General features: G+C 35.3%; 38 protein-coding genes, 2 tRNA genes and 5 pseudogenes (2 of these 45 cut by a window edge). 24 read left to right on the top strand and 21 right to left on the bottom strand.

Going from position 1 to position 57,671, the window contains the following annotated elements; all coding sequences use genetic code 11:
• Positions 1-469: the 5' portion of an exopolysaccharide biosynthesis protein gene (locus PC_RS03745; protein WP_011175328.1), read on the bottom strand. It extends 158 nt beyond the left edge of the window; the window shows 469 of its 627 coding nt (coding positions 1-469); it begins with the start codon at positions 467-469; the stop codon falls past the left edge of the window.
• Between the two features lie 17 nt (positions 470-486).
• Positions 487-897, bottom strand: coding sequence for a hypothetical protein (locus PC_RS03740; protein WP_011175327.1), 411 nt, complete (start codon positions 895-897; stop codon positions 487-489).
• 233 nt (positions 898-1,130) lie between these two features.
• Here PC_RS03740 and PC_RS03735 point away from each other — a divergent pair.
• From PC_RS03735 to PC_RS03720, 4 genes are all read left to right on the top strand, one after another.
• Positions 1,131-1,203, top strand: a tRNA-Val gene (locus PC_RS03735).
• Between the two features lie 12 nt (positions 1,204-1,215).
• Positions 1,216-1,289, top strand: a tRNA-Asp gene (locus PC_RS03730).
• Positions 1,290-1,420: 131 nt separating this feature from the next.
• The gene (locus PC_RS03725) at positions 1,421-2,377 is read left to right on the top strand and encodes a YitT family protein (protein WP_011175326.1); all 957 of its coding nucleotides are present in this window, start codon (positions 1,421-1,423) and stop codon (positions 2,375-2,377) included.
• A gap of 264 nt (positions 2,378-2,641) precedes the next feature.
• Complete coding sequence (locus tag PC_RS03720; protein WP_039357756.1) at positions 2,642-3,322, top strand: LOG family protein; 681 nt, start codon at positions 2,642-2,644, stop codon at positions 3,320-3,322.
• 59 nt (positions 3,323-3,381) lie between these two features.
• On the opposite strand, the gene PC_RS03715 is transcribed toward PC_RS03720, so the two are convergent.
• The 7 genes and pseudogenes from PC_RS03715 to rpe all read right to left on the bottom strand — a co-directional run bounded on the left by PC_RS03715 (position 3,382) and on the right by rpe (position 8,743).
• The gene (locus PC_RS03715; RefSeq protein WP_011175324.1) at positions 3,382-4,059 is read right to left on the bottom strand and encodes a hypothetical protein; all 678 of its coding nucleotides are present in this window, start codon (positions 4,057-4,059) and stop codon (positions 3,382-3,384) included.
• A gap of 29 nt (positions 4,060-4,088) precedes the next feature.
• Positions 4,089-4,799, bottom strand: coding sequence for a hypothetical protein (locus PC_RS03710; RefSeq protein WP_011175323.1), 711 nt, complete (start codon positions 4,797-4,799; stop codon positions 4,089-4,091).
• A gap of 346 nt (positions 4,800-5,145) precedes the next feature.
• Positions 5,146-6,507, bottom strand: a complete 1,362-nt coding sequence (accC, locus tag PC_RS03705) for an acetyl-CoA carboxylase biotin carboxylase subunit (RefSeq protein ID WP_011175322.1) — start codon at positions 6,505-6,507, stop codon at positions 5,146-5,148.
• Between the two features lie 9 nt (positions 6,508-6,516).
• On the bottom strand, positions 6,517-7,029 hold the full coding sequence (accB, locus tag PC_RS03700) for an acetyl-CoA carboxylase biotin carboxyl carrier protein (protein ID WP_011175321.1): 513 nt from the start codon (positions 7,027-7,029) through the stop codon (positions 6,517-6,519).
• A gap of 81 nt (positions 7,030-7,110) precedes the next feature.
• Positions 7,111-7,176: pseudogene (locus PC_RS10315) on the bottom strand (DUF924 family protein); the annotation flags it as partial.
• A gap of 243 nt (positions 7,177-7,419) precedes the next feature.
• Entirely contained in the window at positions 7,420-7,974 is a 555-nt protein-coding gene (locus tag PC_RS03690; RefSeq protein ID WP_011175319.1) for an elongation factor P, read from the bottom strand.
• Between the two features lie 37 nt (positions 7,975-8,011).
• Positions 8,012-8,743 (bottom strand): ribulose-phosphate 3-epimerase, encoded by a 732-nt coding sequence (gene rpe / locus PC_RS03685; RefSeq protein ID WP_011175318.1) that lies wholly within the window; start codon positions 8,741-8,743, stop codon positions 8,012-8,014.
• A gap of 507 nt (positions 8,744-9,250) precedes the next feature.
• Between rpe and brnQ the strand changes: the two genes are divergently transcribed.
• Positions 9,251-10,432 (top strand): branched-chain amino acid transport system II carrier protein, encoded by a 1,182-nt coding sequence (brnQ, locus tag PC_RS03680; protein WP_011175317.1) that lies wholly within the window; start codon positions 9,251-9,253, stop codon positions 10,430-10,432.
• A gap of 1,325 nt (positions 10,433-11,757) precedes the next feature.
• Here the strand turns inward: brnQ and PC_RS03675 are convergent.
• Positions 11,758-13,665, bottom strand: a complete 1,908-nt coding sequence (locus PC_RS03675) for a hypothetical protein (RefSeq protein ID WP_011175316.1) — start codon at positions 13,663-13,665, stop codon at positions 11,758-11,760.
• 70 nt (positions 13,666-13,735) lie between these two features.
• Positions 13,736-14,494 carry an aspartate kinase gene (locus PC_RS03670; RefSeq protein ID WP_052278709.1) on the bottom strand — a complete coding sequence of 253 codons (759 nt, stop codon included), beginning with the start codon at positions 14,492-14,494 and terminating at the stop codon, positions 13,736-13,738.
• 742 nt (positions 14,495-15,236) lie between these two features.
• Here PC_RS03670 and rpsA point away from each other — a divergent pair.
• The 7 genes and pseudogenes from rpsA to PC_RS11695 form a co-directional block, all read left to right on the top strand.
• On the top strand, positions 15,237-17,000 hold the full coding sequence (rpsA, locus tag PC_RS03665; RefSeq protein ID WP_011175314.1) for a 30S ribosomal protein S1: 1,764 nt from the start codon (positions 15,237-15,239) through the stop codon (positions 16,998-17,000).
• Positions 17,001-17,363: 363 nt separating this feature from the next.
• The gene (gene nusA / locus PC_RS03660; protein WP_011175312.1) at positions 17,364-18,638 is read left to right on the top strand and encodes a transcription termination factor NusA; all 1,275 of its coding nucleotides are present in this window, start codon (positions 17,364-17,366) and stop codon (positions 18,636-18,638) included.
• Positions 18,639-18,642: 4 nt separating this feature from the next.
• Positions 18,643-21,405, top strand: coding sequence for a translation initiation factor IF-2 (gene infB / locus PC_RS03655; protein ID WP_011175311.1), 2,763 nt, complete (start codon positions 18,643-18,645; stop codon positions 21,403-21,405).
• A gap of 5 nt (positions 21,406-21,410) precedes the next feature.
• Complete coding sequence (gene rbfA / locus PC_RS03650) at positions 21,411-21,806, top strand: 30S ribosome-binding factor RbfA (protein WP_011175310.1); 396 nt, start codon at positions 21,411-21,413, stop codon at positions 21,804-21,806.
• Positions 21,706-22,494, top strand: coding sequence for a tRNA pseudouridine(55) synthase TruB (gene truB, locus PC_RS03645; RefSeq protein WP_011175309.1), 789 nt, complete (start codon positions 21,706-21,708; stop codon positions 22,492-22,494). Before rbfA ends, truB begins: the two co-directional genes overlap by 101 nt.
• Before the next feature lie 13 nt (positions 22,495-22,507).
• On the top strand, positions 22,508-23,449 hold the full coding sequence (locus tag PC_RS03640; RefSeq protein ID WP_011175308.1) for a bifunctional riboflavin kinase/FAD synthetase: 942 nt from the start codon (positions 22,508-22,510) through the stop codon (positions 23,447-23,449).
• A 118-nt stretch (positions 23,450-23,567) separates the two neighbouring features.
• A pseudogene (locus PC_RS11695) lies at positions 23,568-24,132 on the top strand (hypothetical protein); the annotation flags it as partial.
• A 94-nt stretch (positions 24,133-24,226) separates the two neighbouring features.
• Here PC_RS11695 and PC_RS11095 read toward each other — a convergent pair.
• The 5 genes and pseudogenes from PC_RS11095 to PC_RS03610 form a co-directional block, all read right to left on the bottom strand.
• A pseudogene (locus PC_RS11095) lies at positions 24,227-24,465 on the bottom strand (IS1-like element transposase); the annotation flags it as partial.
• A 118-nt stretch (positions 24,466-24,583) separates the two neighbouring features.
• On the bottom strand, positions 24,584-26,089 hold the full coding sequence (locus tag PC_RS03625) for a BTB/POZ domain-containing protein (protein ID WP_011175304.1): 1,506 nt from the start codon (positions 26,087-26,089) through the stop codon (positions 24,584-24,586).
• Positions 26,090-26,184: 95 nt separating this feature from the next.
• A complete protein-coding gene (locus PC_RS03620) occupies positions 26,185-27,327 on the bottom strand; it encodes a THUMP domain-containing class I SAM-dependent RNA methyltransferase (RefSeq protein WP_011175303.1) in 1,143 nt (380 codons plus the stop codon).
• 27 nt (positions 27,328-27,354) lie between these two features.
• Positions 27,355-28,452, bottom strand: coding sequence for a redox-regulated ATPase YchF (gene ychF / locus PC_RS03615; protein WP_011175302.1), 1,098 nt, complete (start codon positions 28,450-28,452; stop codon positions 27,355-27,357).
• Positions 28,453-28,489: 37 nt separating this feature from the next.
• Positions 28,490-30,304, bottom strand: coding sequence for a hypothetical protein (locus PC_RS03610; RefSeq protein ID WP_011175301.1), 1,815 nt, complete (start codon positions 30,302-30,304; stop codon positions 28,490-28,492).
• 1,351 nt (positions 30,305-31,655) lie between these two features.
• Between PC_RS03610 and sctU the strand changes: the two genes are divergently transcribed.
• The 6 genes from sctU to PC_RS03580 all read left to right on the top strand — a co-directional run bounded on the left by sctU (position 31,656) and on the right by PC_RS03580 (position 38,613).
• On the top strand, positions 31,656-32,729 hold the full coding sequence (sctU, locus tag PC_RS03605; RefSeq protein ID WP_011175300.1) for a type III secretion system export apparatus subunit SctU: 1,074 nt from the start codon (positions 31,656-31,658) through the stop codon (positions 32,727-32,729).
• 40 nt (positions 32,730-32,769) lie between these two features.
• Positions 32,770-34,941: a type III secretion system export apparatus subunit SctV gene (gene sctV, locus PC_RS03600; RefSeq protein WP_039357725.1), complete on the top strand. Its 2,172-nt coding sequence runs from the start codon at positions 32,770-32,772 to the stop codon at positions 34,939-34,941.
• Positions 34,942-34,973: 32 nt separating this feature from the next.
• Positions 34,974-36,059, top strand: a complete 1,086-nt coding sequence (locus PC_RS03595; protein ID WP_011175298.1) for a hypothetical protein — start codon at positions 34,974-34,976, stop codon at positions 36,057-36,059.
• A gap of 151 nt (positions 36,060-36,210) precedes the next feature.
• A complete protein-coding gene (locus tag PC_RS03590) occupies positions 36,211-36,561 on the top strand; it encodes a hypothetical protein (protein ID WP_011175297.1) in 351 nt (116 codons plus the stop codon).
• A 13-nt stretch (positions 36,562-36,574) separates the two neighbouring features.
• Positions 36,575-37,033 (top strand): CesT family type III secretion system chaperone, encoded by a 459-nt coding sequence (locus PC_RS03585; protein ID WP_011175296.1) that lies wholly within the window; start codon positions 36,575-36,577, stop codon positions 37,031-37,033.
• Positions 37,030-38,613 (top strand): 4-alpha-glucanotransferase, encoded by a 1,584-nt coding sequence (locus PC_RS03580; RefSeq protein ID WP_044044883.1) that lies wholly within the window; start codon positions 37,030-37,032, stop codon positions 38,611-38,613. Before PC_RS03585 ends, PC_RS03580 begins: the two co-directional genes overlap by 4 nt.
• Before the next feature lie 104 nt (positions 38,614-38,717).
• Here the strand turns inward: PC_RS03580 and PC_RS11945 are convergent.
• The 3 genes and pseudogenes from PC_RS11945 to PC_RS03575 all read right to left on the bottom strand — a co-directional run.
• A pseudogene (locus PC_RS11945) lies at positions 38,718-39,415 on the bottom strand (IS1 family transposase); the annotation flags it as partial.
• Positions 39,416-39,721: 306 nt separating this feature from the next.
• Positions 39,722-39,838: a leucine-rich repeat domain-containing protein gene (locus PC_RS11085; RefSeq protein ID WP_181679043.1), complete on the bottom strand. Its 117-nt coding sequence runs from the start codon at positions 39,836-39,838 to the stop codon at positions 39,722-39,724.
• A 33-nt stretch (positions 39,839-39,871) separates the two neighbouring features.
• Positions 39,872-42,169: a BTB/POZ domain-containing protein gene (locus PC_RS03575; protein ID WP_011175293.1), complete on the bottom strand. Its 2,298-nt coding sequence runs from the start codon at positions 42,167-42,169 to the stop codon at positions 39,872-39,874.
• A 1,028-nt stretch (positions 42,170-43,197) separates the two neighbouring features.
• Between PC_RS03575 and PC_RS03570 the strand changes: the two genes are divergently transcribed.
• Positions 43,198-44,733 (top strand): transglutaminase family protein, encoded by a 1,536-nt coding sequence (locus PC_RS03570; protein ID WP_011175292.1) that lies wholly within the window; start codon positions 43,198-43,200, stop codon positions 44,731-44,733.
• Positions 44,734-44,774: 41 nt separating this feature from the next.
• A complete protein-coding gene (locus PC_RS03565) occupies positions 44,775-45,359 on the top strand; it encodes a cob(I)yrinic acid a,c-diamide adenosyltransferase (protein ID WP_011175291.1) in 585 nt (194 codons plus the stop codon).
• Between the two features lie 15 nt (positions 45,360-45,374).
• On the opposite strand, the gene ispG is transcribed toward PC_RS03565, so the two are convergent.
• Positions 45,375-47,339: a (E)-4-hydroxy-3-methylbut-2-enyl-diphosphate synthase gene (gene ispG / locus PC_RS03560; protein WP_011175290.1), complete on the bottom strand. Its 1,965-nt coding sequence runs from the start codon at positions 47,337-47,339 to the stop codon at positions 45,375-45,377.
• 365 nt (positions 47,340-47,704) lie between these two features.
• On the opposite strand from ispG, the gene PC_RS03555 reads away from it, so the two are divergent.
• Positions 47,705-53,212 carry an RHS repeat-associated core domain-containing protein gene (locus PC_RS03555; RefSeq protein ID WP_011175289.1) on the top strand — a complete coding sequence of 1,836 codons (5,508 nt, stop codon included), beginning with the start codon at positions 47,705-47,707 and terminating at the stop codon, positions 53,210-53,212.
• A complete protein-coding gene (locus PC_RS03550; protein WP_044044880.1) occupies positions 53,205-53,738 on the top strand; it encodes a hypothetical protein in 534 nt (177 codons plus the stop codon). Before PC_RS03555 ends, PC_RS03550 begins: the two co-directional genes overlap by 8 nt.
• Positions 53,739-54,376: 638 nt before the next feature.
• On the opposite strand, the gene PC_RS03545 is transcribed toward PC_RS03550, so the two are convergent.
• Complete coding sequence (locus PC_RS03545) at positions 54,377-55,255, bottom strand: IS982-like element ISPasp1 family transposase (protein ID WP_011175287.1); 879 nt, start codon at positions 55,253-55,255, stop codon at positions 54,377-54,379.
• 272 nt (positions 55,256-55,527) lie between these two features.
• Here PC_RS03545 and PC_RS11895 point away from each other — a divergent pair.
• Together PC_RS11895 and PC_RS11080 are read left to right on the top strand one after the other, a co-directional pair.
• Positions 55,528-55,581, top strand: a pseudogene (locus PC_RS11895) (hypothetical protein); the annotation flags it as partial.
• Between the two features lie 75 nt (positions 55,582-55,656).
• On the top strand, positions 55,657-57,671 hold the 5' portion of the coding sequence (locus PC_RS11080) for a WD40 repeat domain-containing protein (RefSeq protein ID WP_044044879.1). 550 nt of this gene lie beyond the right edge of the window; 2,015 of the gene's 2,565 nt are visible here — the first part of the coding sequence; it begins with the start codon at positions 55,657-55,659; its stop codon lies off the right edge, out of view.

The following is a 57,671-nucleotide window of genomic DNA, read 5'->3' as shown; positions in this document are numbered from 1 at the left end:
GATAAGCAGCTAAAATATTACTTAAAGGAATTGGCAATGGCAAAGCTAAGACAAATCCCAAAATAGCAATCATTAACCCATGGAAAATTAATAGAATAGGATTTTTTACCAGATTTGGAAGCCTAGGATAAACAAAATAGCGCAATTTATTTGTTACTTTTAATGCTAATTTTGCAATTTTTTCTAAAACTGAATAAGGAATTTTTTTCCCTAAAATCCATCTAGGAAGCCAAATTTGATGTCCAAACCCTATTCTCAATCCAATAAATATGAGAAGAATTCCGAAGGGAGTGGAAAAGCCGGGAATTTGAATAGGTTGGCAAAAAGGCAGACTTAATAAAACCAAGAGAACGGCCTGCCCTTTTTTAGCTAAATTACGAATCAGTGATTCAATTGTCATGCCTTTCTCTTTTGCGTCCAAAAGTAGTGTTTGCAGAGACTCAGCAAATACATTAATCCGTTCTTTCATAAGGCTTACTCTTCAAATTATTTACTTAATTTTTTTTCGCAAGCATCTAAACGATTTAAGGCCATTTCTTGACATTTTTCTATTATTTGTTTAGCGCCTTCGATGTGGTAAATTCGGTTTAATTCTATTCTTAATTTATCACTAAGTTCATGGTCGGCTAGAGTCAATTCATGAGATTCCATATTAGGGTATTTATATTGAAATTCTCTAGCTCCAATCATTACAAAAACCAATTGATCAAATCTTTTTTGTAAAAGGCTCGTCGAAGCAAGTAATTGATCTCTATTTCGAATTTCTCGCAACTCTTGGATAAGGGAGCGAGTAATCCCTTTACCTTCTTCTTTATAATCTTCTAAAGATTTAGGTCCACAACTAGTCAAAAAAAGAAAGCAGCCTATTAAAAAAAATACATGCCGGTAACGATTCAAGGCTATAACCTAAGTTTTATTTAAAAAAAAGATGTTTAAATTGCCATTAAAAATCTAGGTTTTTAAAAGAAAGATCTAAAATGTCATGTGATAAATGTTATAAAATTAACCATACTTTTTACAGTCATTTCATAATTTTCTTAATATTAAAAATTTATGAATATTTTAAATATTATAAAAAAAGTATCTTGTGCTAAATTCATTGAACATGTAATCTCTAGGCTTATTTTGCAGGGCGTATAGCTCAGTTGGTAGAGCTCCTGTCTTACACACAGGTGGTCATAGGTTCGAGTCCTTTTGCGCCCAATACTTGCAAATGCGGGAGTAGTTCAATTGGTTAGAGCACCGGCTTGTCACGCCGGAAGTTGCGGGTTCGAGTCCCGTCTCCCGCGTTCTATTTTTAAGATAGTTCGCTTCAATCATTCTTTCGATCTGTAAGTTTAAAATTCCCTTTTTTCTATTGATGACTGTCTTTGCGAAGTTAAAGTTTTAGTTTTTTTTCATCCTCTAAGGGCGTTCCACTATGCATGTTTCTCACCCCTCGAAACGTTCCATTCTCTCAATGATTATTACTTACCTTTGGATCGCCATAGGAGCGTTTTTAGCCGCTTTTGCTTTAGAAGTTTTTTTTATTCCAAATAATTTGATTGATGGTGGTATTGTCGGAGTCGCAATGATATTAGGAAACGTTTTTCGACAATCGTTAATTCCTTATCTTTTAATTCTCCTAAACTTACCCTTTCTTGTTTTAGCTTACCGATCTATTGGAAAAGTCTTTGTTCTTCACATGCTTTTCGCAACCTTTTTATTTGCTGCTTCAATGATTTTTATCAGCAATATGCTGCATATTCAGTTTCGAGGAGATAGCTTAGAAGTTGTTGTGATTGGCGGAGCTATTTTAGGAATTGGTCTTGGCTTAATTATCCGCGAAGGTGGATGTTTGGATGGAACTGAAATTTTAGGAATCATCATTAATCGTAAAACGGGCTTTACTGTTGGTCAAGTCGTTTTAGTTTGCAATATTTTTGTGTTTGGGGCAGCAGGATTTGTTTTTAAAGATTGGCATCCTCCCCTCATGTCTTTAATCACTTATATTGTCGTGATTAAAATTATGGATTCGGTGATCGTCGGTTTGGATGAAACAAAATCCGTTTTAATTATTTCTTCAAAATCAAAAGCAATAGCCGATGCGATTGTCCACGAACTTGGATTGGGTTTGACTATTATGTACGGACGTGGGGGTTTTTCTGGGGATGAGCGTGAAATTCTTTATGTCATTGCAGAAAGACTTCAATTAGCAGAGCTCAAAGATTTGATTTTACGAGAAGATCCTAAGGCATTTATTGCCATTGAAAATCTTCATGAAGTGGCAAATGGCAAAGCTCATCATGGAGATAGTCAAGCTAAGCAAACTCGAATGGAACGCATTTTTTCTCGAATTTTGCCTAAAACTAACAAACACTCTTCTCCTCCAGCATAAATAAGCCATTCCAGATCTCTAATCTATAAAGGCTAAACTATTTAATAATAGTCAAACTTCGCTGTCAATCTAAATTCATTTTCGATTAAATAGCTTTTTATTCTTCTAGCTAATTCTTTCTCATTCTTTATAAATCCCCTATTATAAACTTTCAAATTTTTTATTGACATAACCAACTGAAATAGGCAAAAAGAAGCAGAAACAAGAAATTTACAAAATTAATTTCGGCGAAAACCGAAGCGATACGAATTCATGGGGTTCTCAATGGCTTTAAATCCTGAAATTGAAAAACAACTTTTTACCCATGATTCTTGGCGTGTTTTTAGAATTATTTCAGAGTTTGTCGATGGTTTTGAAACAATGACAAATCTAGGTCCTTCCGTTTCTATTTTTGGATCTGCTCGTCTGCCGCCAGAATCCATTTACTACAATTTAGCAGTTGATGTTGCAAGACATATTTCACGGAAAGGCTTCGCGATTATCACTGGAGGTGGGCCGGGAATTATGGAAGCGGCTAATAAAGGTGCTCAAGAATCCAAAGGCCATTCTTGTGGCCTTGCGATTGATCTCCCGTTTGAAAGTGAACCGAATCGATTTATCGATTTCAAATATCGACTTAATTTTCGCTACTTTTTTATTAGAAAAGTGATGTTTATTCGCTACGCGCAAGGATATGTCTTTTTACCTGGAGGGGTAGGAACTTTGGATGAACTATTTGAAGCTTTAACACTCATCCAAACAAAAAAAATCAAAGCCTTTCCTATTTATTTAATGGGTAAAGCTTATTGGGACAAAATGGTTGCTTGGATGGAAGATACCATGCTCGCTCATGGATGTATTTCTCCCTGTGATTTGCAAATGTTTCAAATTACGGATGATCCAGAAGAAGTTGCAAACGGAATTGAACGTCATTATCAACGTGATCGAGCTTTAAAAAATTTTTAAACATTTAAATAAAATTCGTAGTATTAAGCAGCCGATATCGCATATCCTATTCACTAAAATTAACGTGTTTGAGGAAGTTCTTGCATATTTCCAAACGTATTTCTAGAAAAACTCGCACTTGTTGATACACTTGATGTCTTAAAGGGTTGAGCTACATTAGGAAAAGGCATGGATGAATACGAGCTCTCTCGAAAAGATGGGGATGGTGTTGCAGGGGTATGATTCACTTCAGAAAAGCGCCTTGAAGGAAGTAGATGCATTTCATTATTCCTTATTACTGGAAAATGGCTTGAATATGTTGGTACATCATAATTATTTTCATAGTCATATTGCCTATTTCTAGGTACAGAACTGATAACAGGAAAGGGAATAAATGGAAGTAAATACATTCTTTTGGCTGCCCAATAGTATGGAGTGCTACACCAATTCCAAACTCTTCCAAAATGATTGCTTTGGTAATGAGGTTGATCGAAAGTGTTCAGCTCTGTCGAAAAAGTTGGCGATAGGTAAACAGCATTAAAATCAAGTCTTCTAATTACCCATACAGCCACAGCTATCACAGGAACGATTCTCAATATTGCTGAAAATTGAGGAGACTGTCTTTGATAAGCGTCGGCAAAAGCTAATGAAATTACACTCGTTGCAACTGCCATAATTGCATCAGTTACAATTGTGTGCGAAGGAAAATCATTTCTATGTGTTGTTGTCCATGATCTGAAAATATTTATAGGATCCATTATTTGATACCTTTCTAATTAATTTATTATTAATAAGCGGGATAACCAATAAATTCTGCTTCACTGTAAGGAACACCATACAAGGCAGTATTAATCAAAATATGTGGGAATTGAGCAATACGCCAATGGTTATTAACGCCGACTAATACTAATTGACCTATATGCCATTTCCTAAAAGTATAGTCGTCTTGATTAATTTGCCAAATGGTATTGTCGTTTAATTGGATAAGTTTTTTTTGAGGCTCAAAATTAACAATCCAACGAGTAGCCGAACCCATAGATTGTGGAGCACCAATCAAATTTACTTCAACAATTTCACGAGTCGATCGATTTTGTAAGACATAGGCATAGTTAGAAAAACAAGAAGATTTGGGCTTAATAAAAATGATGTCTGTTTGTACCCAGTGACGTATTATTTCTCTTTGATAAGGATGAACAGACCAATGTGAACCGTCATTCAATTGAATGACATCGGCATTTCCAGAAATAGCCATTGGTGCGTAGTAAGCATCATTATGAATTCGGTAAAGAAGCTCTTCATCATCAAAATTAATGGGATTTTGTCCAGTAGACTGCAAAAGCGCATGAACTTCTGTGGGAATTTCTTTAAACCGTTTTTCTTCAATGTATGATAATTCTAATGGTGTTAATTGCTCTTCGGCTATCTCAGCGGCAGCCAAAAATTTCCATGAAAAAGCCACAATTAAGACACTAGTTAGTTGATAAAATTTTATTTTCATTATTAATTCTCGATATTCATAGTTTTTATAGTTTATTTAAATCAAACTGAAAGCTCTTTTTACCTATTTCTAAAATTACTTTTGTAAAAAAATCTCTTATGCAAGCTTTTTTAAATATTTCACGAATATCTTACAAAGCAATTAAGAAATAATAAAGAGTTGTTTAATTAAACAAAAAATTAAAGACTATTTTTCAATGAAGTTAAATGAAAAATTTGTTTGAAGGCCTCTGCAAAAAAGGCATTATTGTGAACCAATAAATTCAATATTTTTGCTCAAAATTTACAAGGAATATATATTTTAGAATTCTTTTCTTATAAATTTTAAGCAAAAGACTGGACAATATCTATTCTAATTCAAAGCGATTACCTTCTGCAATTAGGTTATCGATATAAGTCAGATCAAAATCTGCATTTAAAAATTTTGGATCTTCTAGCATATAAAGGTGAAAAGGTATTGTGGAATTAACTCCTCCGATATGAAATTCACTTAGAGCTCTTTTTCCTATTGCAATAGTTTCTGTACGATCTTTACCCTTCACAATTAATTTAGCAATCATTGAATCATAGTTAGGAGGAATGGAATATCCTGAATAACAAGCGCTGTCAACTCTAACATGGGGGCCACCAGGAGGAAGATAATATTCTAATTTTCCAGGAGAGGGAGCAAAATTGTGGCTAGGATTTTCTGCATTAATTCTAAATTGAATTACATGACCAGTGAATTTTACATCCTTTTGTTCTAAAATCAATTTTTCTCCACGAGCAATTTTGAGCTGTTCCATTACAAGATCAATACCTGTTAATTCTTCTGTGACCGTATGCTCAACTTGAATACGTGTATTTACTTCCATAAAATAAAAGTTTTGATCTTTGTCTAAAAGGAATTCTACTGTTCCCGCAGAAAAATAATTTGCTTCTTTAACAACATTGACAGCTGCTTGACCAATCTTTTGGCGCATTTTTTGACTGAGAACCGGACTTGGAGACTCTTCAATGAGTTTTTGTCTGCGTCGTTGAGTAGTGCAATCTCTTTCTCCTAAATGAATATAATGACCAAATTTATCCCCTAACACTTGCACTTCAATATGTCGAGGATTCATAATCATTTTTTCTAAATAGACGTCTGGATTCCCAAAACTTACCTCTGCTTCAGCTCGTGCAGCTGCAAATAGCTTAGTAAACTCTTCTTCGTTGTAAGCTATCCGAATTCCTTTCCCGCCACCTCCCGCAACAGCTTTAATGAAAATAGGGAAACCTAATTTTTTTGCGTCTTTCAAAGCTTCTTTAATATCCACTACGACTCCATCTGAGCCTGGGATAACAGGACAACCAGCTTTTTTTGCTGTTGCTTTAGCTTTAGCTTTATCACCAAGCAATGCAATAGATTGGGGAGCCGGTCCAATAAAGTTTAAGCCACAGCTTTCACAAATAGAGGCAAAATTTGCATTTTCGCTTAAAAAACCGTAACCCGGATGGATCGCATCAGCTCCGGTAATTTCACAAGCAGAAAGGATATTTGGCACTTTAAGATAAGATTTATGGGAAGGGGCTTCTCCAATACAAATGGCTTCGTCAGCATGAAGAACGTGTAAGGCTTCAGCATCTGCTTGCGAATAAACAGCCACAGTTTGAAGACCTAAATCGTGACAAGCACGAATAATTCGAACGGCAATCTCGCCTCTGTTAGCGATAAGAACTTTTTGCATAAATAAAAATTACTCAACGATTCGGAAAAGTTTCGTACCAAATTCTACAGGCTGTCCTGATTCAACCAAGATTTCAGCTATTGCTCCTGAGACATTTGCTTTAATTTCATTCATTACTTTCATCGCTTCGATAATACAAACCACACTATTTTTTTCGATTCGATCTCCCACTTTGATAAAACTTGGATCATCAGGTGAAGGGGCTCCATAAAAAGTTCCTACCATAGGAGATGTGACATAAAGGCTATTAGTATCGACTTTGGGAGCTTCAACAGCAATAGGAATTGGAGGGCGGGCAGTTGGCATTTCGGCACCATGGGAAAGGGCCTGATCCGTACGTTGTTGTAAATATGTTCTAATTTGTTCTTCTGAATCGATTAGTGTGGAATCAGCTATTGATCGTCCATGCCCATTCTCTTGTCGTTCGAGTATCAATTCAAATTCATTTTGTTTAAGTTGGAGCCGTTTTGTTCCTGTTCGCCCCATCACTGCCATAAGTTCTTTGATGTGTTTTAATTCCACGTCGATTTCCTTTCTAATTAAATAAAAATGAGAACATCTTAAAAAGGGCTTGTCCCTTGTTGACTTGAGTAAATTTTTCCTTTAAGGGTCGGAATCTCGACCTAAAATAGCATTTCGATAAGGAAAACGACCAAAGTAAGCAATAGTTTGTTGTTACCTCAGGGCAAAATTTAAAAATTTTTGCCTTTGCAGGCGAATTTTGCTCAAGAATCAATTTCGCTGAGATTGTCGAAGTCAAAATTTCAGTTTGTTTTAATAAAATAGCTTCAGGAGCCGTTTCTGTAAATATTTCATTTAGACTTAATATAAACTCGATAATCAATGAATGGATCCTGTTTATCTTTATCATAAGCACTTGATTATCCTTCCCTTAATTTTCACTTTTAAATATCAAACACGTTGAATATATTCGTCAGTTTTAGTGTCAACTTTGATAATATCTCCTGTTTCAATAAAAGGTGGAACTTCAATTTTTGCCCCTGTTTCTAAAATGGCAATTTTTGCTCCATTAGCTAGATCATTTTCGTCATCCGAATGCGTTTTAGCAACCATTAATTCTAAAAACTGCGGAAGCTCGACAGCAAAGATTGTTTCTCCATAAAAAAAAGCTTTAATTTCGACCCCTTCTTTGAGATAATTAACTTTGCCACTCACGATTTCAGCTGGAACGAGGACCTGGTCTAAATTAACAACATCCAAAAAAAGATACTCATCTCCTTCAGGATAAAGGAACTCTAAGCGACGTTCAATTAATGACACATCTTTAATCGGTTGATTCAGCTTAAAGCTTTTTTCAACCATTTCATTATTGCTCAAATCTTTTAGTTTAGCTTTAATAAAAGGAGTCCCTTTAGGAACTGTTACTTTTACGCTGGATTCAACACGATAAAGTTTGTTGTTAATGGAAAGTGTCATTCCTGGAGTCAATTGATTACTTGTCGCCATAATTCCTACAGTTATCTGTTAACAATTTATTAATTTTTTAATGACCTTCGGCAGACTGCCGCATTTGCTTTATTGCATCGGCAAAGTTTGGAGATTTAAAAAGGCTTGTTCCTGCCACAATAACATTTGCCCCCGCTTCTACGCAACGTCTTACATTCAAATGAGTAATCCCTCCATCGACTTGAATATCAAAAGGAGGAAGTTGATGACCCGTTGATGAATTATCTTTAAGGGTCACTCCCCCTGCTCGAATATTAAGCTGGTTACACAAGTCCCTTGTAAATTGCACTTTGTCTAGCACTTTTTCGATAAATTTTTGTCCTCCAAAACCTGGATTGACAGTCATCAAGAGAATCATATCACATTTATCTAAATATTTAGGTATCATAGAAACAGATGTTTCTGGATTGAATGCCAAACCTGCTCGTATATTACATTTTCGAATATAAGCCAGTGTTTCTTCTACATCTTCTGTTGCTTCCATATGAAAAGTAATACTATCAGCTCCAGCTTGGACAAAACGTTCAATGTAGTCAAATGGGTTATAAATCATTAAATGAACATCTAAAAACAAATTTGTTGCTCGATTGATAGCAGAGACTGCTTGAGAACCCATCGTTAAATTCGGAACGAAATGTCCATCCATAATATCTAAGTGCAGTGAGTCTGCTCCTGCTTGCTCAGCTTTTTTAGCTTCATCTGCTAGATGCCCGAAATCTCCCGCTAAAATCGATGGAGCAATTTTAACAGCTTGCGGTTCTCTTTTCATATTTTATCCATTTCTTAAAATTACCTAAGTTCATACTCCGTTCGATGATCAAAAGTCAAGATGATACCAAGATCATACAGTAATATCATTGAATATCAATAATTTTTGCTTTGATTTTTTTCTTTCTTGCTGTATCAGCTAAATAAATTCAAGTAAGGATTGTTATTCCCAAAAATATTTTTTTCCCTATAGAAAGGTTTGGGTATTTAGAATAGAAATAAATCACTATGTATTTACTTAGCAATTCAACGTTGACTTTAAAAGCTTGAAACATTAAATTTTTTATTAAATTTAACAATATTTTTCAGATGTTGCACTTAAAATTTATTTTAAACTCTTCTCTCCTTCATGTCATTAGTGTGCGCTAAGCGCACATATACATACGACTGTTTTTTTATCTCCCCTTATCCATTTTAAATTAATTCATTATGATTCGTTACTATTATTAAACTATTTTGATTTTTTATCGATAAACTCATCTTACAGAGTGAAAATTAAAGGAAATATATGAAAAAGCCTTCACCAAGGTCAAATACTTTAGCGACTGGCCTTGCTATGTTCTCAATGTTTTTTGGAGCAGGAAATGTTGTATTCCCGCTCGCATTAGGGCAACATGCAAAAGATCAAAATATATATGCTATTATTGGACTTCTTATTACAGCTGTCGGAGTTCCTTTTCTCGGTCTGATTGCAATGACTCTTTTTGACGGAAATTACCGAGCTTTTTTTAATCGTTTAGGCAAGATTCCTGGTTTTTTAATAGCTCTTACTATCATGGGATTAATTGGCCCATTTGGAGCTTTACCACGATGTATCGCTCTTTCCTATTCTACGATTAGTCTTGCTATTCCTCATTTAGAACTGATTCCTTTTAGTATTATTTCTTGTATTTTAATTTATTTATTCACTTTTCGCAAAAATAACATTATCGATGTATTAGGGTATGTCTTAACTCCCTTTCTCTTATTTTCTTTGCTTATTATTATTTTAAAGGGTTTTTGGGAAGCAAATGGTTTGCCTGCTTCAATTCATCAACCTTATGAAACATTTTTAGTAGGACTACAAGAAGGCTACCAAACAATGGATCTTTTAGGAGCATTCTTTTTTTGTTCAGTCGTACTAGCTTGCTTGAAAAAAGGGGTTGAACCACAAACGCATGAACATGTTAATTATAAAAAAATGATAATATTAACTCTAAAAGCTAGCTGTATTGGGGCATTTTTGCTAGGTTTGGTTTACTTAGGATTTAGCTATGTTGCTGCCTATAACAGCGAAAATCTCGCTGAAGTTTCTAAAGAACAAGTTTTAGCAACTTTATCTCACCAAATTTTAGGTCCGAATGCAGGAATTGTCGCTTCGATTGCCGTCGCATTAGCCTGTCTAACTACAGCCATTGCACTTGCAGTTGTTTTTGCAGAATTTTTACATTTTGATGTTTCTAAAGGAAAGATTTCTTATCATAACTCTCTCATTCTCACTCTAGTTGTTTCTTTCATTTTTTCAACATTGAATTTTACAGGAATTATTGCTTTTTTAGCTCCTATTTTAGAAGTTTGTTATCCTGCGTTAATTGTTTTATGTATCGTCAATATCGGTTATAAACTTGTTCACTTTAAACCAGTTAAAATACCTGTATTTAGTATATTTGCTTTATCGCTTTTATACCATGCCTCAAGTTACTTAAAGTAATATTTATCGCTTAAATCAGAGTTGTTTTCGCAGCTCTGATTTAAATTCATTATCTTCAAATAAAATGCGCGATATTCTAAATTTCACTTTATATTCATGCGGTTTTCAAAATAATAATCATTTCAGCATGATAACTAACTCGAATTTTGGGTTTATTTGCCTAGAATCCATTGAATTTATTTAAATAAAAAAGTTTAATATAAACTTTTCTGGAAATAAAAATTCTCCTTTTTATTTTCATTTTTCCTCTAGCCAAATTAACCAATTCTCAAAATTTTAATGAATCTATCGTAAAAAATGTTTTTATAGCTATTCTCTCATTTTTTCCTCTCCTGTTCAATTCCCAAACAAAATACCCCTTGTCCTCTGTCATAGGGGAAAATAAAATTTGATTTTGAGTCATCCCAAAAAATTGTCTATCCATTCATACTAGCTCAATCTTTATCTTTTATCTATTCTCTATCTAGTAAATCTAACTTTTCGGATGAAGAAACATAGACTAAAATCCCTCAAAGTTTTTCTTTCAATTTAACCCGTATATCAGATCCCCTTCTCTGCCACTGAATTCTCCCTCTCATTCTTTCTCCAATTCCCTATATGAAGTAAATTCCATTTAAATCTTAGTTACGAATAAGTTTCTCCTCCTTTTATCCACTTAACATCTATTCAACACAACTGGCAAAAGTTCTCCTACTCACACAATCAATTAATTTAACCGGGTATCATGATATAAAATTTATCCAACCATTATTCATCACCCTAGCTGGACAAATTTTGGCTTCTACTAATAAATTTCAAATCAAAATATATTTTTTTAATAAGTCGCCCTTTTATGAATCTGAATCTAGATACCCAATAGGAGGAAAAAAGTGAATAATGTTTTAAGATGATTAAATAAAACATTAATGCTCAACGTACAAACAGGAAGGAAATATTCAAAATAGAGAGTACTTTTTAAAATGAAATTTTTTATAGCGGGAAATTATCAACAATCAAATATGCCTTGAAAAATATTTTCGAAATGGCTTGTTAAGTGAAAAAAGGAATTATTCAATCTTACCGTCAAATGAATTGGGAAATTATTCAATACAAGTTTTTTAAGAATAGAATTTTTATTAAAGGCGAACAAATAGAATTGGCATAAATTCCTCAATTTAAATTAAGTTAATCTATAGAGGGTTTAAATATATCAACCCTCCATTTTTAGAAGATATGAAATTGGGTAAATTAATTAGTTGATATAAAAAAACTATTGCGGAAAGACAGCTTCTATTTAAAGGATAGGAATTTAACATTATTGCTTACTAATAAGAAAGAATCATAAGCTAATGCATAAGAAATTTCGGTTGGTTCGTTTCCCAGTGTTGTAATTCCTGTTTAATTGCCTGAAAAAAACATTCTCTTACGTTAGAATCTTGCGAACAACAAATATACCCAATACAATTATTTCCGCTTGTTTTTGTATAAGCGTATGCAAGCTCTGTATGAGGAACATGTAGATCGTGAACAGCTCTATAAATCCTTTCTTTTACGAGGGGGTCTTCTAAAATAATCATTGCAAAAGCATTAGAAGGTTCATGGTAAAATTTCAGATAATAGCTTTCATGTTTATAGCTTTTTAAACCTTCTAGTAACATCAAAAACAAAATTTTGAAAGCTTTCGGATCGATTAAAGTACGAATAATATCGGGGGCTAATGAATAGAAAAAGTTTTCTAATAATAACTCGTCATAATCTTTTGTATCTTTAAGTAATTTATGAATCAATACAAGTTGCTCATGTTGCTTGGAAATCATCCCTCCATTATAGTCTCTAACTTCTCCAACAACCTTTGATAGCTCTCCTACAACAGCCTGCCTCGCTTTGTACAAATCGATTGAGTGATCAGCCCGCAAAAATGCATCTTTCAAAATTTTTAAACGAAATACCGACGCTTCTTTAGGATGTTTTTTACGTATGTGCCCTGTAATTTTTGTTCTATCAGGGATGTATTCAACTGATATTTCATAAGATTGAAATAACTTTGTCAAACTTTCTGAATCTGGTTTTAATACGCGTGCTAAAATGACAGTAAAATAAAGGTGCGAATAAGCTTGTTCATCAAACGTAATAAACACTTGAGGAATGTCTCGTAAATATTTGATTTGATTTGTCAAAATCAACATATTCCGAATTACTTCTTCTTCATTTCGTGGCATAAAAATCGGATGTTGTTTATGCTCAATGCGATTTTTTAAATTATGCGGAAGCTCTTTTCGCAGTTTACGAATTTCTAAAATTGTAAAATCACTGCCGTCTTTTTTTTCTATTTCTAAATAGGAAATTCCAATATTTTCTGATCCAAGTTTATTGATAAAAAATGATTGCTCAACTGATTGAGAAGATGGTAAATAATGCTGAATAGCTTTTAGTAAATGTTTTTCACCAAATGTTTCTTGTTCTCTCAAAAAATTAATGCCAACAAGTAATCCTAACACCCTTTTACGACCTTTCGGCGTTACGAGAAAAGTGCGAAATATTTTTAAACTTAAATGACGGCGATGAGATCTTTTCTTAATTGCTTCCCTTAAAGATTTTCTAAACAAATATTGAATACTTATGATCCGACTTAAATGACGAGGTTGCCTGATTGCTTTAAAATCATCTCGACATGTAACTAATAAATGTTGCATTTCTGTAAACACATCCGCCCCATAAATGTGAGGAAAACGTTTAACTAAATGAGCAATCATACGACGAATTGAGGTTGTTTTATCGTCAGCCGATAATCCTTTAATTTCTAATATTTTTTGCGCATAAAATTCTGATTGCATCCCCAAGGCTATTTCTGTGCTGATGATGGGAAAATGTTTGCATATCTCTTCAAATTCAGATACCGATTTTACACTGACTACAATTTCGCAAATCGTGTAAATTTCGCCACTTAACTCTGCTAATTGAAAATCTGAGGCATGAACTAATACGACATTAAGACTTTCATCTGGAAGTAACCAATGGCTAATCATTTTGAAAAAGAACTTAAAGGAATTAGAACGGAATTTTGATAGAGCAAAAAAAGATAAGGAGCCCGGAATTTTTTTATTATCAGAGCATGTCACCAAAGGATTTAATTGGCGAAAAAAATTCTTTTGATACTCTCTTGTTTCTTCCTCCGTTTCTTTGTATTCAAAAAAATCTTCGGGCAGCACTTTTGTTAATCCATGTAAAATAATTTCCCGATAATTATTTTTCATTATTTCATCATTTTCGGAAAATTCAAAAAGAGGAGTAATAGTAAGTTTAGAGCGTTTTTTCATGTTATTGTTAAGAGATTTCATAAACTGGATTTATCGATTTTTTACAATCAACACTCGTAATCCAAGTTCCTTGATCATGCCTCGAAATAAATGAACGTACATGCAAAGGCATGCCATTTTTCTCTGCAAGTTTAATAGCTCTCGCATGTAAAACTTTGGCCCCTTGGTTGACAATTGTCAAAGCTTCTTGATAATTAAGAGTTGGATAGCAGATGGCATCGCTATACATTTTAGGATCTTTGTTATATATTCCTAACACATCTTTATAAAACTCTATTTTTTCAGCTTTCAAAGCCACTCCAATTGCTACTGCTGATGTATCAGACCCCCCTCTTCCAAGAGTTGTTACCTCTTTATCTTGACTAACTCCTTGAAAGCCCGCCACTATAACAATTTTGCCTTGTTCTAAAGTCTGAATCAGCCTTTGAGGACGTACATCAATAATATGAGCACTAGTATGTTGAGAACAAGTTAAAATTCCTGATTGACTTCCAGTAAAACTTACTGCGTCTTTACCTTTACGGCAAAGGATCATAGCAAGTAGAGTCATACTAATTCGCTCTCCCGCACTAATTAACATATCATATTCACGCTGAGGAGGATTTGGGTGCACCTGATGAGCTAATTTAATCAATTCGTTCGTCGTTTGTCCCATAGCACTGACAACAATCACTAAACGTGGGAAAACACATTGACGTTCAATAATTAGATCAGCAATGCGAGCAAAATGCTCCGGAGAAGCTACAGAGGCCCCACCAAATTTCATAACTAATGTTTTCATAAATTTTGGGTGATATGAATCGAACAATGAGGAATCTTACGTGTATTCTATTTTTTGATAAAAAACACTTGAACCTAATTTCTGATCTTTAATTAGTTTAGCTTATCAGAGTCAAAAAGCAAATTCCGATGATTAATTATAAACAATTTGAATTTATTTTTCTATTAAAGAAAATAAAATAAAGTTGATAGAAATTTCTTTAACTAGCCATCAACGAAACTTCACTGAGTTGATATTAACTAATATTAACCGATCTACATTCATTCTTTTTTTAAGAAACAGTTTAATTATCATTAATTTTTTTATCTTTCCAAATTAATAATATGATTTAACATTCCAAAAAAAGCAAAAAATTGGTTGAATTTAGATCTCAAAATAACTTGTTTTTATTAAAAATAGTTTTAACTTCTCCATTCCATTGAAAATTTGTCTATTTTTGATTTAATTGAACCTGTTGAGTAAAGATCTTTTGATTTTCAATTTTTGAGTATGTTCTTTGACTATTGAAAGTAATTTTAAAATTTGTTAATCATTTTATTACTTTCGTTATTTCATTCAAAATGAAAAATTATTCATGGATTAGTTCGACTTCTTCTATTTGATATTTTTTGATTTTCCCATCTTTTACATTATTTTTGCTCTCTAAAAAATTATTCCCTTTTCGTTGCTTTTTTTCTTTATCACTGGTAATCTATCTCTTTTATATGAAAATAGGAGAAACCTTTAAATGTTTAAACACCCTCAACATACTTGGAATGAAAGCAACATCGTTGATGATGTCCAGTTTCAAGAAACAGATGCAGAATTATTTAAAAACCTTTTAACTCAAAAAGAAGCACTTCCAGCTGACGAAAACTCTTTAATGAGCCCTGGTAGCATACTGAAAGGTCGCATTGTAGAGATTACGAAAGATCATGTTGTTGTCGATGTTGGGTTAAAATCTGAAGGGCTTGTACCTATTGAAGAATTTTCCGATCCCTCTCAAGTTTATTTGGATGCCGAAGTAGAAGTTTTACTTGATCAAGCAGAAGATGATAATGGACAGATTGTTCTATCAAGAGAAAAAGCTGAGCGCCTCCGCCAGTGGGAATACATTCTAGAGCATTGTGAAGAAGGGTCAATTGTTAAAGGTCGTGTTATCCGAAAAGTTAAAGGCGGCTTAATGGTTGATATTGGAATGGAAGCATTCCTTCCAGGGTCGCAAATAGACAATAAACGCATTAAAAATCTTGATGATTACCTCGGCAAAACATATGAATTCAAGATTTTAAAAATCAATATTGAGCGTAAAAACGTTGTTGTTTCACGCCGTGAATTATTAGAAGCTGAACGTATTTCTAAGAAAGCAGAAGTATTAGAACACATTCAACCTAGTGATATCCGTGAAGGCGTTGTTAAAAATATTACAGATTTCGGTGTTTTCTTAGATTTAGATGGTATTGACGGTCTTCTTCATATCACAGATATGACATGGAAGCGTATTAAACACCCGTCTGAAATGGTTCAATTAGGTCAAAAACTTGAAGTTATGATCTTAAGTGTAGACAAAGACAAAGGTCGTGTTGCTTTAGGTCTCAAACAAAAAGGACCGAATCCATGGGATCAGATCGAGCAAAAATACCCACCAGGAACGCGCGTTCATGGTAAAATTGTTAATCTTCTTCCTTACGGTGCTTTTATTGAAATCGAGCCAGGGATCGAAGGACTCATTCACGTTTCTGAAATGTCATGGGTAAAAAATATTACAGATCCAAGTGAAGTTGTCAAAAAAGGTGATGACGTTGAAGCGATTGTTTTATCGGTTCAAAAAGAAGAAGGAAAAATTTCTCTTGGAATTAAACAAACAGAGCATAATCCTTGGGATGATGTTGAGAAAAAATACCCTGTTTCAAACATTGTTAAGGCAGAAATTCGCACTCTAACAAATTATGGTGCTTTTGTTGAATTAGAACCTGGTGTCGAGGGTCTTATTCATATTTCTGATCTAAGCTGGATCAAAAAAGTTTCTCATCCATCAGAAGTATTACGTAAAGGCGATGTTGTTGACGCTATTATTTTATCAGTAGATAAAGAAAGCAAAAAAATTACGCTTGGCGTGAAACAACTTAGTACAAATCCATGGGAATCTATTGAAAAGACAATGCCTGTTGGAAGTTTAGTTAAAGGAAAAGTAACTAAAATCACAGCATTTGGTGCTTTCGTTGAGTTAGATAGTGGAATTGAAGGTTTAATTCATGTTACAGAACTGTCTGATCAAGCATTTGGAAAAGTAGAAGATGTCGTAGCTAAAGGTGACGAAGTCACTGCTAAAGTGATTAAGTTAGATCCTGAGCACAAAAAAATTGCTTTATCGATTAAAGAATATTTAATTGATCAAAATCAATATAATCGCGACGATATTGTTGTGACTCCTGCTAAGCGCAAGAAAAAAGATGAACAGAAAAATAATGAAGACGACGAGTCTGGCTCAGAACAAGAGTCTGAAAAGTAATTCTTCCGTTTCCTAAACTAGTTTGATCTGGTTTAGGAACAAATTGTTATTTGATAAGACCTCCCTAAATGGAGGTCTTATCTCATTAAGAAAAGTTAAATTAAATGATTCTTTACTCGTTGTTAAAGGTTTAACAACAAGCAGAGAACCCTTTAAGAAAAGAATGAATTCGAAAGGTTTGCTGAAGAGTTACTCCTCTCATTGAGTCGATTACTTTTAGAATGAATGATTTATGATAGACTAAGTAATGACTGAGGTTGTTTCTAAATTCGAGATTTTAGCAAATAAATGAAATTTCGAAGTCTAATAATAAGAATTTAGATACAAAGTATTTTATCTATTTACAGAATTGAGGCATTAAGTATGAACAAAGATCTGATTGCAATCTTTGAATATTTAGAACGAGAAAAAGGCATTAAGCGAGAGCTTGTTATCAGTGCGATTGAAGAATCTTTACAAGCAGCAGCTCGTAAAAGCGTGAGCGGAGCCTCCAATGTAACAGTCACTATCCATCCAAAAACTGGGAATATTGATGTTTATTGTGAAAAGGAAATTGTGGATGATGTAGAAGTTCCCTCTCAAGAAATTTCTTTACTAGCAGCGCGTGAAATTGACCCAGATGCTGAAATTGGACAGTTTATCGACATCGTTGTGACTCCCAAAGATTTTGGTCGAATTGCTGCGCAAAAAGCCCGTCAAATTATTACACAAAAACTTCGCGGGGCTGAAAGAGATGTAATTTATGAAGAATATCGCCACCGAATTAACGAACTGATTTCAGGAACAATTAAGCGATTTGTTAGAGGTTCTAATTTAATTATTGATCTTGGAAAAGTTGAAGCGATTTTACCAACCCGGGAATATCCTAAAACTGAAAAATATCAAGTGGGTGAAAAAGTTCTAGCCCTTGTTCTCGAAGTTAAAGATACTGAAAATGGTGGCGCTGAAGTGATTTTATCACGTAGCCACCCAGAGTTTGTAAAACAACTTTTAGTACAAGAAGTTCCGGAGGTAAGTGATGGAACAATTATTATTGACAAGATTGTTCGTGATGCAGGTTATCGCACGAAACTAACCGTTCGCTCGACTGATTTGAAAGTTGATCCTGTCGGAGCTTGCGTTGGAATGAGGGGCAATCGCGTAAAGAACATTGTACGTGAACTTCATAACGAAAAAATTGATATTATTCCTTTTTCAAATGATCCTATTGAACTTTTGCAAAATGCCCTATCTCCCATAGAAATTCGAAAGATCAATTTAAATGAAGAAGATGGTATCATTTCTATTGTTGTAGAAGACGATGATTTTGCAGCAGTCATTGGTAAAAAAGGAATGAATGCGCGCCTTAATAGTCGACTTATTGGATATGACTTAGAGGTACAGCGTATGACAGATTATAATCGTGCCATGGCAATTGAAAGAAACGAATTGGCTGCAACAGATGACCCAACTCTTGATCAACCCTTGGTAGGTATTGAAGGAATCAACAGTTTAATCTTTGACCATCTGGTTGATGCTGGTTATCATACATTAAAATCTCTGCTAACGGCAACTCCTAAAGAATTAGCCGCAATACCAGGCATTAGCCTTGAAATGGCAGATAAAATTTTAGAACAAATAAGAAAACAAAGGACATAGAGCGTTGGCCAAGAATCTAAAATTGAATATTAAAAACGCCCAAATTGCAGAAGCGATTAATTTAAGCGGTTTAAAAAGCAAGTTGGCGAAGAAAAAGGAAGAGGAGTCTACCCAGAAATCCTCTGCCGCTAAATCTACGTCCAAAACAACAAAAACAGAAGTGGAAGAATTACCAAAAGAAGAAGCTCCAAGAATTCGAGCTCGTTCTAAATCCGCTTTTGCAGAAGCACCTGCAGACCAATCATCTAAGGAAATAACAGAAGAGATTAAAACCTCCCAAGATGAAGAATCTATTTCTAGAGAAGCTGCAAAAGTCATTGAAGAAAAATCTCGCATGAAAACAAGTGCAGAAATTCGTCAAGAAATTTTTGGGGAAGAGCTTTCTCAAGCGCCTTCAAAAGACAGTTCGCAAGAATTAGAATTTGCAGAAAAAATTAAAACTAACGAAACCAAGCCTACAACTTTTATCGAACCGACTATTGCATCCCCTGCTCCGGCCGAGCCTAAATCACTTGTCGAGGACAAAACTTCTATTACACATGTTTATCAAAACCAGAAAAGAGATATTCCTATTCGAGAATCATTACCACCTCAAGAGAAACTTGGTCCGACTGGAAAGCACATGAGAGATTTTATAAAACCTAAACCTCAGCCAGAGCGCGTTTCTCGCCCATTGGAAGCCAATAACTCAAATCAAAAAGAAGTTTCTGAAGCAAACAAAGAAAAGCTTGATAAAAACAAAATCAAGCCAAAAAGTAAAGGTTTTGAAGAGCCTAAAGTACTTACTGCAGATGATGATGCTCGCAAAGGACTTAAATCCCCTAAATTTAAAGAATTTAAGGATATTAAACCTGCACGTAAGCCAGAAACTCGTCAATTTGACGCACGCGATAGACAAGGGCTTCGAACTTCGGACGAAGATCAACATTGGCGTAAAAAGAAAAATAAACAACGCCAAAATATACAAGAAGATACAACAATACGTCCTACTTCTTTAAAGGTACGTCTTCCTATTTCTATTAAAGACTTAGCTTCTGAAATGAAATTAAAAGCATCACAATTGGTAGGGAAATTATTTCTACAAGGTATTGTTGTTACACTAAATGACTTGTTAGAAGATGAAACAACAGCACAATTGCTTGGGCAAGAATTCGGATGTGAAATTACAATTGACACAGCAGAAGAAAAGCGTATTCAGATTACTGATAAGAGTATTCGAGAAGAGCTACAACAATCTCCAACCGATCAACTACAGTTACGCCCTCCTGTCGTTGCCTTCATGGGTCATGTTGACCATGGAAAAACGAGCTTAATCGATGCGATTCGAAAAAGTAATCGTGCGGCTGGTGAAGCTGGTGCCATTACTCAGCATATTGGTGCATTCCGTTGTCATACGACTGTAGGTGATATCGCTATCCTTGACACCCCTGGCCACGAAGCTTTTTCGGCTATGCGTGCTCGAGGTGCAGACGTTACAGATATTGTTGTCCTCGTTGTTGCTGGTGATGAAGGCCTTAGACAACAATCTATTGAAGCCATTCAACACGCAAGAGCTGCTAATGTTATCATCGTTGTGGCTATTAATAAATGTGACAAGCCAAACTTTAATCCCGATAACGTTTACAGGCAATTAGCTGAACAGAATCTTCTTCCAGAACCTTGGGGTGGACAAACGATTACAGTCAATTGCTCGGCAGTTACAGGAGAAGGAATTCCAGAATTATTAGAAATGCTTGCTTTACAAGCAGAAGTTTTGGAATTGAGAGCTAACCCAAGCATGCGTGCTCGTGGAACAGTTCTTGAATCTGAAATGCATAAAGGTCTAGGATCTGTAGCTACAATTTTAGTTCAGAATGGAACATTAAAGCGTGGAGATGCTTTAGTATTTGGATTGCTATGGGGTCGTGTAAAGACCATGCACGATGAATATGGAAAAGAATTGCAAGAAGCAGGACCTTCCACTCCAGTTGAAATTACAGGACTTTCAGGTCTACCCGAAGCTGGCCAGGAATTTATCGTAGTGAAAAACGAAAAAGAAGCTCGTGAAATTGCAAATGTCCGTTCTGAAGGAGCTCGTCAAAATACTTTTATGTTGCAGCAGAAGAAGAAAGTTTCGATGGAAAACATGCTTCAGCAAGCTTCAGCAACAGGTAAAAAGATGTTGAATATTGTTTTAAGAGCTGACGTGCAAGGATCACTTGAAGCTTTAAAAGTTGCCTTATTAAAAATTGAATCGGATAAAGCTGATCTTAATATTATTTTTAATGGTGTAGGAGAAGTATCTGAATCCGATGTTCAATTGGCAGCTGCTTCTAAAGCGATTGTACTTGGATTCCACACTCAAATTGAAAGTCATGCGGAAGCTCTAGTTAAACAATTAGGTGTTCAGGTTCGTTTGCACAATATTATTTATCATGCCATCGATGATATTAAAGTCTTAATGGCTGGTCTACTCGAAAAAATTGCGCAAGAAACAGAAAAAGGTAAAGCTATTGTTAAAGCAACCTTCAAATCTTCGCAAGCCGGCATCATTGCTGGTTGCCAAGTTATTGAAGGCAGCATTCACCGCAATAACTATGTACGCCTTAAAAGAGGTCAGGAAGTGATTTGGAAAGGAACAATTTCATCTCTTAAACGTGTCAAAGAAGATGTACGCGAAGTTCAAAAAGGAATCGAGTGTGGTATTCTTCTTAATAACTTCACAGATATTCTTGAAGGAGATATCATTGAAGCTTATGACATTACTTATATATCTCAAGAGTTATAAAAAAAATGGCTATTCAGCGAACAGACAGACTCAACTCCCTATTAAAAGAAGTTATTTCAGAGGTCATTAGACGTGACGTGCGGAATCCGTACGTCACGGAACTTGTCACAGTGACTCGTGTTCAAATTTCAAGAGATTTACGATATGCGAAAGTATTTATCAGTATTATTGGATCTGAGCAAGCGAAAGTGGAAACGATTGAAGCTTTAAATTCTGCTGCTGGATTTATTGCAGTTAATGCTTCACAAAAAGTTGTTATGCGCTATTTTCCAGAGCTTAATTTTAAATTAGATGATAGCGTTGATAAACACATGCGCATTGAAGAATTACTTGGAAAAATCACAAAAGAAAGAGAGTCCCGCCAAGGAGACAATAGTGACCAGCTTGAACAGGAGCCTTAGCACTCCTCCTTCTCATTTAGAAGGAATTCTACTTATCAATAAACCTAAGGGTAAAACATCCTTTAGCCTTGTTAGAGATCTTCGCAAAAGACTTGGAGTAAAAAAAATTGGGCATGCCGGCACTTTAGACCCTTTTGCAACAGGCGTCATGGTGATGTTAGTCGGTCGTAATTACACGAGACTTTCCGATCAATTTCTTTTGAGTGATAAAGAATACATTGCTGAAGCTTATTTAGGAGTTGTTACAGATTCTTACGATTGTGAAGGCCAGGTATTATCTCAATCAAATATTATTCCGACTCTAGAACAAATCAAAGAAGCCTTTTCTTTGTTTCAAGGAAAAATAGAACAAGTCCCGCCTATGTTTTCTGCCAAAAAGCAACAAGGGAAAAAGTTGTATGAATTAGCAAGACAGGGAATAGTGGTAGAGAGACAGCCCGTAAAAATTTCTATTCATACGGAGTTACTTTCGTACAACTATCCCTATTTAAATTTTCGCATCGAATGTAGCAAAGGAACCTATATACGTAGCATCGCGTATGACTTGGGTACAAAACTCGGTTGTGGAGCCCATTTATCCAATTTAACCCGCACGCGAAGCGGAGCTTTTTGTTTAGAAAATTGCCTTAATGGGGCAGAGATTCATACCGTCACCAATTTAGAACAAAATTTGATTCGTAACGACTAAAAATAATTCCTCAATGAAATTGTATAGTAAACTTGAAGAAGTTTTCGATAAAAAAATCCCTCAAATTCTCACGATAGGGAATTTTGATGGGGTTCACTTAGGTCATTTATTTGTCTTACAGCGCGTTCAAGCTATTGCTAAACAGTCTGATGCAGAAATAACAGTTCTTACTTTCAGCAATCATCCGTCTGAAGTTTTACGCCCGCAAGATCCTGCCAAACTTCTTTGTACTCTTCCCCATAAAATAAAATTATTAGAGTCTAATCATGTAAACCATTTATTTCTCATTCCCTTTACCAACTACCTTGCTAAACATAGCGCTGCTTCTTTTGTTGAGCGTATTCGACAATTTATCCCCTTTTCTCATCTGATTTTGGGACACGACGCAACACTTGGCAGAGACAGGCAAGGTAATCGTTTAGTGATGCAAACCTTAGCGGAAATGTGGGGCTTTGAAGTTCACTATTTAGATGAATATCGCTATGAAGGATTAGCAGTTTCTAGCACCTCTATAAGAAAGCTTGTTCAAGAAGGAGATTTAAAAAAAGTCCACGCTCTTTTAGGGCGTCCTTATTCTATTTATTCGACTATTTCAAGCGGACTTGGGAAAGGAAGACAAATGGGCTACCCTACAGCCAATATAGAAGTGCAAAATCTTTGCTTACCTCCCTTTGGGGTTTATGCGGTTGAGATTAAAAAAGGGCAAGAAATTTTACCAGGAATTGCCAACTTAGGCTTTGCCCCCACGATTAGACAAAATAACATTCCTCTTCTAGAAGTGCATATTTTGACTGGTCAAACAGAGTTTTCGGAAGATCCCATTGAGGTGATTTTTCAACACTATATTCGCCCTGAAAAAAAATTTGAAAATATAGAACAATTACGTTCACAGATTCGGCAAGATATTGAACTTGTAAAAGCTGATCAAAATAAAATTCAAACTTTAGACTTTTAATACTTCAAGGCTGAAATAAGGTATGTTGCTGGTCCAGTAAAACAATTCGAGAATAAGAGTTATTGTGTGGATTTATTTAGTTGATTTTATTTAAAGAGCTTACACTTCTACACAAGAGCTTGTGGTAGTTGATTTTAAAGTTCCTTTGGAAAGCATCTATTGTTTCTTTCAATTAGCCGATTATTATCAACTGATAAAAGTTGTAAAAAATTTAGAAAAACAGTTGCTTGACGCCTATAAATTAAAAAAATATGAAATATTTAACTCTAGCGAAGATAGTCTAATAGAATTAAAAAAACTTTTAAATTTCGCGCAGCAATACCAATTAAATATTTTAAAAATTATTTAGAACTTACAACTGTAAGTTCATTATTAAACTAGGATTCCCATTTAACCGAATTTGAAAAAATTTTAAACCACTTTTCAAATGAAATAGAAAGACTCAATTTTTCAAAGAATGCCTCTTTCTCTTTGGCTGAGACCCATCTCTTAGCGTTAAAAATTGTAAAAATTTAAAAGAGCTTTATCTTTAAGAGTGCCTCACTCTCACGGAGGCAGGATTAGTGCATTTAACGATTTTAGAAAAATTAACGCATTTAAATCTAGACAATTGCAATAATTTCACTAATGCTGGATTGACGCATTTTAAATCCTTAGTAACTGCCCCACATTTGAATATAACTTGGGGTCGACGTTCGGGCATGCTAGATTTTAATGATTTTTTGGATTGGCATTTTTCAAATCGATAATACGTTTCTTTCGTTTTAACGACTTAAAAAAATCATTAAAATCTAGCAGCCATGGGCATCCTTACAACAAAAATTCTACAAACTTCATGAAGAGACACTCTTCTCAAAGAGCTTTTCTAACAAGTTTCTTTGTTTGTTCGTCAATGATTTTAGCTTTATTATTTTCGCTCCACTGCTTGCCACTCTAAACAGCGAAAATTTTGCTTTTCCTGACTTGTATCACCCTTCTTTTTTACCAAATCGGATCCGCCAGTGTGTACATCTCATTGTTCTTCTTCGCCTGATTAGAACAATTAGTCTATCCAATTAGATCAGTTTATTAAAATAGCCTTACCTATTTAGCACTATCTGATATCCTTTAATAGTACTCACTCTCCATTAACAATTAATCGAGCAGTTTTAAAAAAGGATATTCACGTCGGACCTCTTCAAGACAGGTAAGAGAAAACTCACAACCTTTAATCGATAACTCTTTTAAATTGGGTTTTAAACGAAGAAAATAAAGAAGTCCTTGATCTGTTAATTTTGAACATCTTTCTATGCTGAGTTGAGATAACAAATGCGCCCTAACTCCTATTTCCAAAAGACCTTTATCGGTTATTAAGTCACAACGGTTACAATTAAATTTAGAAAGGTGGGAACAGCTAGAAAAAATTTCTAATATTCCCTGATCTGTTAGAAGACGGCATTCTTCAACGTCAAATTCTTCTAAACGAGAGCAATTTCGACAAATCGATTTTAAATCGTCATTCGTCAATTGATGACATTGCCTTGTACTTAAACTAATTAACGTTTGTAAGCGATGTAGTTCTCCCCAAGATTGATAATTGAGATGCACATTTCCATCTAAAATCAGTTTTTTCAAGTTTAAAAATTGGTGGCCAATCTCTCGAATATGATGAGGGCGTAGCCAACCACAAACAGAAAGATTTAATTCACCCAAAGAGCCTGGTAAATCATCAAACTGGTTGTCATAAACAGTAGAGCCTGTCAAATCTGCTCCCATGAGTCTTGGGCAAGCATTCACACATTTCCCATAGTAAGGGCTTGTACTTAAATCCTCACTAAACGTGAGATGGGTGATAAAGGAGGCAAGTTGATGAAAAAGATCTAACGTTTCTTGTTTAAAATCTAAAAATTCAATGCGTAGTTCAGTCTCACTTTGGCAAGGTAATAATTTTAATCCATACCCATAACTATTAAAAACTTCGCTGATAACCACTTTCCAATCTAAAAAATATTGACGGTGCGCTTTAATGAGGTTTTCAACAACATTTTCTTGATTAATGTACTTCTTTAGTAATTTCGCACAATCACGCACTAAACCTTGAATTCTCCAAGCTTGCGCTTGCTGCATAATTGCCATTAATTCATGAGACTCACATCGCCACAATTCTTCTGCACTTTCTTTTAACGCATAGCTCTCGATCCAATTAAAGGTATCTAGAGAAATTTTTGGGATTTCCCATCGATCTTTCAGTTGTTGATAATAATTGATAAAAAGGTCTTTAAAAAAAGGACTAATGGTACCCAGTAAAAGGCTATTGACAATACGAATTTGACCTTGAATGACTAATTTAAATGTTAAAAATAAAGCAGGTTGAAATAACAAATAAGGTTTAAGTTGATGTTGGTGAGATCGAATAATGTGAGCTAGTTTTTCTGCGTAGTAGATAGGGAGTTGGTTCAAATAGAATGACTTTGCAGTCCATCTAATAATTAATTGAATAAAACCAGCGTGTTTTGTAAACCAAGCTTCGTCCTCACAACCGGCCTCAAAAAAAGCAATTAAATCTAGGGGCTGTTTCGTTAACGCTTGAAAAAGCTCTCGGTCAGACTCTAAATTGAGATAAGCATTAAGGTTCGGAGATAAAAAATCAGGACCTTGCATGCAAATCCTCTCAAAAACAGATAAATTTTAATAAATTAAATCTTAAGTTCCTTAATATGCGAACTATTCAGATTAATGAGCCGCTGAAATCACGATCAATACAGTTCATAGGCAAGTAAACGCGAATCAATGCCCCCATTGTTGAGAACATGTCGTTTAGATGCAGCAAGTCCTACTTCTTTAGCAAGTTCCAAATTACCTGTAAATACAAAACCTTGTGCAGGCCTAGCAGTTTTTTTCTTCATAAAATCGCCCAATGAACGGTAAAAAGGACGGAGTTGGTCTTCTTCTTCTAATCTCTTACCATGGGGTGGATTGGTCACAATCAGATCGGGTGGAACAGTCGGTGAAAACTCTCTAAAATCTGCTTGCAAGACTTCAACAGCTTGCCCAAAACCTGCAGCTTTTAGATTCGTTTTAGTGGCCCAAACGGCACTTTTATTGATGTCAATCCCAAAAAGGTGGCCTGGCTGAATTGTTTTGCGATGCTCATCTAATCGATTACGCACTTTTAACCATTCATTCGCTTGATAATCAGGATGGTTCATGAATCCCCACTTTTGCCTTAGATAACCAGGAGGGGTTTGGCTTGCCATTAATGCCGCTTCAATTAAAAGAGTTCCTGATCCGCAGCAAGGATCTAAAAAAACTTTATCAGCTGAATATTTTGCTAAACGAAGTATCGCGGCAGCTAATGTTTCTTGAAGAGGAGCTTCAACTGTTTCTTGTCGATAACCTCTTTTATGTAGAGGAGTCCCAGATGTGTCAAAACTAATGATAGCGAGTGAATGTTGAATATAAAGATTCAGTTGAACATGAGGCTGCTGAACATCCACAGAAGGGCGTCTGCCCACTTTATGTCTTAGCTGATCGCAAATCGCATCTTTAACAACTTGCGCAGCAAAAAGACTGTTACGGAGTTCGCGATGATGAACGTTGGCATCAATAGCAAATGTATTTCCTTCTTTTAAATAAAGAGACCAATCAATGTCATAAATATGTCGATATAAAGATTTTCGGTCAAAACATCTAAAGCGAGAAAGCGGCAACAAAACACGGGTGGCCAAGCGTGATGCATAATTAATTTTATAAATGTCCGCCCAATTCCATTGATTGATAAAAACACCTCGATAGCCCGTTTGTAAATCAGTCAATCCAAGCTCTTGAAGTTCTTCTAACAAAAGAGGTTCCAGCGCAGAGGCACAGCTGACAAATAATAATTTTTTTTCTCCGTTCACTTAATAGTTCCTTTAGAATGATTAAGATTAATGATGCATAAAAAGGATAACATCCCCATCTTTGACAAGGTAGTCTCTTCCTTCAGCCCGAACCTTTCCTTGCTCCCTTGCTCCAGCTCGGCCTTTGTAAGTCATCATATCATCAAAGGCAACCACTTCTGCACGAATAAATCCTTTTTGAATGTCCGAATGAATTTTGCCTGCTGCTTCAGCCGCATGAGTTCCCTCGGTGATAGTCCAAGCTCGCGTCTCAATTTCACCTGTTGTTAAATAGGTCAACAGTCCAAGCATATTAAAAGAAGCTTTGATCAAACGCTCAAGGCCTGATTGCTGAAGGCCCAAGCTTTCTAAGAAACTTTTCCTTTCAGCCAAAGGGAGCTGAGCAATTTCTTCTTCTAATTTAGCACAAATCGGAATAACAGCATTTCCCTCTGCTTCTGCATAAGCTTTAACTCGGCGAACAAATTCATTATCCATTTCTGGTAATTCTTCTTCAGAAACATTGGCCACATATAAAACTTTTTTAGAAGAAAGAAAACGATAAGCCTCAATACTTTCTTTTTCCTCGTCTGTTAATTCAAGAGTTCTAACGGGTTTATTCTCATTTAAATGTTCGGAAACTTTTTTTAATGTTTCCAAACTGAGCACGAGTTCTTTTTTTGTTTTGGCTTGTTTTTCTAAACGGGCCAGTACATTTTCAATCATTTGTAAATCTGCTAAACGCAGTTCCATATTAATAATTTCAATGTCATGAATTGGATCAACTTTACCCGCGACATGGATAATATCACTTGATTCAAAGCAACGTACGACATGAACAATTGCATCTGTTTCCCGAATGTTTGATAAAAATTTATTTCCTAATCCTTCTCCCTTAGATGCCCCTTCAACAATTCCCGCAATATCGACAAATTGCATATTCGCGTAGACAATTTTCTTACTATTGGACAAAGCAGACAAACGATCTAAGCGATCATCCACCACATCAACAATTCCAATATTTGGATCAATCGTACAGAAAGGATAGTTAGAAGCAGCTGCTTGATTAGATGTAAGGGCATTGAAAAGCGTTGATTTACCGACATTGGGTAAACCAACAATTCCTACAGAGAGGTTTGTTGACATAATTAAATCCTTTTAAACAAAAGTGAGGTTTAAAATATCAAAATATTGAAATTGGAGCAACAGCGCTGTCTAAAAGAACTCCCATTTCTTGCAACATGACAATTAAAAATTTATTTTGAATTTTTCCATTCATTTCTAAATTTTCTCCCTGAAGCTTTCCTTCCATGGTAAGCTCCTCTTTTAGAGATTGTTTTCTCTCTACTTCCACTTCTTGTCGATCAATCCATTCCGACCACCATTGGTAAATATCTGCTTTGGGAATTTGCGGTGTACCTATAGTTGTTTGAATATGGTTTATGATTGTTATTTGGTCATAAGGTTTTAAATACACAAAACTTTTAACCCAACGCCCATTTGATTGAGAATCAGAATAAGAGTTTACTAACCCACCTTCCCATAAAAGTCTTCGAAGAGTTTTTTCAAATAGAGGAAAAATTTTTAAAAAAGGAGGAATATAGGCATTTTCATCATTTAAAGCAGCTTGATGAGTAATACCAAATTGCGTTCCAACCTTTGACATATTTATGCAAATGTTATAATTATGCACATCATTTATCTTGGCGATTTTACTAAATAAGTAGCTAAACAAATTGGATGTCAAAATTGTTTGATAAACTGCTTGAAACATTCTAGTTCTTTCTAAAAAGAGAGTTGCAAATATTCTTTGTTGCAGTGGAAGTGCTTCACTTTGAGAAATTAAACTATGAAATACCTCTTCCACGACTCTAAATTTACCAATTCCACAATATTGCCCTCCTTCAATCCCTAATTTTAGAAGAATATCCGCCCGGCTCATTTCATCCTGGTGACGCAATTCTTGAGCAATAAATTTACAATAGAAGTCTAACATTTGATAATTTTGAGGAGGTCCAACCATATCTCGATCTTTGATGCTTTTAATAAAAGCTTTAAGATTTTGTTTAAAATAATCTTGCTCAGATATTGTTCCTCGCGCTATTTCGCTCCAACGTTCATCATCGCGTAATTTAAGACTTAAAGCAACCTGATGATTGTCCCAATTAATATCTGCTAAATAGTCTAAGATTTGGTCTAATTTAGCATCTACTTGGATAGAAGGAAGGACGTTTTGCTTTAAATGAATGGGATTTACAGCATAGCGCGATTGGTTTGTCAAATTTTCAAGATCTTGAAGAGAAACTTTAAGATAATTTTGTTCAAGGTTGCTAGATGCAGGCAGGCTTAAAGTTTGGCTATTTTCTTGGTTTAATTGTCTATTTTCCTGGTTTAATTGTTTCCGGTAACTTTTAAAGAAATAATCAACTATAGGAGAGACTAAATTGATCACACAGAATAAGCGATTTAAAGTATTTCCCCAAATGATTCCTGCAATATTACTAATAGAATACATCATATAATTTAATGGGGAATGCACTTGCGCAGGTAAAAAGCAATGACGATCTAAAAAACCGATCGCTGTGAGAATCAAAAATGCAGTCGCTTGAATTCTTTGATGAAATATCCATAAAGCCACAGTAGAAACAACTGAAATAGCTACACTCAAAGTGGGTAAATGTGATTGCGCAAAATTAACAATTGTTCTCAAACGTAAATTATTAAATTCTTGACTTGCAAGCCAAGAGACAAACATAGGAGCACCAATGACAACCACTGTTATTCCCCTTAAAGGATTAGTGTTTCCGGCTGCAATTAAGGCATATTTAACTTGCCTTAAAGCTTGATTTAAAAGCTCCATTTGTTGGATTGCCACCGCAACATGATTGCGCCCTTGTCGATGAGCTTGTTCATCGTTAAGTTCTAGCCTAATCGCAGAAGCTGTATCTAAACCTCGTATCGTCGGAACAGCAAAATTGATAAACGTCGAAAGTTGCATTTAAACCTAAAATAAAAAAATAAATAAAACATAACTACAAATTTAGATTTTATCCACTTGAAAATCCAAATTTTAATAAATTTTTCCTCTCGTCTGGAGAAGGAAATTGAAAACTTATTATTATATATAAAATAAAATAATGGTTTAAATTTGTTAAACATAAATGATAACAAAATCTCACAAAAAGATATATTAAAAAATAAGTTAATTTAAATAAAATTAAATTACCTAGAATTTTTGTAGCTCAAAAAAAGGTTAGTTTTTTTGGTGATATTCGGCTAAAAAACACAGCTACATTTTTTGAATTCTATAAGTAAGTTTGTGCACTCGGATAGATTAAAAGTATATTCATTCTTTAAAAATGCCTCATTAATTAAACATAATAGGAAAAATTTCTTAAAAGTTTTGCTTTTATGAGGTAGAAAATTTCGTTATTTGCTTAATTCCATTCACTCATACTTGTAGTTTCGAAATTGGTTTGAAAGCTGTTCTATTTTTAATAAATTAAACATCCTGTAATAAGATTAATTATTTGTAAACTTGACTTTTCATTTGAATGAAGCTAAGAGAACAGCCCACCAACTAAAGAGTTCTCAGAATGAAACAATTAAAAAACAACCAATCATTGAGAGGCACTTGGAGTATCCAATTCATTTTTTACGCTCAATTGAGAATTTATATGAAAAAGTTTGGTATTATTGAATATTTTAGATCGCCCTTAAAAATTAGAGTTAAAATTTACTAAGACATTCTAAATATGCAAAGTTTTTGTGAATGCTTCTCTTTGTCTATCTTCAAATTGCTGCATCAAATTTTCAAATTTCAGGACTAATCAGTTTAAAAATAAATCATTTATTTTTTCCTTAAACATCTAAAAACTTTGAACTTGCAACAAAGGGCATTTTCTCGCCAGGTTTAAATTATCTTCTTTAATTTTAGACAGTTCCGCCGTATAATTATTTAAAAATTTCCGCTTAAGTTTATCCATGAGATTTTCTTGAAATACAGTTTGATTTGCTGTTTTACTTAATTTCTGAACTTCCGATTGCGTGACTTGTGAACGAAAGCAATTTTAAAATAGACGTCATAACTTGATCTAATTTGTAAAAATCATTGTATAAATTATTCGCATATAGTCTTTATTCATTTAAAATTAAAATAAATATATTTTATATTATTTTATAATAAATTTATAAATAATGGAATGATAAAATTAAACAAATTAAATCTAATTTTTAAACTTAGTTTTTTACAACATTGACAATGGTTAAAAATAGGGATATAATACTATAAGAAGGAATATAGGTTTATTTTTATTGTCATTGCCATTTCTCTCGGAGGATAAAATCATATGGGCGACAAAACCGAGAAGGCGACCCCAAAAAAGCTAAAAGATGCAAAAAAAAAGGGGCAAATCGCGAAATCACAAGATTTGCCTACTGCCTTTACGTTTATAGCTTCAGTCGCCATCATTCTTGCTCTGGCTTCTAGCCTCTATCATCAATTAGCTAATTTTTTGGTTGGAACTTTCCGTTCCGTAAATACGCCGGAACTAAGCGGCGTCATTGTTAATTTATTTTATAAAGCCAATGAAGTAATTTTTTTAGCGAGCATCCCCACTATGGCCTTAGTTGCATTGGTTGGAGTAACCATTACATTTTTAACAGTTGGCCCAGTTTTTGCACCTGAAGTGTTTAAGTTCGATATTAAAAAATTCAACCCCGTCGATAACTTAAAGGCAAAATTTAAATTAAAAACACTGGTTGAGCTCCTGAAGTCCGTGATTAAAATTTCTATCGCGTCTTATTTGATTTATAAAGTGATGTATAATAGTATCCCGGTTTTGATTCAAACAGTGTCGATGCCCATTTCTGGCGCTTTAATTGTTTTTCATGCTTTTTTAGTCGAGGTTGTATTAAAGGTTGGATTATTTTTTATTGTTGTTGCGGTTGCAGACTTTATCTACCAAAAGAAAACATTCGCTAAAGAGATGATGATGGAAAAATTTGAAGTCAAACAAGAATATAAAAACAGCGAAGGTGATCCGCATATTAAAGGGAAACGACGACAAATTGCGCAAGAAATTGCTTATCAAGAGGGACCGACAGGTGGTGTTAAACGTGCCCAAGCAGTTGTCACTAACCCGACTCACTTAGCAATCGCAATTGGCTATGAAAGACACATGGATGCAGCTCCTTATATCTTAGCAATGGGTAAAGATGTTTTAGCTGAACGTATTGTAAAAATTGCTGAAAAAAATGACATCCCTGTTTTAAGGAATATTACTTTAGCGCATATTCTCTGGGAGCAAGGAGAAATTTATGAATATGTACCTGAAGACACTTATGAAGCCTTAGCAGAAATTATGCGTTGGATTGCCTCTTTAAAAGATGGAACTGAAATCCCCGAGCCTCTAAACTTATAAGCTTTGAAAAATTATCGGAGAAAAACCTGACATGAATGCCATTCGTAAAATCCTAGATGGAATTACAGCTCGATTAGGCGGAGATCGCTCGCTCGAAGCAATTTCGAAATCCAGCGACATTGCATTAGCCGTTTTAATCATCGGTATTCTTGTTATGATTATTTTTCCTGTCAATCCCCATGTGATTGACTATTTAATCGCTATCAATCTTTCTTCTTCAATTGCCCTTTTAATGGTTGCTCTTTACATTCCAAGCGCTGTTCATTTGTCTATTTTTCCTTCTCTGCTTTTGATTACCACGTTATACCGCTTAGGATTAAATATTGCTTCTACTAGACAAATTCTTTTACACGCTAATGCTGGAGAAATCATTTTCCAGTTCGGTAACTTCGTCGTTGGAGGAAATTTCGTCGTTGGAGGCGTTATCTTCTTAATTATCACTTTAGTTCAGTTCTTAGTGATCACAAAAGGGGCAGAAAGAGTCGCCGAAGTCGCTGCCCGTTTTACATTGGATGCGATGCCTGGTAAACAAATGAGCATCGACGCAGACATGCGTGCAGGAATTTTGGATTCCAATCAAGCTCGCGAAAAAAGATTAGCCATCCAAAGAGAGAGTCAATTATATGGAGCAATGGACGGGGCAATGAAGTTCGTTAAAGGAGATGCGATTGCAGGTATCGTCATTACTTTAATTAATGTTATTGGTGGAATGATCATCGGAATGACCATGAATGAAATGGAAGCAAGTGATGCAGCCAAAACTTATGCGTTATTATCTATTGGAGATGGATTGATCTCTCAAATTCCCGCTCTTTTAATTTCGATTACTGCCGGTATTGTGACAACTCGTGTTTCTGGAAGCGAAAAAGTTGAAAATTTAGGGACTGAAATCTCTGGTCAAATTTTAAAACAACCTAAAGCTCTTATGATTACCGCCGCATTTTTGATGGGCATGAGCTTGGTTCCCGGTTTTCCGATGCCTCCTTTTCTAATTGCTGCTGCTGCACTTGGTTTGATTGGTTATGCTTTATGGAGCAATGAACAAAAAGCCTTGTTAGGTGGAGGAAGCGTTGGTTCCATGGGTGGAGGGACAATTCAGTCTGCCGCTGGTAGCGATTCTTCAGTAGAAACCTCTGTAAGAGGTCATAAAGTTATCTCTGGGGGTGGAGTTGACAGCTATGCATTAACACTCCCAGTCGTATTAGAGGTTGGCAGAGGGTTGTCTATAGAAATTCAAAAAGCAAATAAAGGGACAAGCTTTATCGATCAAATGATTCCCAAAATGAGACAAGCACTTTACGCCGATTTAGGAGTTCGTTTTCCCGGTGTACATGTGCGAACTGACTCACCCATTTTAGATAAAGATGAATACTCAATTCACTTAAATGAAGTTCCCATTGTGCGAGGAAAAGTTTTAGAAAATCATCTACTTACCAATGAATCGGAAGAAAACCTTAAACGTTATAATCTTCCTTTCGTTTCTTATAAAAACTCGTTAGGTCTTCCTTCTCTTTGGGTGGATGCAAAAAACAAAGAGCTATTAGATAAAGCTGGAATCCGTTACTGGAGCTCTTTGGAAGTGATGATCTTACATTTATCTTACTTCTTCCGTCATTATGCGAATGAATTTGTTGGAATTCAAGAAGTTAAATCGATGTTAGAGTTTGTTGAAAAATCTTTTCCCGATCTCGTCAAAGAAGTCACACGTTTGATACCGCTTCAAAAAATGACAGATATTTTCAAACGTTTGATCCAAGAGCAAATTTCGATCAAAGATTTAAGAACAATTTTAGAAGCCCTTGGTGAGTGGGCCCAAACTGAAAAAGATACCGTTCTTTTGACAGAATACGTCCGCTCATCGCTCAAAAGGTTTATTAGCTATAAATATTCTCAGGGTCAGTCCGTTCTATCAGTCTATATTTTAGACCCTGAAATTGAAGATATGGTAAGAGGTGCCATTAAACAGACATCAGCCGGGTCTTATTTAGCCCTAGATCCTGATTCTGTTCAACTTATTTTACAAGGTGTACGCAATACGGTATCTCCTCCTCCTCCCGGTGGACAACCGCCCGTTATTTTGACTGCAATCGACGTGAGACGATTCGTTCGAAAACTCATTGAAATGGAATTTACTGATATTTCTGTGGTTTCTTACCAAGAGATTGTTCCTGAAATCCGCATACAGCCTTTAGGGCGTATCCAGATTTCTTAAATTCTTAAAACTCTCTGATGGGAGGTGGGATCATGAGTATTCCTTCATCTTTTAATGCAGCTGCTGCAAATGCTGCCTTTGCTGCAAAAGATGCCGCTTTTGACGAAAGTCTTGAGGCAACTCAGCAAGTCTCTGCAAAAAATAGTTTGGCTCTGCAAGAAAATTCGGCAGAAGCTTCTCAAGAAAAACTTGCTCGTGAAGCAGAAGAAAATGCAAGCACAGGGATGACAGCACAAACCAAAAAACTTGCTGCTCCCCCTCGTTCAGAAAAAATTGAGAAAGCGAAAGAAGTCCAAGAATCTGTTTTAGTTCGTAAAGAAGAAGCTGATCAATTTGCTGGGGACTTTTTAGGAAAAGGAAATAATAAAAATTATCACCTAGAAATGGCGATTTTGAGTTCTCTTGCTCAAGATTTAGGTGCTGGTATTACTCCTAAAATGTCTTCTAAAGAAATTATTGACCATATCACTGACCGCCTTCGCACTTTCGATCCAAAAAGTGGAAAAATCAAAGATCCTGACAGTTCACAGATCGATAAAACCTTTGAATTTCTGTTGTTTGTGACTGAAAAAAAATTAGAAAAACTTCCTAAAGATAGCGAAGATAGCAAACGCTTGACAGAAGTTGCGGCTCATATTAAAGTCGCTAAAAAAGACTACTATGATATGCCAGGTGCAGATGGCAAACCAAATAGTAAAGCCATTGAGCAGGCAAAAAAAATTATTGGACTGGCTAGTGGTGTTGTTGATGCTTCAGATCGTTCTACAAAAGAGGCTTTAGATGAACTTCGAGATATTTTAGATAATCCGCAAGATGTCCAAAATATCCGTAAAGAGTATGAAAAAAATGGGGGTGCTACCCGTTTATTTAACGATCTTAAAACATTTTATCACCATTTAGGCAATCAATTAAAACGTGTCAATGTGCAAACGGTGGATGGTGGAAATCTCAACCCAACTAATATGCCAACCCTAGAGCCAAGCCAACTACAACAATATACTGACGCTACACAAAGTAGAAGAGCCGTTGCCTTTGTCTATATAAGTGCCAAAACAGAAAGCAAGATTGCTGAAAAAACAATGAACCAAGCAGGCTTTATCAATCGAGCAGCAGCCTAAGACTATATCGAAAACCTGAGTTTTAATTTTGTTAGATTTTATGTTTCTTTCCAAAAAAAAGGAGAAAAATAAAAAAAATATAACAAATTAATTGATTTTCAAATTAAGTAAACTTAAAACTCAGGTTAATTGAAACGCATACGGATAACGAATGAAAAGAGATTCCTTTCGAGCTCACTTCAACTTTGAATCTATCGGAAAGCTTTTTTTTGATGCTGCAGAAGAGCGTTATCCCACAGCTGAAAAAATGAATCAATTGGTTTCTCGTTTAACAGATCCGGTCATTTTGGATCCCGTCGAAAATGTTTTTGCCAAAATTACGCTTTTAAATTCTATCCGCAATATGATCAAAGCCGTGTCGCCTAGGCTTTATCGCTCTATGCAACATCGAGATGATTTATATCTAGCCGTTATTGAAGCCTTAGAAGACCTTGAAGATGAATTAGAAGAATTAGAAGAGCAAGCATTAGAAGCTGAAGAAAGCGTTGATAAAGAAAGTTGAGGAGCTTTATCCTATGGTTAGTAGCCAGTTTGAATCCATTTTGAAAGAATTCGAACTTTTTTTCAATTGTTCATTAAAAGCAGATGAAAATGAATCTTGTCTGATTCAAATGGGAATTGGAGTAAATATCCAAATTGAACTTAATCGAGAAGGAAAGTTATTAATTGGCTGCCGTATAGCCACACTTCCATTAGGGAGATTCCTTCATGAAGTAGTCAAAGAAGCTTTAAAAGCGAATGATTTTTATCCCCCTTCGAGCGGAATTTTTGGCTTTAGCCATAAATCCAGTAATTTAATTTTATATACTTTAATTGATCCTTATCAGTTAGACCAAAACAAAATTGAAAGCATTCTTTCACCTTTTGTTGCCAAAGCGAAAATTTGGTCCGATGCTCTCAATCAAGGAAATGTTCCGTATATTACAGAAATTACCAATACTCCTCCTGCACCTCCATTTGGTTATCAAAGATGATAGATCCTACTTTCTTACTTCATTCTCTTGCGGCTAAACAGTGGGAGCGAATCGGTATCAAGCACCATCATGGAATCAATGTTCCTTTATTTAGTGTTCATTCCTCTCAATCATGCGGAATTGGGGAATTTACAGACCTTTTTCTTTTAATCGATTGGTGTAAGTCGATCAATTTTGATTTAATTCAGCTCCTCCCTTTGAATGATAGCGGTCTTGGAACCAGTCCCTACAGTGCCCTATCAGCCTTTGCTTTAAGTCCCCTCTATTTAGGGTTACATGCTTTACCACATTTAGAAGAATTTCCCTCTTTGCATGATGAATTAAAAGCTATTCCTAAATTATCTAACCATCAACGCGTTGACTATAAGCTTGTGCGTGAAAATAAAGAACGTTTTTTACACCATTATTATGAACAAGCCGGTTCTTTGATTTTAAATAGCCAAGCTTACCAAGCATTTGTTCAAAACAATGCCTGGTTAAAGGGATATGCTGTTTTTAAAACTTTAAAGTCTCAATATCAATGGTCGAATTGGGAAAGTTGGCCCATTGTTGATCAATCTCCCACGCCAGAATTGTTAGAAAAAGTATATGCCAAGCATCAATCCGAAGTCGATTTTCACTGCCTCATTCAATATCTTTGTGATCAACAGCTTAAATCTGTGAAGGAATATGCCGATCGACATGGCGTTTATCTCATGGGTGATATTCCTATTTTGATTGATCGAGATAGCGCTGATGTTTGGTTACATAGATCTCTATTTGATTTAGAATTTTCGGCCGGAGCTCCTCCTGATATGTACAGTAGTGAAGGGCAAAATTGGGGCTTCCCAATTTACAATTGGGAAGCCCTCGCTCAGGAAAATTACCGTTGGTGGATAGATCGTTTAAATTGGTCTTGTCGCTATTATCATATTTATCGTATCGACCATATTATTGGTTTTTTCCGCATTTGGTCTATTCGTCGCAGTTTAACGAGTCGACAAGGAGAATTTATTCCTTCTGATGAAGCAACTTGGGTCGATCATGGACAACGCATTATGTGTGTTATGCTTAGAGAATGTGAAATGCTTCCTATCGGAGAAGACCTTGGTGCAGTCCCTGATCGGGTCAGAGAATGTTTAAGCGCACTTGGCATTTGTGGAACCCGTGTAATGCGTTGGGAACGGCTTTGGAAAGATAATGGCCGTTTTCTTCTCCCACAAGAATATCCAGAACATAGCATGACAACTGTTTCAACTCATGACAGCGAAACCTTACAACAGTGGTGGCAATCTTTTCCTTTAGAAGCTCAAGTCTTCGCTCAACTTAAGGGCTGGTCTTACCACCCTTATTTAAATCGTGAATACCAAAAAGAAATTTTATGGGACAGCCATCACACAAGCAGTTTATTTCATATTAATCTTTTACAAGAATATTTGGCTCTTATTCCTGGTTTGACTTGGCCTCACCTAGAAGATGAGCGGATTAATATCCCAGGAATTATCTCTGAAAGAAATTGGAGCTATCGATTCAAACCAAGTTTAGAAGAACTCACCTCTCATCCAGCATTAACCTACCTTATGCAACAACTTATTATTTAATAAGTTGTTAAGTTGATTTCTCTAACCTTAAACCCATGTATTTATACATATATTAGAATGTTAAATAATGATCAATAAAAGTGCTTTTTTAGCTTTAGGTAGACCTAAACATGTAACGCTCGATGCCGATTGTAGTTGCAAATGAAACAGTTGATCATACCAATAGGGTTAGTTAACTTCTTCGAGAAGAAGAGGGGTTTTCTCACAAATCGAGAGTATCTTTGTCTAAGTTGTTATTAAATTTTTCAATAGAGCTTGTTTCTCCCAATTTCTTTCCAACTAAGTCGGTGTTGCATCGAAGGAATGACTTCATCATACGCTGAGAATTTAGTTTGTATAAAAAACGGTTTTTTTAAGTTTTCTGGCAATTTTCCCATCAGACATTCGGCCTCTTTTCGCGTTCGCTTTCGGCCGTACATGGTTAAAACTTGCCGCGTAGCAGAGTGCAAAACAAGCCATAATCATTGTTGATTATCCTCATTTCCCCATAGCTCCATTACTCTCATCTAACTCGATAACAGCGACTTGAATCTTCTCTGCACTCGTTACAGTTACATTCAGGCTTTCTGGTAATTCCTTAATGTTTTCATGAATGAATTGTAAAAGCCATGGCATGCTAAGATTAAAAAATGCGGCAGACATCTTCTAGTGAAAACTGTTCGAAGAGAGATTGATGAATTCAGGAGTGCCTCTCTTCATTAATCCTTTTATTTTGAGGATTTATGATAAGCTGACGTCCACAGTTAGGTCATGGGTGATTCTGCTTTCCGTTATGAAAATGACCATTTTTTTTTGATAGTTGTCGAGCTACAACTTGGGCACGTTAATGTCATTTTAGGTCTCCGTATGAGGAAAACCCTATAAGAAAGCCATTTACATTAGAAAAGCCAAATGAAAATTTTTAGTTAGCATGACATGTTTAGAATTACCAAATTTTATGAGCATAAATATTTTTAAAAATTTTTTCTATCTTTTTTGCTAATTTCACATTTGACTTTCTTTGTTATTACACTTCAAGCGAGATCAGTTCGCATTCATCCCGAATTAAATGCGTTAAAGCCGCTAAGAGTGTCAAATACACTAATCCAACGTCAGTGAGTTTATCGCATCAACTTAAGTCTAAATGTTGCAAATCCACTAAGGACGTTAAATGCGCCAATCCAACGTCAGTGAGATTATTGTATTTACTCAGATCTAAATGCGTTAAAGCCGCTAAAAGTGTCAAATTTACTAATCCAACGTCAGTGAGTTTATCGCATCAACTTAGGTCTAAATGTTGCAAATCCACTAAGGACGTTAAATGCGCCAATCCACTACCGTCTGTGAGATTATTGTATTTACTCCGATCTAAATGCTGTAAAGCTATTAAAGGTGATAAATGCGCTAATCCATCGTCCGTGAGATTTCCACAATGACTCAGATCTAAATGCTGTAAAGCCACTAAGAATTTCAAATTCACTAATCCATCGTCCGTGAGATTTCCACAATGACTCAGATCTAAATGCTGTAAAGCCATTAAGGGTGATAAATTCACTAATCCAGCGTCCGTGAGATTTCCACAATGACTCAGATCTAAATGCTGTAAAGCCATTAAGGGTGATAAATTCACTAATCCAGCGTCCGTGAGCTTTCCACAATGGCTCAGATTTAAATGCTGTAAAGCCACTAAGAATTTCAAATGCGCTAATCCAGCACCAGTGAGCTTTCCACAATGACTCAGATCTAAATGCCGTAAAGCCGCTAAGGGTGTCAAATTCACTAATCCATCGTCAGTGAGCTTTCCACAATGGCTCAGATTTAAATGCTGTAAAGCCACTAAGAATTTCAAATGCGCTAATCCAGCACCAGTGAGTTTATCGCATCCACTCAGATCTAAATGCTGTAAAGCCACTAAGAGTTTCAAATGCGCTAATCCATCGTCAGTGAGCTTTCCACAATAGCTCAAGTTTAAATGTTGTAAAGCCACTAAGAGTTTCAAATGCGCTAATCCATCGTCAGTGAGCTCGCATCCAATCAGATCTAAATGCTTTAAAGCGGCTAAGGAAGTTAAATGCGCTAATCCAGCATCTGTGAAATTTCCACAATAGCTCAAGTTTAAATGCTGTAAAGCCATTAAGGGTGTTAAATGTGCTAATCCAGCGTCGGTGAAGTTATAGTTCCAACTCAGATTTAAATACTGTAAAACCACTAAGGACGTTAAATGCGTCAATCCAGCGTCAGTGAGATTATGGCACCCATTCAGATCTAAATGCTGTAAAGCCATTAAAGGTGTTAAATGCGCTAATCCAGCGTCCGTAAGATTTCCACAATAGCTCAAGTTTAAATGTTGTAAAGCCACTAAGAGTTTCAAATGCGCTAATCCAGCATCGGTGAAATTTCTACAATGGCTCAGATCTAAATGCTGTAAAGCCACTAAGAGTTTCAAATGCGCTAATCCAGCGTCCGTAAGCTTTCCACAATGGCTCAAGTTTAAATGCTGTAAAGCCACTAAGAGTTTCAAATGCGCTAATCCAGCATCGGTGAAATTTCTACAATGGCTCAGATCTAAATGCTGTAAAGCGGCTAAGGGCGTTAAATGCACTAATCCATCGTCAGTGAGCTCGCATCCACTCAGATCTAAATGCTTTAAAGCGGCTAAGGGAGTTAAATGCGCTAATCCAGCATCCGTGAGATTGTGGCACGCTTGGAGATTAAGTACTTTCAAATTTTCACAATTTTTTAACGCTAAGAGATGTGCATCAGTCAAATGGGCATTCTTTGAAAAATTAAGCTCTTCTATCTCATTTAAGAAGTGGTTTAAAATTTTTTCAAATTCCGTTAAATCAGGCGCCTGATTTAATAAATTACTCACGACTGTGAATTCTAGATAATTTTTTAAAGCGTCTAAGTGATATTGATGTGCAAAATTTAAAACTTCTTTTAATTTTACTAGGCTGTCTTCGGTGGAATTAAATAGCTCACCTTCTTCTGATTTATATGCATCAAGCAACCGCTCTTCTAAATTTTTTACAACTTCTGCCAGTTGATAATAATCGGCTAATTGAATGAAAGAAGGAAGATCTTCCACAGGAACTTTAAAGCTAGCATCCACCAGGCAATTGAGTAGATAAGTAAACTCTTTTTGTGTCAAATCGAGAGGATCTTGAAGAGTTTCTTGGAAATTTCCCGACCAAAGACTCTTAAAATAGAGCGATTTTTCCATTAACAAAGATATGTGAGAACTAGAGATACTTAGAGAAGTTTTATCCTGAAAGCTCAGTTTGTAAGAAGGAGGGACAAAACATAAAGTTTGACTCGAACTTGGTAAAGGTAAACCAGATCCTGGACGATTTGTGGCGATCTCCTTTCGCCCCCAAAAAATCTCTCTCCATTGAGATTGAAATTGATCTCTATTGATATAGCTGAAGAATGGGTTCAGAGAAGACTGAAAAATTTTTTTGCATAATAAATTTATTCGTTCAGAAAAATTTAAACGATTGTTCGATCGATAGTAAGTATGAGAATCTGTATTGACAATGAAATGACTAGAATTAAATCTTGAATTATGAATATACATAATTATCCTTTAGTTTAATTAAATGACTTTTAATTATATTATATAAATAAAATAATATCAATAGTAATAAATAAAAATATGCAATTAAATTTAAATTGAGAATTGGTTTTAACGATCGATAGTTGAGGGTATTTTGTTGCAATATGAAAAAATCCGCAAAGAAATTGATTCTAATTTCTCACTTAAATGAACAATCCCCTGTTTATTGAATAGCGTTTTCGTTGTATTTTTAGGTCAATATAAATTTTATTGCTTCTTAAAGAATGAAAATAGATTAAATGTGGTATTTCAAGCATTTAAAACACGCAAATAGCTGTTTCTAATCTAGCAAAATAGGAATATACTTCGTTCACTCTGATTGCGCATTTTTACTCATCGCTCAGTACTAGAATTTTTAAAATTTTATTAGCTTTTTCATAGCGAATAATATTTCTTGATCTAGCATCATTGAGATTTTTTGTATCAACGCAGATCCAAATGTGGTTTAGCTAATAAGAATTTAAAATTTGCTAATCCAGCGTCAATGAGATTATCACATCCATTCAGATCTAAATGCTGTAAAGCGACTAAGAATATTAAATGCGCTATCCAGCATCAGTGAGATTAGTGCATCTAGACAAACAAATCTGGAGAAACTCAAAACATTAGCTGAAGCTATTAAATTTCTTTTTTAACTATTTTGTGAAAACGATGAAAATTTAATTTTAAAATACTATAATAATATCCTTAGACAAAGATGCTCTCGACTTGTGAGAAAAACCCTCTTTTTTGTCGAAGAAGTTAACTAACCCTATTGGTATGATCAATTATTTCACTTACGACTACAATCGGCGCCGAGTTTTACATGTTTAGGATTAACTAGCTTTTGAAAAAAAAGAGTTTTAGATTGGTCTTAAAATGCATTACTTATCCAAGGCTCTTTTTTATAGAAACTGAATGATTCAAAAAGTTATCTTTGAGCACTGTTATGAACTTGAACAAATTTCTTTACTCCAGATATTCTGAATGCAGATTTAATGGAGGGTATTATGATCAAGTTCTATGTGCAATGCCTACTGATAATCATTTTTTTTCATTTAGAAGGTGTTTCTTCTACCTCAGATCAAAAACTTAAAACTCTTTATACAAGCCTAAACCCCACCTCTGTTTCGCAACATTTGGCTTTTTATGAATTGTATCCCTCCCATCCTTTAGGGCAGAAAGCACTCCAAGATGCTTGGAACCTTTTAACGGGGAAACAAGAAAAAAATGTATGCTTGAATGGCATTCCTCTTTCTGGCCCCGTTATCCAGGCCCTAATTAATATCGTCAATAAACAACCAAATACTGAGCTAGTTCCTCTCACTTCTCAAGAGCTTGATGAAATAGAAAAGCTATCCAAACGTTTAAGTCACTATAACCTTCAAGGGCATTCTGTTTGGAATGAAAAAGACATCTGGCCTTTACCAACTGAAGAGGTTGATTTGGCACGCGGATTATTTTTGAGTCAATTTGGAAATGATTCCCTGCGTATTCGCACCTATGAAGCGATGATTGATTTAATTGCGCTTCAAATCCTTGCGCGATTACCTCCTAAAGCCTCACCTGAATTAGTGATCAAGGCAACCAACCAAATGATTTTTGACGAGATGAGATTTCGATTTCCTCCGCAATCCTTGTATGCCAATCACATCGATGTCTATACATTTTTACCTTCTGTTTTAGATTCTCATCGAGGAGTTTGTCTGGGTGTCTCTATCTTGTATCTGTGCCTCGCTCAGCGATTAAATCTCCAACTTGAAATGGTCACTCCTCCTGGTCATATCTATATTCGTCATCGCTCTAAAGATAAAGTGATCAATATTGAAACAACGGCAAGAGGAGTTCATCTAGATTGCGAGAAATATTTAAGCATCAATAACCGTTCTTTAAAACACCGGCCTCATAAAGAAGTGATTGGAATGGCTCATTTTAACCAAGCTTCTGTCTATTGGCAGCAAGGACAATTTGAACAGGCTTTTTTAGCTTATCAAAAAGCAGAACCTTATCTCAAAGATGATCCTTTATTGAAAGAGTTAATGGGATATACATGCTTATTGACAAACCGCGAAACATTAGGTTTAGAACTGATTAAGAGTATTAAAGATCATATTCCTGATTATGCTGTTGTCAAGTCTACCGTGGCAGAAGATTATTTAAATGGAATGACAGACGCCAAAAGCATTGCTATTTTGTTTTCAAGAACGGATGAAAATCGAACCGCTTTATTAGCAAAAAAAGACTCTTTAGAAAAAATAATCAATAAATTTCCTCGCTTCCGAGCAGGTTTATTACAATTAGCTATGACATGGACACAGCTACATCGAGCAGAAAAAGCTTTAGAGAAGCTTAAAGAGCTTGATGCTTTTTATCCTCACGATCCAGAAGTCAATTATTATTTAGCCATTCTTCATGCACAACGTTTAGATTATCCGCAAGCATGGATTCATTTAAAGCAAGCAGAGAAATTCACTTTAGCACGAGCTTACGACTGCAAACAATTAAAAGAACTAAGACAAGCTCTTGTCAAAGAATGTCCAGAATAATAATCTACGTCAACGAGCATTTATTATAAGAGGTAGCAGCAGTGAAAATTTATACACGTACAGGTGACAAAGGAACGACGTCATTATTTACAGGTAAACGCGTTAGTAAAAATGATGTCTTCATAGAGACCCTCGGTACCGTTGATGAGGGAAACTCTTCGATTGGTATGGCCATTTCTCTTCTTCCTAAAGAGCCTTTTTATCAACAAATCAAAGAACAACTCGAAGTGATCCAACATGCGTTGTTTGACGTAGGAGCCGCTCTTGCAACTCCAAGAACTAGCCAACATGCAAAAAAATTAGAAAAAACACGATTTGATCAAGAAGAAATTCGGTTAGTAGAAAAATGGATCGATCAAATGGAAACTGAACTACCTCCTCTTAAAAATTTTATCTTACCTGGAGGTCATTCAGCAGGAGCCGCTTTACATCTTTCAAGAAGTATCATTCGACGCGCGGAACGCTTAGTCGTGCCTCTATATGAACAGGCCGATGTTGTAGAAGATATTTTAATTTATTTGAATCGTTTATCGGATTATTTATTTGTTGTGTCAAGATTTGTCAATTTTCACTTAAATGTGCCTGAAACTGCCTGGGAACCCCATAAATGCTCATCGTTAAATTAACATCGATGGCGAATGTTATGCATTGACCGTTTGAGGTTCTATCCAACGACCATGTGCTCTGATTAAATTGACAAGACGATCATCTGCATCTGCAAAATCGATATCTTTTTCCACGCATTCTTTCCCAACGTAAAGATCGATTTTACCAGGCTTAGATCCAACGTACCCAAAATCTGCATCGGCCATTTCCCCCGGCCCGTTAACAATGCATCCCATAATCGCAATTTTAACGCCCGGTAAATGAGAGGTACGAGACTGAATTCGTTTAGTGACATCTTGAAGATTAAATAATGTCCGTCCACAGCTTGGGCAAGAAATAAAATCAGTTTTAGACATGCGAAGGCGAGCCGCCTGTAAAATGGAAAAACTCAATTGACGAAGAAAAAGAATATCATAAGGACCTTCTAACCAAACTCCTTCTCCAAGTCCATCACATAAAAGGGATCCACATTCCATACTAGCTAAAAGAATGGTATCTTCATTTTCTCCTTGATAAGTGAAGTTTAAAATGACTGGATAATTTAATTGATTTTGCTGTAGCCACTCAAAAAATTGTCTTGAATAGTGTAAGCGATTAGTTGAAGGAGATAAAATAATTAATTGTGGTTTTAAAGAAATAACTTCTTTCCACTCTTTTTCAGTTTCATCAGTTATTTGAATGATCAAGGGCTGCCCAGCGGATTTAGCCCATGATGAAGAAAAACGGGAAGCAAAAGAATCCACTGCACGGGACTGGAGCCATTTTTTTAACGGGTGAATAACCAAACTCATTTCAAAAGGATCTTTTGAAAAAAGGCCAATTCCTAAATCTTTTAAAATTTGAAGCTGCCGTTTTTCTTCAGAGTCAGAATTTGGATTTTTTAAAACTAAATTATCTGCTGTGGCAGTCTTTAATTTAGGTTTCCCAAAAGGGCCTTCACAACCAATTTGTTGATAGAGAGAAGCCTCTTTAAGCATATTAATCGGTAACGAAATAAAAACTGTTCCGTCACGATGCATGGGAACGGTTGAAGATAAGTGCACTTGACGTCGTTCGATTGCTTCTATCTGACGATAATTTTCTATAAAAGGAGCCACACCTTGCTGTTGATAAGCAGAAGCCAGTTTAATCAATCGTTGGCAAGGATTTATCTCGTGCCAAGGATCTTCTGTTAACGAAACACGAATGGTATCCCCAATTCCATCAATCAAAAGAGATCCAATTCCCATCGCAGATTTGATTCGCCCATCTTCCCCTTCTCCGGCTTCTGTCACACCTAAGTGTAAGGGATAATCCCACTCCAATGCATACATGGCTTGCGTCAATAAACGATAAGCTTGAATCATGACTTGTGGATTCGAAGCTTTCATAGAAAAAAGAAAGTTATGATAATCATTTTTTCGACAAATGCGAGCAAATTCCAGAGCTGACTCGACCATTCCAAAAGGAGTATCTCCATATCGGTTCATGATTCGATCGGATAATGAGCCATGATTGGTTCCAATTCTCATAGCACGGTTTAACCGTTTACACTTTTCCACTAAGGGAGTAAATTTTTCTTCAATCCTCTCAATTTCTCTGGCATAAGACTCATCATCATAAACAATTTGCTTAAAGCTCGCACGTTTATCGACAAAATTTCCCGGATTAATGCGTACTTTGTCTACAAAATCCACAACACGCATGGCTGCAGGAGGATAAAAATGGATATCCGCCACAAGAGGAATTTGATAACCACGTTTAATCAACCCCTTTTTGATATGTTCACACGCATCCGCTTCTTTAATTCCCTGGACTGTCACGCGAACAATTTCGCATCCCTGATCAGCCAAACGGATGACTTGTTCAATTGTCGCTTCCACATCTCGTGTACTGGATGTTGTCATGGATTGGATACGAATAGGATGGTTGCCTCCAATGCCAACATTTCCCACATTAACAATGCGCGTCGGGCGCCTCTCTGTTTGATGAATCGCCTCACAATATTTTTTTTGGACCATGACGAACACCTTTTCAAGTTTAAAACTTTTCGTTCTCTAAGAAAAAAAATATAACAGAAGTTAGCCAAAATGCCAATGACTTTATCCCAAGGGAATCTTTCAGCATAAGGTAAGCAAGCTTAATGAAATTTTAAAACAATACCTTAGATCTTTTTGCCACTTTAGCTATCCAAAAAACTTTCAAAATTTTGTTGCTGCTAGTGAAAAAATTTTATGAAAGCTACTAATTCATTTTGAAATAGCAGAACTTAAAACATCCTCAAAAATGATTTTAATAAAAAAATAATTTGACAAATCTCTAGTAATCTCTTTAATGTGGATGCCTATTTTTAAATTCAAATCAGAACTTTTTTTAAGGCATCTTTATGCGTTGGATAATATATATACTGTTGAACTTTATTCTTTGCCTGCAAACGCTGACAGCAAACAACAATGATTCTATTCCAGCCATTGAATCAGTTGCAACGACAGAAGGGCTCCCTTCAAGTCTTGTAGGTGGAATGGTTTGCGCCATTAGCGGACAGTTGGTCGACCAAAGTGTGGACGTTGTGGTTCCAGGACCTGAACCCTTAATTTTTAGTCGTTCTTACTGTAGTTTAAGTACCCAAGAAAGATTTGGCATAAGTTGGTGGTCCAATCATCGCGATATGCTCTATTATTCGCATGGAGTATACCAGCAAAAAGAGGTAAATTATTGCCAACTTTTTTCAACAAGTGGGTCCACCCTAACTTATTATCATTCTCTTATCTTAGATGGTGACAAAAAAAAATGCCAATTTAAAATGATTCGTCCTAAAGGGCTGACTAACGGAGCAGGAAATGAAATTAGTGGACGAACAAATGTCAATAATTACCAAGTGACAACTTATCCTGATGATGAACAATTTTCAGTCAAAACAGGAGCGGGAGTTGTTAAACATATTCAGCGCTATAAGACCCCGTTAGGAGACATTAATTACCTTCAGTCGAGTGAAACCAAACCAAATGGCATTCGTTTAGAATATGTCCATTCCAAGGATGTATTCGGAAGACTCCATATTATTAAGTGTTTAAACGCTAAAACACAACGAATATTTAGTACGATTCGATTTGATCAAGTTGGTAAGCGTCTTCATCTTCAAACCAGCGACAACCAAGTGGTCAAATATAGTTTTACTCGACAAACAGTTAAAAATTATTCTAATGACACTATTTTATATGTAAAAGACGTTGAAAAACCTAGATTTCCTCACGAAAGCTATGAATATGTCAAAAGAGATTCATCTGATTTCCTCCTGATGTCAAAAAAGAAAATTGCTGATAAGCAATTTTTAGATATTAGCTACTACAAAAACAAGCATCTCTATCAATTTAATAACGCTCTTCCTGCCATTTGTATTGAAGATAAAAATGATTATCGCATCGACCGTGTGCGACAATTAAAAGCACCCGTTGGGCCAGATGATAAAGCTATTACAACTCATCGCTTTGTATACGATATCAAACAGGATGATAACGAGCTTCAAGAAGGGAAAACAGATGTTTATGATGCCTACTCTCATAAAACAACTTATTGCTTCACAAAAGAACACCGCCTAGAACAAATTCGAAAATATCAAGGCACTTCCGATTATCACTTATTTAGTAAAGAAGGTTTTGTATGGGGGAAAGAGGGTTCCTCGAATGAAGGAAATCTCATTTGTAAATATCTCAAAGATGGTCAAGGAAATACGCATCAAGCGAGATATTTTAAATACGATGAGCGAGGAAACATTAAAAAAAAGGAATTATGGGGATGTTTGACAGGAATGCCAACCCCTCAACTTCAGCTTGATAAACATCATATTCCTATTAATAATGGTTGTGAAAAAGAAAAAAAAGTTTGTACGTATTCAGAAGACGGGTTAAATCATCTTTTGACAGAGACAGATAGTAATGGCGTTGTTACCGTCTATCATTATTATCCAAGAAGTGATCTTTTAGCCGCTAAGCTCATTGTCGTTGATGAAATCGTACAAAAAAGAGAGTTTTATACTTATGACCAAAATCATGTCATCATTAAAAAAGTGATTGATGATGGGAAAGGATTATTAGAATACGATTTAACAGGTTTAACAAAACGCTTTATTACCCACTTTTACCCAAGGCAGCATACACTTGTACATTTGCCAGAACGAGTAGATCATATGTATTTGGATTTGCAATCCAAACAAGAAGTGTTGCTTAACAAAGTTATTTATCATTATACCCTGGAAGGTTATCTTGCAAAAGAAGACACTTATGATAACCAAGGCGATTTTTGTTATTCAAAAAGTTGGGAATATGACGGCCATGGCAACTGCACCAAGGAGATTAATCCTTTGGGTGAAGTCTCTTCTAAAAAATATGATGACTATAATAATCTCATCTTCCAAGAAGAGCCGGGTTCTCAATTTTCTTTACATAATACTTACGACTATTCCAATCGTCTCGTTTTGCAAGAAGAAAAGCATACGGATGGTAACTATTTTGCGACCAAGCACCGCTATAATTATTTAAACCAATGTATCGCCACAACTGATCCTTATGGACAAGAAACCACATTTGAATTTGACGATCTTGGTCGTCAAATTGCCACACATTTACCCGAGATAGAAAATGAAGCTGGAGAAATTGTTTCTCCCGTTATTCATAGAGAATATAATCTTATCGGTCTTCCAACTTGTGTAACAGATGCTAAAGGGTTGCAAACCAAAATTCAATATAACATTCGTGGTCAGCCTATTCTTGCCCACTATCCCGATGGATCATCCGAACAATATCTTTATTTGCTAGATGGAACTCTCATTCAAAAAACTGAACGCTCTGGCATACGCACGCACTATGAAAAAGATTATCAAGGAAGAATTCTAACCGAATCTACTTATGCTGCAGAAGGAAACCTTCTTTGTGCACAGCATTGGTCGTATAATGCTTTCCACCCCTTGACCTATATAGATAAAGAAGGAATCGTCACTCATTATCATTATGATTTTGCGGGTCGCCTAGTCTCTCAAATTAAAGAAGATCAAATGACAGAGTACTTTTACGATAGTTTGGGACGAGAAATTGAAACTAAAGAATGGATTGATGAATCAAATTATCGACGTACCATTAAAGTCTATGATTGGCTCAATCGTATTATTGAAGATAGGCTAGAAGATGCTCAAAATCAGCTCTATCAATGCAATCAATATACTTACAATGCGAAAGGAAATAAAATTGTTGTTAAGGCAGGTGAACAAGTCACAAAAACAACTTATGATGCCCATCAAAATGTGATAAAAATTACCAATGCACTTGGTCAAACGACGCACACAGCTTATAATCCTTACTACTTAAACCATTATAATCAACGCGTCTTGCAAGCCACCACAACAGATGCCCTAGGTTATCAGACAATTCTTACCTATGACAACGCGAATCGATTAGTTAGTGAGAAGCGAAAAACTCCTTTTGGAATAGAGATTTCTCATCAACAATTTTATTACGATTTGAATGGCAATCAAGCAAAACGCATTGACCATGTGATGGTGGATGGAAAAACAACGCATTCCATCGAAACCCTTTTCAGCTATAACGAAAATAATCAATTAATCATGCTTGCAGAAGCGGCTTATACACCCGAACAAAAAATCACTCATTACCTCTATAATCAACGAAGTCAAAAAATTTCTACCACAAAACCCAATGGAGCCATTTTATCTCACACCTACGATTCATTTGGCTATTTAAAAACATTAAAATCTTCTGATGGATCTATTGATTACGATTATGAGTATACATTAAATGGACTGGTAAAAAAAGTCGTCGACTATGTTACAGAAAGCTCTACTGAGCGTTTGTATGATCAAATGGGACGAATGATCCAAGAAAAACTCGGAAATGGATTAATTCTTGCTTATCAATACGATCGCCTTGGCAGAGCTATTCTTATCACCCTACCTGATCAAACAACAATTGAATATCAGTTCAGCGCAGTCGATTTAAAAGCTGTTCATCGTTTAGTAAACGAAAAGTACTCTTATACGCATAAAGATTTAGAACACAATCTACAAGGTGCACCAATTAAATCCCAACCGCCAGGAGAAAATGGCCTTGTTCATTATCAATATGATTCTTTAGATCGATGTGTCGGCGTTGCCTCCCCTTTTTTCAAACAAACAATTTCAAGTGAAGGGTATGATGAGGTCGGCAATCTGCTCAGCTATGAAACGGATGGCAAAGTTTCTTCTTATACTTATGATGATTTCTATCAATTACAAAGTGAAAAAGGACATGCTAATCATAAATACCAATGTGATTCCCTATCGAATCGCTTACTTAAAGATGATCAAGAACACACATACAATTCCCTCAATCAACTTTTAAAAAGAGGAGATGAAACCTATCTCTATGATCCCAATGGAAATTTAATTGAGAAACAAACGGCCTCAGAAAAAACCATTTACACCTACGATGCCCTTGACCGTCTCCAATCAGTAACATCCAAACAAAAAACAATTTCTTACTCTTACGATCCTTTTAATCGACGCCTGAGTAAAAAAGGTGTCAAAGAAGAGATGTACTTTCATCAAGGACAGGAAGAAATTGGAGCTATCGTTAAAGGAAAAATCACTGAATTAAAAGTTCTTGGGAAAGGTGAAAAGTATCCCCCTGTTGCGATTGAACTAAATGATCAAGTCTATGTCCCCATTCGTGATCTATTCGGTCAAATTAGCGGGTTACAGTCTTTACAAGGGCAACTAATTGAAACTTATCGTTATTCTGCTTTTGGAGAAATTCAAATCCTTAATGCGAAAGGAAAAGAAATTAAAGAATCTCAGGTTGGAAATCCTTGGCGTTATGCTAACAAACGATTTGATCCCGAGACAGGATTTGTCGCATTTGGTCTTCGGTATTATGATCCCAACCTCGGTCGCTGGGTCACAGCTGATCCTTCCGGCTTTGAAGACGGTCCTAACCTTTACGCCTATGTGCATCATAGCCCTCTGATCTACTTTGATCAATTTGGACTATTCACCTTTTCAGGTTTATTAGATACCACTTTTGATTACACAATGGCTTTGTGCGACTATGGTGCATTTGGAATTCCTGGCTTTGTTGCGAGTAATGTGTATCAGTACCTAAATAACGACCCATTAAACAATGTTGTGAATCATAAATTTTGTGAATCTGAAAAAGATTATGAATTTTTCCATTCAGATTCTGAAATTCCTGATGCTATTTATTATAATCGATCCGCAGTATATAATTTAAATGACTTTAAAAATCCTTCAACCAATATGCCCTATAACTTAAAGATGACTCAAGGTAAACTCTTAATGTTTATGAATGGTGTGAATAATAGCCTTCAAGATCACCTTAGTAGCCTTGGCCACCTTGGTTTACTTGCTAACCATAATGTACTTGGGGTATACTCTGCTTCCCAAGGGATGTTTAGTGATTTTTACCATTATAAACAAGCTTTAATAAACAATGTTGCTTATGAATCTGTGCGGATACTACATAGATCTTGGAATGAATTTTTCAAAGATACTCCTGAAGGAAAGATTTTAATGGTTTGCCATAGCCGAGCTGCTGTTTATGTTCGAAATGCTTTAATGGACTATCCGCCAGAATTGAGAAAACAGATTCAAGTCCTTGCTGTCGCTCCAGGAGGATACATAGCGGATGGCTTATGTGGCAAAGTAAAGCATCTAACGAGTGATAAAGATCTTATTCCTTGGTTAGATTATCATAAAATTTCGAGATGTGGAGACACAGTAGTGAATTTGAAAGCCCATCCAGAATATTTCATTATGGATCATTCATTCCAAAGCCCAACTTATGCACCTGAAATAAAAAAATTCGCAAATAAATTTTTTCATGAATAAACAATTTTATTTTTTATTATTAATTTGTTTAATTATCTTCGAAGCGGTTGCTATGCCATCGCATCATTCTAAAATGTCCCAAGAAGGTAATTTGATGTACGCAGTTATCAAAGATTTTGCAAAACGCATGAAATATGAGAAGAATTTGCAATTAGAGGCTATTGGAGGAGGGGTTGATAATGGTATAAATGAGTTTACTTTAGGATTTAGGAGAGAAGGCCTTCCCTTAAATAAAAAAGAATCAGAAACGCTAATCGTTTTAATTACAGAAGAATTTATCTCAGAAGTAAATAGTAATGAAATGATTCGTCCCTATCTCAGAGATTACCCTATTTCTAACACTAATGTAGACATGGGCATAGTTAATTATGATTTTAAAGGTAATGTAATTGAAACGCCAAATGTTGCTATTGTTTGTACCGATAAAGATAAAATTGTTTATTTCTATAAAGGACCTAAAGACATCTATGATTATAAAGATGAGCGCGAAAGTTACGAGGAAGCATTAAAAAAAATTAAACAGTGAAATTATAGAAGAATTTTTCTGTGAAGAGAATAGAAATAAAATACTTTATCGTCTCTGAAAAATTATTTTATTCCCAATACTGATGTTGAATATGAGCATATTTAATTATGATTTAGATGTTAATTTTATTCATCCTCCTTTTATAAATCTTGTCGCAGCTGACAGAGATAAAGTAGATATGTATCTATACAGCAATGGGATTAACAGAAGCGCTACCTTTCCTATGTAATAGCTGCAACCTCAGCAAGGTTTCAACAAAAGAGCCTTTTTTGTATTTAAAAATCTATTTATATACCAATTGATTTAATGAAAATCAAACTTATCATCCCTCCATTCATGTTACTTTGTCAATGCCGTCCGATATATCTTTGAGTTCATGATGCAAAAGATAGACTTCGCAAAATTACCAAAAAAGAATTCACTTATAAAAAAATGGGAGTAATACTCGGCAAGATGGTTTGCAATTAAGGAAAACAATTAGAGTTGTTTGCAGAACCAAAATCAGTTTAAAATATTTTTTTTTAACAACCGCCTTCCTGGTAAGTCTTCACTAATATCTGACAAAAAATTTCTTAAATCATGTCAATAATCAAATGAAAAAATTCATTATTCTATTTTAGTAACCTGAACTTTGGGTTTCAAGCAGCAATAGCTACACAGAATTTCTCTTCTCTAAAATTTAAAGACGGCTTTTTCCGTTGATGGCTATATGCAGCAAGCCCACCTAGCATATTTACCAAAAAATTGCCTATATTACGATGTCGAGTATGTTCAATTTGAGAAATATTTTTAAGTTGATCGTTGACTGTCTCTATAAGAGATCTCTTTCGTAATAAAATTTTATCATTAAAGGTCATTAATTTTTGTTTCATGTTTGCTCGTACACTCGTAAACAACTCTAAGCCCTGTTCTAGAAGACTTTCTGTTAATTTTCCAGAAATATAACCTTTGTCTCCAAATAACTTTCCAAACAGCCCCTTGGAAAGGGTTTCAGCCATCGATACATCAGATACATTACCTGGTGTAAGTTGAAAAGCTAAAATTTCCCCGCTGTCATTATTAATTATGTGTAATTTGAAACCGTAAAACCATCCTGAAGTGTTCTTCCCTCTTTTTGCTAGCCCTGCAAATACCTTATTTCGCGAAATTCTTTTATTATGACATACTGCTATTGATGTAGAATCAATAAAAGCTATTCCCGTCACTTTACCTTTTCTGTGCATGAGGTAAGCAAATAAAGGAACAAACATATTTTTCTTTAAATAAACGAATCGATCATAGCTTATTAATTTTGGAAATTCATTTCTTAAATAAAAATTAATGTAGTTATAGAAGTGTTTGAAAGTTCTGTAATTTGATTGATGAAATAAAACGATGATGGTCATCATTTCAGCTGGAGATAACACAGATTCTGGGCCCTTTTTGTGCTTTCCAGAATCTATAAGGTGTTTTTCCCATTCTTGCTTGAAAGATTTCCAGAAATCATCAATTGTACAATATAGTTCAGTTACATCCATTTTGACCTCTCATGATTAAGTATGGTTGTGGTAAACAATGCTTTTAAATCATGTTGAGGTCTTTTGTCATTCAAATTTTATGTATCTTGTTTAAGCCTAAACACCTAAACCCAAAGTTCAGGTTAGTATAGTTTACATACCGCACAAATAGTTGAATAGATCCTTCCTCACCTCTTTTTAGGAGAATTATACGATGCTAATTTCCTCTAATATTAATTCTAAGATTTTTGTAGAATAACGAACAAAATCCCTTACTTCCTTCTACTTTAGCTATAAAAATTGGGTTAAAAATATTCAAATATCTGGAATCGCTAGATCGAGGGCAAGCTAGGTTAGTGTGTAGAAAATGGAAGCAGCTGATCGATAAAGTGCATATTATTGAAAGCTATAATATAGGGCTTATGAATTCAGCCAAGGTGAGACAGGAAGCTACTCATTACTTGCGCAACCCTGAAAAATTGAAAGCAGAACGGCGCTTTCTTTTAACAATTGTCAGGCTTTCGAAAGATTGCATAAAAATAAAGGTCGCGGCTGCAAATGCCTTGATGATTTTAAAAAAAACCAATTTTTCTTTTATCGGCTCTGATTTCAGAGGGATCCAAGCTCCCGGTGTTAGGCTTGCCCGAACTCTTTTGGACAAGGTTAATTTCTCAGGGGCGAATCTAAAAGGGGCGAATTTTACCGACTGCTCCTTGGAAGATACCATTCTCGATGACGCGCAACTTGAGGGTGTCCAATTTGGCAAGCTTCCTTATTTAAACCACCAAGACAATGTACTCGCTATGGCTTTATCTCCTAATGGCAAGCATTTAGCCTCCACTGGTGCAAAAAATCTCTATGTCTGGAATCTGGAAACATTTGAAGTTGAAAAACAACCATTAGAAACAGGAAGGGATTGGAAGACTTTTCTCCTATTCTTTCAAGATGGTCAATTTCTTTTTAAAGCTTATAGCAAGATAGGAAACCGGACTCATAAACTAAAAGTTGAAATATGGAAAACTAATCCACTAGAAATGATTAATAGATTGATTTTTGACAATGTTAGCATTTTTTTGTTATTAGCTCTTACTCGAGATGGAACAAAGCTTGTTAGTGTAGGCGTAAAAAATGAAATTTTATGCGATGCAGAAACAGAAATTTGCCTTTGGCAAGTAGACTTCAACGAACAAAGCCTTCCTCAACTTACATTAGCTAAGAAAAAAATAATAACAGGCTTAGCAAAGAAGGCTAGCTATGCTCCCAAAATCTCTGTTATTGCCCTATATTTTTTTGAAAGAAGTTGCGTTGAATTTTACTCTCTTCCTGACTTGGAAATTAAACAAGATTGGAAGTTGCCACTGAAAATGAAAAAGAAATACAAAGTTAGCAATATGATATTTACTTCCCAAGAGAGCCAGCTTATTATAAGTATCCTTACCGGAATTAGTGAAGTTTTTGGTGAAGTTAAAGATAAAGTATATATCTGGGATATAAAAAATAAGAAAAAAAAGTTTTTATTTTTTGAAAAACGTCCTATAACTAACCTCCAATTTTTGCCAGATAGCCCATGGATGGCCTACTTTACAGGTGATAAACACGATGAAGTCTTTTTTCGCACCCGTGACAAAGATTTTAAATTAAAGTTCAGCGAACAACTTTCTGCTAAAATCAATGATATATATCAATTATATCAACGAACCATCAGTAATAGTAGTAGTACTATAACTCAAAATTTTATTTCTAATGGTCAATTTGTCTTTCGGTCTAAAACTAACCAAATTTTTATTGCTCCCTTAAAAAATTTTGTAGGTAAAAAAGAATTTACTCTATCTATTAGTGCTCTCCATTTTTCTTCAGATGAGCAAACAATTTATCTTTGGATGGTTGAAAATAAGTCATATTATTCTCCAGATGGACAAACAAAATGTCTTTGGAATGCTGAAAATAAACTCTATATTTATCAGACTTCTAATGGGAAAAATCTTGGGCATAAAAACTTACAGAAACCTTCTTTTGAACCGATGTGGATGTGGGGTTGCCGCCTCTCTTCCAATGCTCAATACTGCATTAAAACATATTATCATACAAGCCCTGGCAAAAATAAAATTATTATTTCTCAAGTTGAAAATAAAGATGTGCAAAGTTCATATATAGGAACTTTTTTCGCTTGTACTTTATCAAAAGATAATCGTTATCTCCTCTTTATTTATCGAAATCAATTTGAATTAATTAAAGCAGATTTCAATGAACAAAATCAATTAGTTGATATGGATTTTAATGAACAAAAAACTACTGTTTTCTGTCCCCGTCTATTGGACAAAGAAAAAATTAAATGTACTTTTTCTGATCCTTTATTTCCCATTACAACCCTTGCCTTGGTTAATGATGAATCAGGACAAATCAATATATGGGAGATTGATTGGGAAGCCAAACAAGT

This window comes from Candidatus Protochlamydia amoebophila UWE25 (genome assembly GCF_000011565.2).
Taxonomy (GTDB): domain Bacteria; phylum Chlamydiota; class Chlamydiia; order Chlamydiales; family Parachlamydiaceae; genus Protochlamydia; species Protochlamydia amoebophila.
Note: the sequence above shows the minus strand (reverse complement) of the source record. Positions and strands in the feature narration are given on the sequence as shown.

Coding starts and splice junctions, on each gene's coding strand:
- PC_RS03725 (WP_011175326.1), top strand. CDS start 1,421: ATGCATGTTTCTCACCCCTCGAAACGTTCCATTCTCTCAATGATTATT.
- PC_RS03720 (WP_039357756.1), top strand. CDS start 2,642: ATGGCTTTAAATCCTGAAATTGAAAAACAACTTTTTACCCATGATTCT.
- PC_RS03715 (WP_011175324.1), bottom strand. CDS start 4,059: ATGGATCCTATAAATATTTTCAGATCATGGACAACAACACATAGAAAT.
- PC_RS03710 (WP_011175323.1), bottom strand. CDS start 4,799: ATGAAAATAAAATTTTATCAACTAACTAGTGTCTTAATTGTGGCTTTT.
- accC (WP_011175322.1), bottom strand. CDS start 6,507: ATGCAAAAAGTTCTTATCGCTAACAGAGGCGAGATTGCCGTTCGAATT.
- PC_RS03690 (WP_011175319.1), bottom strand. CDS start 7,974: ATGGCGACAAGTAATCAATTGACTCCAGGAATGACACTTTCCATTAAC.
- rpe (WP_011175318.1), bottom strand. CDS start 8,743: ATGAAAAGAGAACCGCAAGCTGTTAAAATTGCTCCATCGATTTTAGCG.
- brnQ (WP_011175317.1), top strand. CDS start 9,251: ATGAAAAAGCCTTCACCAAGGTCAAATACTTTAGCGACTGGCCTTGCT.
- PC_RS03675 (WP_011175316.1), bottom strand. CDS start 13,665: ATGAAAAATAATTATCGGGAAATTATTTTACATGGATTAACAAAAGTG.
- PC_RS03670 (WP_052278709.1), bottom strand. CDS start 14,494: ATGAAATTTGGTGGGGCCTCTGTAGCTTCTCCGGAGCATTTTGCTCGC.
- rpsA (WP_011175314.1), top strand. CDS start 15,237: ATGTTTAAACACCCTCAACATACTTGGAATGAAAGCAACATCGTTGAT.
- nusA (WP_011175312.1), top strand. CDS start 17,364: ATGAACAAAGATCTGATTGCAATCTTTGAATATTTAGAACGAGAAAAA.
- rbfA (WP_011175310.1), top strand. CDS start 21,411: ATGGCTATTCAGCGAACAGACAGACTCAACTCCCTATTAAAAGAAGTT.
- PC_RS03640 (WP_011175308.1), top strand. CDS start 22,508: ATGAAATTGTATAGTAAACTTGAAGAAGTTTTCGATAAAAAAATCCCT.
- PC_RS03625 (WP_011175304.1), bottom strand. CDS start 26,089: ATGCAAGGTCCTGATTTTTTATCTCCGAACCTTAATGCTTATCTCAAT.
- ychF (WP_011175302.1), bottom strand. CDS start 28,452: ATGTCAACAAACCTCTCTGTAGGAATTGTTGGTTTACCCAATGTCGGT.
- PC_RS03610 (WP_011175301.1), bottom strand. CDS start 30,304: ATGCAACTTTCGACGTTTATCAATTTTGCTGTTCCGACGATACGAGGT.
- sctU (WP_011175300.1), top strand. CDS start 31,656: ATGGGCGACAAAACCGAGAAGGCGACCCCAAAAAAGCTAAAAGATGCA.
- PC_RS03595 (WP_011175298.1), top strand. CDS start 34,974: ATGAGTATTCCTTCATCTTTTAATGCAGCTGCTGCAAATGCTGCCTTT.
- PC_RS03590 (WP_011175297.1), top strand. CDS start 36,211: ATGAAAAGAGATTCCTTTCGAGCTCACTTCAACTTTGAATCTATCGGA.
- PC_RS03585 (WP_011175296.1), top strand. CDS start 36,575: ATGGTTAGTAGCCAGTTTGAATCCATTTTGAAAGAATTCGAACTTTTT.
- PC_RS03580 (WP_044044883.1), top strand. CDS start 37,030: ATGATAGATCCTACTTTCTTACTTCATTCTCTTGCGGCTAAACAGTGG.
- PC_RS03575 (WP_011175293.1), bottom strand. CDS start 42,169: ATGTATATTCATAATTCAAGATTTAATTCTAGTCATTTCATTGTCAAT.
- PC_RS03570 (WP_011175292.1), top strand. CDS start 43,198: ATGATCAAGTTCTATGTGCAATGCCTACTGATAATCATTTTTTTTCAT.
- ispG (WP_011175290.1), bottom strand. CDS start 47,339: ATGGTCCAAAAAAAATATTGTGAGGCGATTCATCAAACAGAGAGGCGC.
- PC_RS03555 (WP_011175289.1), top strand. CDS start 47,705: ATGCGTTGGATAATATATATACTGTTGAACTTTATTCTTTGCCTGCAA.
- PC_RS03550 (WP_044044880.1), top strand. CDS start 53,205: ATGAATAAACAATTTTATTTTTTATTATTAATTTGTTTAATTATCTTC.
- PC_RS03545 (WP_011175287.1), bottom strand. CDS start 55,255: ATGGATGTAACTGAACTATATTGTACAATTGATGATTTCTGGAAATCT.